General features: G+C 36.8%; 58 protein-coding genes and 2 pseudogenes (1 of these 60 only partly in view). 33 read left to right on the forward strand and 27 right to left on the reverse strand.

The genetic code is table 11. The features are described 5' to 3' along the window. Positions 1-136: 136 nt before the first annotated feature. A complete protein-coding gene (locus ACPWSO_RS09115) occupies positions 137-952 on the reverse strand; it encodes a hypothetical protein (protein WP_426082664.1) in 816 nt (271 codons plus the stop codon). Between the two features lie 286 nt (positions 953-1,238). Between ACPWSO_RS09115 and ACPWSO_RS09120 the strand changes: the two genes are divergently transcribed. Further along, positions 1,239-2,300, forward strand: a complete 1,062-nt coding sequence (locus ACPWSO_RS09120) for a hypothetical protein (protein WP_426082666.1) — start codon at positions 1,239-1,241, stop codon at positions 2,298-2,300. Positions 2,301-2,951: 651 nt separating this feature from the next. Here ACPWSO_RS09120 and ACPWSO_RS09125 read toward each other — a convergent pair. Next, positions 2,952-4,220 (reverse strand): DUF5068 domain-containing protein, encoded by a 1,269-nt coding sequence (locus tag ACPWSO_RS09125; protein WP_426082667.1) that lies wholly within the window; start codon positions 4,218-4,220, stop codon positions 2,952-2,954. A 203-nt stretch (positions 4,221-4,423) separates the two neighbouring features. Then, a complete protein-coding gene (locus tag ACPWSO_RS09130) occupies positions 4,424-6,871 on the reverse strand; it encodes a glycoside hydrolase family 3 N-terminal domain-containing protein (protein ID WP_426082669.1) in 2,448 nt (815 codons plus the stop codon). A 562-nt stretch (positions 6,872-7,433) separates the two neighbouring features. Here ACPWSO_RS09130 and ACPWSO_RS09135 point away from each other — a divergent pair. Continuing rightward, positions 7,434-8,165 carry a TraX family protein gene (locus ACPWSO_RS09135; protein WP_426082670.1) on the forward strand — a complete coding sequence of 244 codons (732 nt, stop codon included), beginning with the start codon at positions 7,434-7,436 and terminating at the stop codon, positions 8,163-8,165. Between the two features lie 260 nt (positions 8,166-8,425). Here ACPWSO_RS09135 and ACPWSO_RS09140 read toward each other — a convergent pair whose 3' ends face one another. Both ACPWSO_RS09140 and ACPWSO_RS09145 read right to left on the reverse strand, forming a co-directional pair. Continuing rightward, positions 8,426-9,034 (reverse strand): class I SAM-dependent methyltransferase, encoded by a 609-nt coding sequence (locus ACPWSO_RS09140; protein WP_426082672.1) that lies wholly within the window; start codon positions 9,032-9,034, stop codon positions 8,426-8,428. Between the two features lie 110 nt (positions 9,035-9,144). Next, positions 9,145-9,726 carry an SGNH/GDSL hydrolase family protein gene (locus tag ACPWSO_RS09145; RefSeq protein WP_426082674.1) on the reverse strand — a complete coding sequence of 194 codons (582 nt, stop codon included), beginning with the start codon at positions 9,724-9,726 and terminating at the stop codon, positions 9,145-9,147. 164 nt (positions 9,727-9,890) lie between these two features. On the opposite strand from ACPWSO_RS09145, the gene coaA reads away from it, so the two are divergent. Together coaA and guaA are read left to right on the forward strand one after the other, a co-directional pair. Beyond that, on the forward strand, positions 9,891-10,814 hold the full coding sequence (gene coaA / locus ACPWSO_RS09150; protein ID WP_426082676.1) for a type I pantothenate kinase: 924 nt from the start codon (positions 9,891-9,893) through the stop codon (positions 10,812-10,814). A gap of 206 nt (positions 10,815-11,020) precedes the next feature. After that, positions 11,021-12,577 carry a glutamine-hydrolyzing GMP synthase gene (guaA, locus tag ACPWSO_RS09155; RefSeq protein ID WP_426082678.1) on the forward strand — a complete coding sequence of 519 codons (1,557 nt, stop codon included), beginning with the start codon at positions 11,021-11,023 and terminating at the stop codon, positions 12,575-12,577. Between the two features lie 184 nt (positions 12,578-12,761). Here guaA and ACPWSO_RS09160 read toward each other — a convergent pair whose 3' ends face one another. The 6 genes from ACPWSO_RS09160 to ACPWSO_RS09185 form a co-directional block, all read right to left on the reverse strand. Beyond that, the gene (locus tag ACPWSO_RS09160) at positions 12,762-13,859 is read right to left on the reverse strand and encodes a hypothetical protein (protein ID WP_426082679.1); all 1,098 of its coding nucleotides are present in this window, start codon (positions 13,857-13,859) and stop codon (positions 12,762-12,764) included. Positions 13,860-14,073: 214 nt separating this feature from the next. Next, the gene (locus ACPWSO_RS09165; RefSeq protein ID WP_426082681.1) at positions 14,074-14,463 is read right to left on the reverse strand and encodes a hypothetical protein; all 390 of its coding nucleotides are present in this window, start codon (positions 14,461-14,463) and stop codon (positions 14,074-14,076) included. Positions 14,464-14,497: 34 nt separating this feature from the next. Beyond that, positions 14,498-15,679, reverse strand: coding sequence for a GmrSD restriction endonuclease domain-containing protein (locus tag ACPWSO_RS09170; protein ID WP_426082683.1), 1,182 nt, complete (start codon positions 15,677-15,679; stop codon positions 14,498-14,500). A gap of 176 nt (positions 15,680-15,855) precedes the next feature. Beyond that, positions 15,856-16,092, reverse strand: a complete 237-nt coding sequence (locus ACPWSO_RS09175) for a hypothetical protein (protein ID WP_426082685.1) — start codon at positions 16,090-16,092, stop codon at positions 15,856-15,858. Continuing rightward, positions 16,089-16,421, reverse strand: a complete 333-nt coding sequence (locus ACPWSO_RS09180; RefSeq protein ID WP_426082687.1) for a hypothetical protein — start codon at positions 16,419-16,421, stop codon at positions 16,089-16,091. Before ACPWSO_RS09180 ends, ACPWSO_RS09175 begins: the two co-directional genes overlap by 4 nt. Positions 16,422-18,496: 2,075 nt before the next feature. Next, positions 18,497-19,009, reverse strand: coding sequence for a JAB domain-containing protein (locus ACPWSO_RS09185; protein WP_426082689.1), 513 nt, complete (start codon positions 19,007-19,009; stop codon positions 18,497-18,499). 323 nt (positions 19,010-19,332) lie between these two features. Between ACPWSO_RS09185 and ACPWSO_RS09190 the strand changes: the two genes are divergently transcribed. From ACPWSO_RS09190 to ACPWSO_RS09205, 4 genes are read left to right on the forward strand one after another with little or no spacing between them, the layout of a single operon-like run. Then, positions 19,333-20,295 carry a HamA C-terminal domain-containing protein gene (locus tag ACPWSO_RS09190; protein WP_426082691.1) on the forward strand — a complete coding sequence of 321 codons (963 nt, stop codon included), beginning with the start codon at positions 19,333-19,335 and terminating at the stop codon, positions 20,293-20,295. Positions 20,296-20,299: 4 nt separating this feature from the next. After that, positions 20,300-22,456, forward strand: a complete 2,157-nt coding sequence (locus tag ACPWSO_RS09195) for a DEAD/DEAH box helicase (protein ID WP_426082692.1) — start codon at positions 20,300-20,302, stop codon at positions 22,454-22,456. 38 nt (positions 22,457-22,494) lie between these two features. Beyond that, positions 22,495-23,235, forward strand: a complete 741-nt coding sequence (locus tag ACPWSO_RS09200) for a hypothetical protein (RefSeq protein WP_426082694.1) — start codon at positions 22,495-22,497, stop codon at positions 23,233-23,235. A 46-nt stretch (positions 23,236-23,281) separates the two neighbouring features. Then, positions 23,282-24,232, forward strand: coding sequence for a DUF2971 domain-containing protein (locus ACPWSO_RS09205; RefSeq protein WP_426082696.1), 951 nt, complete (start codon positions 23,282-23,284; stop codon positions 24,230-24,232). A 134-nt stretch (positions 24,233-24,366) separates the two neighbouring features. On the opposite strand, the gene ACPWSO_RS09210 is transcribed toward ACPWSO_RS09205, so the two are convergent. Beyond that, positions 24,367-25,071, reverse strand: coding sequence for a hypothetical protein (locus tag ACPWSO_RS09210; protein ID WP_426082698.1), 705 nt, complete (start codon positions 25,069-25,071; stop codon positions 24,367-24,369). A 210-nt stretch (positions 25,072-25,281) separates the two neighbouring features. Between ACPWSO_RS09210 and ACPWSO_RS09215 the strand changes: the two are divergent. Next, positions 25,282-25,466 (forward strand): annotated as a pseudogene (locus tag ACPWSO_RS09215) (DUF3173 family protein). A gap of 2 nt (positions 25,467-25,468) precedes the next feature. Then, positions 25,469-26,723, forward strand: a pseudogene (locus tag ACPWSO_RS09220) (tyrosine-type recombinase/integrase). A 75-nt stretch (positions 26,724-26,798) separates the two neighbouring features. Here the strand turns inward: ACPWSO_RS09220 and ACPWSO_RS09225 are convergent. Further along, positions 26,799-28,628, reverse strand: coding sequence for a retron Ec67 family RNA-directed DNA polymerase/endonuclease (locus ACPWSO_RS09225; protein ID WP_426082699.1), 1,830 nt, complete (start codon positions 28,626-28,628; stop codon positions 26,799-26,801). 382 nt (positions 28,629-29,010) lie between these two features. Beyond that, complete coding sequence (locus ACPWSO_RS09230) at positions 29,011-29,181, reverse strand: hypothetical protein (protein WP_426082700.1); 171 nt, start codon at positions 29,179-29,181, stop codon at positions 29,011-29,013. 89 nt (positions 29,182-29,270) lie between these two features. Here ACPWSO_RS09230 and ACPWSO_RS09235 point away from each other — a divergent pair, with 89 nt between their 5' ends. The 5 genes from ACPWSO_RS09235 (at position 29,271) to ACPWSO_RS09255 (ending at position 32,392) form a co-directional block, all read left to right on the forward strand. Further along, positions 29,271-29,495, forward strand: coding sequence for a helix-turn-helix domain-containing protein (locus tag ACPWSO_RS09235; RefSeq protein ID WP_426082701.1), 225 nt, complete (start codon positions 29,271-29,273; stop codon positions 29,493-29,495). Between the two features lie 374 nt (positions 29,496-29,869). Then, positions 29,870-30,175 (forward strand): TIGR04197 family type VII secretion effector, encoded by a 306-nt coding sequence (locus tag ACPWSO_RS09240; RefSeq protein WP_426082702.1) that lies wholly within the window; start codon positions 29,870-29,872, stop codon positions 30,173-30,175. Between the two features lie 4 nt (positions 30,176-30,179). Continuing rightward, entirely contained in the window at positions 30,180-30,551 is a 372-nt protein-coding gene (locus ACPWSO_RS09245; protein WP_426082704.1) for a hypothetical protein, read from the forward strand. After that, on the forward strand, positions 30,541-31,764 hold the full coding sequence (locus ACPWSO_RS09250) for a T7SS effector LXG polymorphic toxin (protein WP_426082706.1): 1,224 nt from the start codon (positions 30,541-30,543) through the stop codon (positions 31,762-31,764). Before ACPWSO_RS09245 ends, ACPWSO_RS09250 begins: the two co-directional genes overlap by 11 nt. A 109-nt stretch (positions 31,765-31,873) precedes the next feature. Beyond that, entirely contained in the window at positions 31,874-32,392 is a 519-nt protein-coding gene (locus ACPWSO_RS09255; protein WP_426082708.1) for a hypothetical protein, read from the forward strand. Positions 32,393-32,766: 374 nt separating this feature from the next. On the opposite strand, the gene ACPWSO_RS09260 is transcribed toward ACPWSO_RS09255, so the two are convergent. Then, a complete protein-coding gene (locus ACPWSO_RS09260) occupies positions 32,767-33,318 on the reverse strand; it encodes a hypothetical protein (RefSeq protein WP_426082710.1) in 552 nt (183 codons plus the stop codon). Positions 33,319-33,636: 318 nt separating this feature from the next. On the opposite strand from ACPWSO_RS09260, the gene ACPWSO_RS09265 reads away from it, so the two are divergent. Continuing rightward, positions 33,637-34,608: a MerR family transcriptional regulator gene (locus tag ACPWSO_RS09265; RefSeq protein ID WP_426082711.1), complete on the forward strand. Its 972-nt coding sequence runs from the start codon at positions 33,637-33,639 to the stop codon at positions 34,606-34,608. A gap of 158 nt (positions 34,609-34,766) precedes the next feature. Further along, positions 34,767-35,177: a VOC family protein gene (locus tag ACPWSO_RS09270; protein ID WP_426082713.1), complete on the forward strand. Its 411-nt coding sequence runs from the start codon at positions 34,767-34,769 to the stop codon at positions 35,175-35,177. Between the two features lie 185 nt (positions 35,178-35,362). Here ACPWSO_RS09270 and yeiL read toward each other — a convergent pair whose 3' ends face one another. After that, positions 35,363-36,016, reverse strand: coding sequence for a transcriptional regulator YeiL (yeiL, locus tag ACPWSO_RS09275; protein ID WP_426082714.1), 654 nt, complete (start codon positions 36,014-36,016; stop codon positions 35,363-35,365). 99 nt (positions 36,017-36,115) lie between these two features. On the opposite strand from yeiL, the gene ACPWSO_RS09280 reads away from it, so the two are divergent. Continuing rightward, positions 36,116-36,763: a YczE/YyaS/YitT family protein gene (locus tag ACPWSO_RS09280; RefSeq protein ID WP_426082762.1), complete on the forward strand. Its 648-nt coding sequence runs from the start codon at positions 36,116-36,118 to the stop codon at positions 36,761-36,763. A 54-nt stretch (positions 36,764-36,817) separates the two neighbouring features. Here ACPWSO_RS09280 and ACPWSO_RS09285 read toward each other — a convergent pair whose 3' ends face one another. The 4 genes from ACPWSO_RS09285 to ACPWSO_RS09300 are packed head-to-tail and all read right to left on the reverse strand — an operon-like array spanning position 36,818 to position 39,238. Further along, positions 36,818-37,573, reverse strand: coding sequence for an ABC transporter permease (locus ACPWSO_RS09285; RefSeq protein WP_426082715.1), 756 nt, complete (start codon positions 37,571-37,573; stop codon positions 36,818-36,820). After that, on the reverse strand, positions 37,574-38,503 hold the full coding sequence (locus ACPWSO_RS09290) for an ATP-binding cassette domain-containing protein (protein WP_426082716.1): 930 nt from the start codon (positions 38,501-38,503) through the stop codon (positions 37,574-37,576). A gap of 32 nt (positions 38,504-38,535) precedes the next feature. Continuing rightward, positions 38,536-38,904 (reverse strand): DUF1048 domain-containing protein, encoded by a 369-nt coding sequence (locus ACPWSO_RS09295; protein ID WP_426082718.1) that lies wholly within the window; start codon positions 38,902-38,904, stop codon positions 38,536-38,538. Then, positions 38,897-39,238 carry a PadR family transcriptional regulator gene (locus ACPWSO_RS09300; RefSeq protein ID WP_426082719.1) on the reverse strand — a complete coding sequence of 114 codons (342 nt, stop codon included), beginning with the start codon at positions 39,236-39,238 and terminating at the stop codon, positions 38,897-38,899. Before ACPWSO_RS09300 ends, ACPWSO_RS09295 begins: the two co-directional genes overlap by 8 nt. A gap of 671 nt (positions 39,239-39,909) precedes the next feature. Between ACPWSO_RS09300 and ACPWSO_RS09305 the strand changes: the two genes are divergently transcribed. From ACPWSO_RS09305 to ACPWSO_RS09325, 5 genes are all read left to right on the forward strand, one after another. Beyond that, complete coding sequence (locus tag ACPWSO_RS09305) at positions 39,910-40,059, forward strand: hypothetical protein (RefSeq protein WP_426082720.1); 150 nt, start codon at positions 39,910-39,912, stop codon at positions 40,057-40,059. Positions 40,060-40,393: 334 nt separating this feature from the next. Continuing rightward, positions 40,394-41,149, forward strand: coding sequence for a tandem-type lipoprotein (locus ACPWSO_RS09310; RefSeq protein ID WP_426082764.1), 756 nt, complete (start codon positions 40,394-40,396; stop codon positions 41,147-41,149). Beyond that, positions 41,146-42,441, forward strand: coding sequence for a hypothetical protein (locus ACPWSO_RS09315; protein ID WP_426082722.1), 1,296 nt, complete (start codon positions 41,146-41,148; stop codon positions 42,439-42,441). The genes ACPWSO_RS09310 and ACPWSO_RS09315 overlap by 4 nt, the downstream gene beginning before the upstream one ends. Then, complete coding sequence (locus ACPWSO_RS09320) at positions 42,441-42,809, forward strand: hypothetical protein (RefSeq protein WP_426082723.1); 369 nt, start codon at positions 42,441-42,443, stop codon at positions 42,807-42,809. The genes ACPWSO_RS09315 and ACPWSO_RS09320 overlap by 1 nt, the downstream gene beginning before the upstream one ends. Beyond that, complete coding sequence (locus ACPWSO_RS09325) at positions 42,802-43,068, forward strand: hypothetical protein (RefSeq protein WP_426082725.1); 267 nt, start codon at positions 42,802-42,804, stop codon at positions 43,066-43,068. The genes ACPWSO_RS09320 and ACPWSO_RS09325 overlap by 8 nt, the downstream gene beginning before the upstream one ends. Before the next feature lie 367 nt (positions 43,069-43,435). Here ACPWSO_RS09325 and ACPWSO_RS09330 read toward each other — a convergent pair whose 3' ends face one another. Further along, positions 43,436-43,834 (reverse strand): hypothetical protein, encoded by a 399-nt coding sequence (locus ACPWSO_RS09330; protein ID WP_426082727.1) that lies wholly within the window; start codon positions 43,832-43,834, stop codon positions 43,436-43,438. Between the two features lie 178 nt (positions 43,835-44,012). Between ACPWSO_RS09330 and ACPWSO_RS09335 the strand changes: the two genes are divergently transcribed. From ACPWSO_RS09335 to ACPWSO_RS09365, 7 genes are all read left to right on the forward strand, one after another. Beyond that, positions 44,013-44,735: an ABC transporter ATP-binding protein gene (locus ACPWSO_RS09335; RefSeq protein ID WP_426082728.1), complete on the forward strand. Its 723-nt coding sequence runs from the start codon at positions 44,013-44,015 to the stop codon at positions 44,733-44,735. After that, the gene (locus ACPWSO_RS09340; RefSeq protein ID WP_426082730.1) at positions 44,728-45,468 is read left to right on the forward strand and encodes an ABC transporter permease; all 741 of its coding nucleotides are present in this window, start codon (positions 44,728-44,730) and stop codon (positions 45,466-45,468) included. The genes ACPWSO_RS09335 and ACPWSO_RS09340 overlap by 8 nt, the downstream gene beginning before the upstream one ends. 73 nt (positions 45,469-45,541) lie before the next feature. Next, positions 45,542-46,372: a MerR family transcriptional regulator gene (locus ACPWSO_RS09345; protein ID WP_426082731.1), complete on the forward strand. Its 831-nt coding sequence runs from the start codon at positions 45,542-45,544 to the stop codon at positions 46,370-46,372. Between the two features lie 388 nt (positions 46,373-46,760). Further along, on the forward strand, positions 46,761-47,354 hold the full coding sequence (locus ACPWSO_RS09350; protein ID WP_426082733.1) for a DUF4291 domain-containing protein: 594 nt from the start codon (positions 46,761-46,763) through the stop codon (positions 47,352-47,354). Positions 47,355-47,417: 63 nt separating this feature from the next. Beyond that, positions 47,418-48,293 (forward strand): helix-turn-helix transcriptional regulator, encoded by an 876-nt coding sequence (locus ACPWSO_RS09355; RefSeq protein WP_426082735.1) that lies wholly within the window; start codon positions 47,418-47,420, stop codon positions 48,291-48,293. A gap of 58 nt (positions 48,294-48,351) precedes the next feature. Beyond that, positions 48,352-48,822, forward strand: coding sequence for a GyrI-like domain-containing protein (locus ACPWSO_RS09360; protein ID WP_426082737.1), 471 nt, complete (start codon positions 48,352-48,354; stop codon positions 48,820-48,822). A gap of 306 nt (positions 48,823-49,128) precedes the next feature. Continuing rightward, positions 49,129-49,662, forward strand: a complete 534-nt coding sequence (locus ACPWSO_RS09365) for a ClbS/DfsB family four-helix bundle protein (RefSeq protein WP_426082739.1) — start codon at positions 49,129-49,131, stop codon at positions 49,660-49,662. A gap of 232 nt (positions 49,663-49,894) precedes the next feature. On the opposite strand, the gene ACPWSO_RS09370 is transcribed toward ACPWSO_RS09365, so the two are convergent. The 5 genes from ACPWSO_RS09370 to ACPWSO_RS09390 form a co-directional block, all read right to left on the reverse strand. After that, positions 49,895-50,623 (reverse strand): DNA alkylation repair protein, encoded by a 729-nt coding sequence (locus ACPWSO_RS09370; protein WP_426082740.1) that lies wholly within the window; start codon positions 50,621-50,623, stop codon positions 49,895-49,897. 67 nt (positions 50,624-50,690) lie between these two features. Further along, a complete protein-coding gene (locus ACPWSO_RS09375) occupies positions 50,691-51,434 on the reverse strand; it encodes an ABC transporter permease (RefSeq protein WP_426082742.1) in 744 nt (247 codons plus the stop codon). Then, positions 51,431-52,360, reverse strand: coding sequence for an ABC transporter ATP-binding protein (locus tag ACPWSO_RS09380; RefSeq protein WP_426082743.1), 930 nt, complete (start codon positions 52,358-52,360; stop codon positions 51,431-51,433). The genes ACPWSO_RS09375 and ACPWSO_RS09380 overlap by 4 nt, the downstream gene beginning before the upstream one ends. Beyond that, a complete protein-coding gene (locus ACPWSO_RS09385; RefSeq protein WP_426082745.1) occupies positions 52,353-52,823 on the reverse strand; it encodes a GyrI-like domain-containing protein in 471 nt (156 codons plus the stop codon). Before ACPWSO_RS09385 ends, ACPWSO_RS09380 begins: the two co-directional genes overlap by 8 nt. Further along, entirely contained in the window at positions 52,816-53,685 is an 870-nt protein-coding gene (locus tag ACPWSO_RS09390) for an AraC family transcriptional regulator (RefSeq protein WP_426082747.1), read from the reverse strand. Before ACPWSO_RS09390 ends, ACPWSO_RS09385 begins: the two co-directional genes overlap by 8 nt. A 206-nt stretch (positions 53,686-53,891) precedes the next feature. On the opposite strand from ACPWSO_RS09390, the gene ACPWSO_RS09395 reads away from it, so the two are divergent. The 3 genes from ACPWSO_RS09395 to ACPWSO_RS09405 all read left to right on the forward strand — a co-directional run bounded on the left by ACPWSO_RS09395 (position 53,892) and on the right by ACPWSO_RS09405 (position 57,009). Then, on the forward strand, positions 53,892-54,380 hold the full coding sequence (locus ACPWSO_RS09395; protein ID WP_426082749.1) for a GNAT family N-acetyltransferase: 489 nt from the start codon (positions 53,892-53,894) through the stop codon (positions 54,378-54,380). A 213-nt stretch (positions 54,381-54,593) separates the two neighbouring features. Further along, the gene (locus ACPWSO_RS09400) at positions 54,594-55,250 is read left to right on the forward strand and encodes a phage head-tail adapter protein (RefSeq protein ID WP_426082750.1); all 657 of its coding nucleotides are present in this window, start codon (positions 54,594-54,596) and stop codon (positions 55,248-55,250) included. Between the two features lie 376 nt (positions 55,251-55,626). Further along, positions 55,627-57,009, forward strand: coding sequence for an MATE family efflux transporter (locus ACPWSO_RS09405; protein ID WP_426082752.1), 1,383 nt, complete (start codon positions 55,627-55,629; stop codon positions 57,007-57,009). Between the two features lie 150 nt (positions 57,010-57,159). Here ACPWSO_RS09405 and ACPWSO_RS09410 read toward each other — a convergent pair whose 3' ends face one another. Further along, positions 57,160-57,671, reverse strand: the 3' portion of a protein-coding gene (locus ACPWSO_RS09410) for a TetR family transcriptional regulator (protein WP_426082754.1). 88 nt of this gene lie beyond the right edge of the window; 512 of the gene's 600 nt are visible here — the last part of the coding sequence; the start codon falls outside the window, past its right edge — the gene reads right to left on this strand; it ends in the stop codon at positions 57,160-57,162.

Below are 57,671 nucleotides of genomic sequence, written 5' to 3' on the forward strand. Positions count from 1 at the left end.
AAAACTTTTTGATAATATATTAAGAGAAGTTCAGGTGAAATCACACTTTAAATCATTAATTATTTGAGACTTAATTCTGATTTTTATCAGCTAATCATAAAAAAGAACGCAGAATTAATATCTCTGCGTTCTAATGCTATTTATCAAACTGTGTTTTCAAAAAAAATCGTTCGCCGGAATTAATGGCGCCTTCTTCATCTTTATAGGTATAGGCATCATTCAAACAAGCCGCATACAGCTCTTTCATCGCCTCTTGGGAAGGGGCGAAATTCCCTGATTCATTCTTTTGCAAGGTCAATTCGTGCGTTACCGGCTCTTTGGTAAGAGGGGCAATATTATTCTCCACATATTTCAAATAATTGTAGTTACTTAGCGTGGTCATAAACGCTTCATCTTCCAGAAAAACAATTCCTTCTCCAGAAACATCATAGTTTAAATAGAAAATCTGGCGACTGAAGCTACCTAAAGAAATGGGGTAAAATGCCAGCTTCACTTTTGCAGTGTCACCTGCAATCTCTGAAGACATAACCTCATAATTTACGACCTGCTGCAGCATCTCTTTCAATACAGTACTGGTTGCTGAGGATAATTCCTTTGCAGACAGAGTTTCTCCATCTACCACTATTCCTTTTAAGCCTTTAGGCTGTTTGTCTTCGAACTGTTCCTGAACACTTTTCCAAAATTCGGCTTCACTGAACGGCAAAATATCCTTGCCCTTGTTAAAGCCGTCTGAAAACAACGCCTCCATTGTTATAAAAGCAGCATACTCAGGATCAGTAAATGTTTTTTCCTTGAACTTTGTTGTTGATTTTTGATAAGCATCCAGCGTAGTCACATCATTATCTTTATCATAAACCTTAATGACTGCTGGATATTCTGCAGCTGAAGCAGTAATACCAAATGATAAAGCAGTACCTAGTAATATTCCACCAACAATTAACCTTTTTTTCATTTTCATCCTCCTTGTTTGTGCTTATTTTATCATAGCATAGACGTTCCTAAGTGAAAACGGAAAAAACAAATTGGCAGTACTAAGCTTTTCTTATATAATAAATATCAGACTAGGTCGTGTCTGAAAAGTTCTGTGCTAAACGAGTTTTTTAAATTTTTAATGTAAATCAAATGAAAAAACCAGGTTATGTGGTGCTTAAATAAGAATTTTTGATAATAAACATCATCAAACTTACAACAATATTTACCGCTAAACTTTTCAGACACGAGCTGCACAGGAGGAGAAAATGAAAAATAAAAAGTTGGTTACAGCGGCAGTTGGTGCCGCAGTGTTGGTATTAAGTATCTTAGGCTATTGCCTATTTGTTTGGGTTGGGGGAATTATCCGTGAGGACCGCCCTCAATCCAAACGAGAGCTGCCTCGTGCTCCACAGGAAATTGTTTCTACCAGTGAAGATGATTTAACAACATCATTTACTGAACAAGATGATCCAGCAGAGCAGCCAGTGGATCCTGAGAAATACTTTGTAGAAAAGAATGAAATCACTTTATCAGACGGATGGAAAAAAACGATGGCGGAACGCGGTTATTCAGATATTTCTATTCTCTATGTGAATAGCTCTGTGAAAAACAAGTATTTTGCCGTTCTGAAAATGACGTATGATAATTTTCAAGCTGACAACCTGCCCATGGCGCTTGAACCTGATAACCTAGTTGTTCAGCAGGATGGACAGGACTATTATGAGCTGAAAGCACAAAAGGAAAACGAGTATGATCCAGAGGAGGGGTTATTTCTATGCGAAAGCCTTCAGGAACAAGGCTACCCTATCCACACCATAAAACTGAATTTTACTTCCGGCTCATACAACAACCAAACAGAAGACAGTGTCTATCGTCCAATCACCATCAAATATCCTTTAGATATTGAAGCTGTTGGGGCGATTTATGAAAGCATGTTGACATACGACACAATGAGTCAATATGGTCTTGATGTTGCTGAAACACGTCAGGAAGAGTTTTTAACATTGTCTCTGCCGGAAAAATTCAGCTTTGTCAACGATGGTCTTGGCTCCCCTCGTGTATTGAATAACTATACTTACGATACAGGTGTACTATTGACATACAGCGGTAAAATTGACGATTTAAATGAAGATATTCCAGCGTTAAATCAGGAATTACTGAAACAAGCAGGCGCAGCTTATGCTGTGGTCTTAGTAAAAGGAACTCCTGTCGCTTATTATTTTGAAACGACAACTAGTAATCCGGCTTACGAACTCTATCGAATGGACAAATCCTTTTTAACAAGATTGGAAAATGAAGAATTCACACGATCTGAAGAGGATTACTAAAGCTAGATAAATTCTGTTAAATAAAAACCCGTCAATCGTACTACCTATTGCCGGAACCCTTTAGAAGCCAAAGCAACAACGCTTAGCTTCAAGAAACAGGATAAACTATAAGCAGCTGCCTGGAATGAGGTCGAGACAACAGTGTTTAGCTTCGAGAACCAAGGAGGTACTGTTCAACATCAGCTCATCCTTCACTGTGTTTCACAGCAATAAGACGGATTATCCGAAAATTGTCAAGAAACACTACGAGGGAACCGAGTAGCTGTTGATTGATACCTACTTGGAGTTTTTCATATTTTTGAGATAGTTCGGCTTATTTCCGAGAGAGCTACTTTTGGAACGCCGTTTATTCGGATTTTAGAGAAAGAAGAGTTCGGGCATTTGCTTATGTCCCAAACTCATCCTTTGTTTGGATTTAGTGTAAAGAAGAATTTGAGCAGTTATTTATGGGTCCGCCTCTCTTTCCCATAATCACTTAAGAGGAATGTGAAAATTTCTTATGATTTAAGCCTCTTCCAAAGATACACTAAATAGACCAGATAAACCATTGAAGCTTCTATCTGGTCGGTATTATAACTTTTATAACCAAAAACTAGAGGGAAAGGTATTTCGCTGAGTCACCTTTCCCTCTATTCTTAGGATGTTTTTAATTTATTTTGGTAAATCAAACTCTGCTTCTTCACTTGAAAAGTCTTCATCCAGCAGTTTCAACTTGATGCTAAAGTCTTTTTCCCGCCAGATTTTTTCATATTGCTCCTGGTCAAGAACAAATACCTGCAGCAGTTCACCACTTTCTCCCGGCTGAACAATGTCTTTTATACTATTGTAGTCTACCAGCATTCCTTCACTTAGAAGACGTTGAGAGCCGTTATTCACCGTCAACACAGAGGCACTGCTGCCCATATTAATGCCTTTCTTTCCTTGATTATCTAAATCAAATTTAACGGTCAATAGTACAACGCCGTTTTCAAATGAACTAAAGCGCTGTGCTTCTACTTCATTTGGCTCAAAGAAAGTAAATTGGTAGTCAGAAAGTGTTGCTTTGAATCCTTTAATATCTTTTGTTTCATTTATATTTTTCTTTTCTTTATCCAGTGTTTTTGTCCCCATGTTATCTATACTGGCTTTATCCTGTAGAAAGGCTGCATTATCCCCTGCTGTTTTTTCACCAGATGACGTAACTGACAGCTGGATTTTCTGGTCTTCACCCACGGCGTCTTCAGCTTTAAAGGTATCCGGCGCTGTATAGCCTCGTGGAACCTGCATCGTTACAATTCCCAACTTGTTTATTTCTTCAAGTGCCTCTTTACTAAAGAGATAATTGGCTGTTTTAGTAACTGTCTCTCCTGCTGGCAGTTCACCGTCTTCTCGAACAGTGAAGCTGATGATATTGTCAGAATCATCTTTCACAACAGACTTATTATTTGTGTACGCCTTTGTTGCTCCTGTAAAGGTTAAGTCTGGAGTTGACGGATAGTATAGTGTCTTATCACTATTATTTGTAATTGTAAATGTCGCTAGTAATATACCGCCTTCTTCTGTTTCATCGCCAAAAGGAATCTTAAAATTAGAATCAAAATTTGTCAGCTTATTCAAAGCATATTCGTCAATCGAAATTTCCAAATCTCCTTCTGAAACAACTACTGGGTCAGTTTGACGATACAGCTCTTCTGATTTCTCTGCACCCATATAGTCAGCCATTGCCTCAGACCGTTCTTCCAGACTTGGAACAGCACCTGATTTTTTCTCAGACTTAGCTGTGGTTTCTTCAGTAGATTCCTCTGTAGATTCTTCTGTTGACTCCTTAGATACTTCCTCTGTTGATGCCTCTGTTGAAGAATTTTTTGTTTCTTTTTTTGAATTATCGCAGGCAGTCAAAACTGCTGTAGAAAGCAATAACACCCAAATAACTTTTTTCATCTTTCCGCTCCTTTGTCATTTAATAAAAATACAGCAACCTTTTTACTCAACCTGTACTCCCTTTGACCAAAGTATAGCATAGGCGAGTCAGCGAAAGGTTTCAGTTTTTTACTTAAAGACAGCGAAACTTGATAGCAGACAGCGAATTTCTTTTGTAACTCTTACTAAAAGAAACAAAAATAAAACAAAGGCGGTTTTTTTGCTTATTTTACATATTTTTCGGTCCGTGCATCAGAGATTACACCCTTATAATCTAAGCCATAGCCAAAATCATACAGGTTGCCTGCTGTATCCTTATATACCTCCAAGTCATGTGCAACATCTTCCTGCTGTTTTTCTACCGTGTCCATATCTGCTGGGAACTGCATTGGTAAAAGCCCTTTTGGCTCCTGCTTTCCTAAAATAATGTCGAAATAGGCCTGATCGCTCACAGAAAAGCCAGTTACGATGGCATCAGCGTCTTTTTCAAATTCACTCACCACTACTGGATTTTTAGCTTTCAGAACAACAATAACCGGTACTTTTTTCCCTGTATCTTTTTCAATTTGTTCACTCTGCTTTTTCGCATTTTTAAAGGCTTCCAAATCATAGCTATTGCTGATGACTGCGGTCTGTCCATAATAACTGCGGTTCTCCTTTTCACCATTTTCCAAAACATCTCCGCTAATAGATGTTTTGCGGACATTCTTACCATCCGCTTTATAAGTGCCGTACTGCAGAGACAGCGGATAGAAAACATCGTCTTTTAGACCGGCACTACTAAAGGGACTGCCATTATCCGGACTACTCATTCCAATAACAATCATATCTACATTTTTCAAATCCGGTGCTTTAAAGCCTGTTACCTTTTCTCCTTCTTTAATTGGTTCATCCGTCAGAACTTCTTTGAAGTATTCTTTCGCTGCGTCCACATTCATTGTAGGCTCAGCTGTATCCTGTGCGTCTGCAAAAACGGTTTTAAACTCATGATGGATTGAGCTTGGGAGATAGACTACTTTCTCCTGATAATCTTTTTCTACATTTGCTTTTTTAATGGTCTCATCACTGTTTTTCAGCATAACAATTGAATCCAGCTGTGCCTGATAACCGTCTGTTCTTTTTTCTTCACTGCCGACGATTTCAGCAGAAGAAGCTAAGGACAGATACGGATTTTCAAAAATTCCCGGCAGCATCATCATCTTGACCAGACGAGCCCCAGACTGCTGGAAGCGTTCTTCAGCCGATATATCTACGTCGCCCTTTTCATAAGCTGCATCCCATAGGTCATAAGCATCGAGAACTGGCTGAATTGCATTGTTCCCGCCAAACATATCCACACCAGTCAGCAGTACTTCATAGTGCCGCTGAGCGACTGTCTCATCCTCCACTCCCCAGGCTGTACCAATACCCAAAACATTATCAGGATCAGAAACCGCTGAAGTGACCGTCCAGTCTGTACAAATAATCCCTTCATACTTATTATCTTTACGCAAAATATCAATTTTATCCTTATCATATGCAGAACCTTTATTCACTCCAAATAATGGATTGCCGTCTTTATCAATTGCTACAGAATAAGAACTCATCACAGACGCTGCCTGTTCCGTCTTACCATCCAGCTTCATGGCGCCATCTAAAAATGGGATTAGATGCTCTTCAAAATTACCGCCCGGATAAACCGCATATTTACCGCTATTCATATGCGATTCCCGACCGCCTTCGCCCATACCATCTCCTGGGAAATGCTTCACCATAGCGTTAATTGAATCTGCTCCCCAGCCAATATCCGCTCCATCAGAATCATAGGAAGATTGCGAGCCGTCTACATAGGCTTTTGCCATATCTGTCGCCAGTGCCGTATCCTCGCCAAAGGTGCCGTCAGCCCGCAGCCATCTCGGGTCTGTCGCCAGCTCAATCTGTGGACCCAAGGCCGTAGCAATTCCCATCGCCCGATACTCCTCAGAAGCAGCCTTAGAGAATTTCAACATAGTATCAGGATCAAAGGTCGCAGCCAAGCCTAAATTAGAGGGCCATCTGGAGATATCTTCTCCCTCTGCATTATACGAGGCATCTGAACCAGCCGTGCTCCGCGGATCTGAGCTAAAGTTGACTGGAATAAATTTCTTTCCCTCTTCTGTACTCAGTTGCTCTACATACGCCTGCATCTCATTGTTCCAATTAACTGCAGCTTCAACATCATTTCCGCCGGCATTCAGAACATTTCTTAGATTATCTTCGTTCAGATATTTCTTTTGATCGTCGGTTAACCCCTGCTCTGGTTCCCGCTCATGACTACTAAACAGCATTAAACCGGCTATTTCCTCTTTAGTCAGTTCCTTTGCCAAAGAAGCCGCCCGGGTATCAATATCTTTACGCCAATCCTCCCAATCATCCAGCTTACCGTTGCCGTTCATATCCTTAAATGCATAAGTATAATCCCCATCTTCCTCCTCAATCAGCTGAACACCACCATCCTTTAAGTAGCCTAAAACAGCTCCATTATTCGGATTCTTAACGAGTATATAGGTCACATTTCCTTCTGTTTTTTCTTCTGTTGTGTACTTTTGCGGAGTAGTTCCTTCTAATTTTTCTTCTTTAACAGCGTTGCTGTCACAGGCTGCCAATAATACAGATAACGATACCAAAGAAATAAACTTTCCTGCTTTTCTCATAAAAAAACCTCCACTCTTCTCATTAGTCATTCCTATTTATAAAATTGAAAGAAATCTTTTCATCTATCGGTCCCCGTCCCCCTTGTTTATTTTTTTCTTCCAATCATTACAAACACATTTTATGGATTTCGGCTTCCAACTGATTTTCATCATAAAAAAAGACCTGAACGAATCAAAAAAGGCATGCTTTCAAGCACGTTTTTTAATTCATACAGGTTTAGCTTGTTCGTAAACAATCACTATCCAAATGAAAACTATTCCATTTAACACACTGTCTATTGTAGGAGATAGACTTCAAAATGTCAACGCTTTCTTTTTTGACGTAATAAGCCTCTCTTGATTCTTTTAGAAGAAATTAGACATGAAAAAATAGGCATCCAGTAGTCATCCTTTCATTTTCGTTCGTTGGTTATCACTTCAATCTATGGAGAGCGGCTTTTTAGTTATGATACTCTTTCAGTTGTGCTGATCTATCACACCTTTGGACTTAATTTTATAGATTATATCATCATTGGAAACGACAGAATGTTTTTCCAATTCAACGAAAGAAGGAAGTGATTTTTTGAATGCAAACCAGTTAAAATTTCTTATGATGGGCTTAATGGTCCTCGACCACATCTCATTTTTTGTTTCAGACACGACAGCCACTATTTTCCATATTATTACTCGCTGTGTAGGGGTATTCTTTGCTTATATGGTAGTAGAAGGCTTTTTTTACACACGCAGTCGGCAGAACTATTTGATGCGACTGGGCGCAGCCGCCGGAATGATGGCCGCAGGCAGCAGCTTACTGAATCTATGGCTGGCAGATCCAGCCGTTCAGGTCCACAACAATATCTTTCTAACCTTAACAGCAGGTCTGCTAATGCTGCTGTTGTTCAGCTGGAGCAGTAGTCAAAAACAGCTTGGACTCAAACTAATGGGATTTGCTGGAGCTTTAGCTTTGCTGGCGGCAGGTGCTTTATTTACTGAGGGGGGAATGGTAATTTTACCGTTTATGGCGATTACTTACTTCACTAGAGAAAAAGTTTTACTGAGAGATGCCTGCTACCTAGCCTTTTCCCTACTACTACTCATTACCAGCTTCCAATGGATGGGGGACTGGTCAAATACGCTGCTTATGTTGGGTGTCAATTCTGATTTTGCGTTTATTTCAGTAGTGCCTTTCCTTCATCTTTATAACGGACAAAAAGGACAGACATCCCCAATGACTAAGTACGCCTTTTACCTGTTCTATCCCTTACATCTTTGGGTGATTGCCATTGCTTCAAAGCTTGTGCTGATAAACAGCTGAGTTGTAATAGTCTGGAAATCAAACTAGCCTTCTTTAATCACTGAGCTTCTCCTTATGTCATGCTTTAAGCGTTCTATTAGTTTTCATGTAAAAGCGGCAAAGTTTGCTGTAAAAATATTCATCCGACAACAAATAAACACCTATGAACAACATTCGTTAATCATGTTGTTCCATAGGTGTTTATCAAGTTTTTAACGGATTTCAATGCGTCTAGGGCATAACTAAATTCCTAAACTTTTAGTATACTTAAATCCAAATAATCAGGCTTCCTTCACACTTTTCAAAATATAGTAGCCTTTATCTTTACTGACAATCTCTACATTGCCAAAAACCTCTGACATTTTCTTCTGAGCGCTGGGTGCTCCTTGTTTCTTTTGAATGACAACAGTTAATGTACCACCTGTCGCCAATAAAGGCTCTGCTCCGCTTAATATTTCATGGACAACTTGCTTTCCAGCCCGAATCGGCGGATTGCTGACAATCGCTGCATAGCTTGTCTCATGAAGCGTCTCATAAATATTAGATGGATGAATGTCTATCTGTTCAATGTGGTTTTTCGCGGCATTTTCCACAGCTAAAGCCACCGCCCGCTGGTTCACATCAATCATTTCCACTGTTCTGCCAGAAGCATGTGCTAAAGCAAGACCAATTGGTCCATACCCACAGCCTACATCCAAAATACGTCCTTCACTTGGTAATTCTTTCCAGTCAAAGACATCAATCAACACGCGGGAACCGTAATCCACTCCTTTACGTGAAAACACTCCGCTGTCCGTCATAAAATGAAAGTTTTTACCTGCCAATTCAAAATCCCATTCTTCAATATCATGAGCGATATCCGGATTTTCTGTATAATAATGATTCGTCATTCGTTTGTCCTCTATCTTTGATTACTTATTATTTCTATTCGAAAGCTGCTGCCAGCAAAACATTGTAGCTCACTCTCATTTATATCTGAGAAAATGCCAGCTGTTCCTACTTAGCTATCCAACAGTTTACCTTTTATCTCCCGAACAATCAAGGCAGCTAAAAACTCATAGCCGGATTCAGAAAAATGCAGTCCGTCATCCTGGAAAAATTCCTCCGTACCTGGGTAAACACTCAGGGCATGATACATATCTACTGTAGGAACAGCAAACTGTTCGCCAATCTCTTTTCCTTTCGCTACAAAGCGGCGCACGGTTTCATCTTGACGACTAGGCTGACGAGCTGATACAACAAATGGAGCTGTAAATAGAATAACCTTTTCTCTGCCAATTTTCTCAATCATCTCTGTTAGGTTCTCGCCATATTTATCAACATCAATTGGATAATTATCTGAACAATCGTTGGCACCGAAAAAGATGGTAACGTAATCAGGCTCCTTAGCCAACACATCTTTTTCAAGCCGCTTCACTCCACCACTTGAGGTATCTCCTGGAATCCCTGCATTTGAAATCATGATATTTTCAAATCCCTGCGCTGCGAGAGCTGCTTTCACTAAATTCGTTAATATTGGAGAAGCTGCTTCCCCCAGATAACCGGCTGTAATGCTGTCGCCAAATAACACAAGCTTTGTCATGCCTATCCCCTCTTTCACAATTAATAGCTGTATTCTGATTTTATCATACCACTTGCTAAAAACTTTTGCCTAAAGAAACATTTCTTTCCATTATCACTGTATAGATAGCTGTTAATTGTGTTAAAATAGGCAAAGAAAACATGTCACTGTTGGTGGAGGGGCAAATGGACGAAAGAATGAATTACTATCGCATTCCTCGTGAGGAATGGCTGGGGTTTTACCACAAAGGGGAAGCGCCGTTAACTGAAGATGAGCTGGAAAATATCAAAGGGTTCAATGATCAGATTTCTTTGCAGGATGTAGAAGATATTTACGTCCCGTTAACTCATCTGATTCATTTGCATATGAAGGAATTCGAATCCCTGACACTAAGCAAAGGACTGTTTCTGCATAGATATGTACCTGTACCGCCCTTTATCATTGGGATTGCCGGAAGCGTTGCAGTGGGGAAAAGTACGACTGCCCGGCTGCTGCAGACGATTTTGTCCCGGATATTTAAACGTCGAAATGTTCAGCTGATTACAACTGACGGCTTTTTATATCCTAACAAAGTTTTGGAAGAACGAGGCATTATGAACCGTAAAGGCTTTCCGGAAAGCTATGACATGGAGAAGCTCATCAGCTTTTTGAATCTTGTTAAAAACGGTGAAGATGAAATCCGTGTGCCTGTTTATTCCCATAGCGTGTATGACATCATCGATGATGAATACGAAATAATCAATCAGCCGGATATTCTGATTGTGGAAGGGATTAATACTTTACAACTGCCGGCAAATGAACAGATTTATGTCAGTGATTTCTTTGATTTCTCTGTTTTTGTAGACGCCGAACCAAAGCTGATCGAACAATGGTATTTAGAACGTTTTGGGGCTTTGCTCGATACCGCCTTTCTGGATCCAAGTAACTATTATTATCAATACGCAATCGGTGATCGGGAAGAAGCTTTTGAGATGGCCAGAAATGTCTGGAAAAATGTGAATTTGAAGAATTTAGAGGAATACATCTTGCCTACTAGAGGCCGAGCTGATATCATACTCCATAAAAAAGAAAAACATATCATTGATGAAATCTATTTAAGAAAATTCTGATTTTCATTTTCGCTGTTTTCGAACAGGCTGAACCACTGTTGCTTTTAGAGAGAATCAAGGCCTAACACCATTCTGGTTATCGGCTTTTCCTAAGATTTGTTGTTCACTGAAGATTTGCTTCTGCGAATTCGCAGCTACAGGCAGCTTCAGCCAATCTAATCGTTTCTCTTTATATAAAAATAATTCTATAGATAGGGGTAATAAATGTGACGAACGTTTCCGAAATGACAAACGTTGAAAAAATCATCGTGTTGGACTATGGCAGCCAATACAATCAGCTGATCACCCGCCGTATCCGTGAGTTCGGTGTGTTTTCAGAGTTATTGAGCCACCGCATTACTGCTGCAGAAGTGAAAGAAATCGCACCTAAGGGCATCATCTTATCTGGTGGTCCCAACAGTGTGTATGATGACCAAGCTTTCCGCATCGATCCTGAGATTCTCGAATTAGGTATTCCAATTCTAGGTATCTGCTACGGGATGCAGCTTTTGACTTATTGTCTAGACGGAAAAGTTGAACCAGCCAAAAACCGTGAATACGGAAAAGCTGAACTGGAAGTAACAGCAGCCGATGCGGCTTTATTCAAAGGCTTGCCTTCACCGCAAACTGTCTGGATGAGCCATGGAGATTTAGTCACCGAGCTTCCTAAAGGCTTCGAGCTTGTTGCTACAAGTAAAGACTGTCCCATTGCTTCTATTCAAAATAAAGAACGCAACTTTTATGGCGTACAATTCCACCCGGAAGTTCGCCATTCTGAATACGGTAATGATCTGCTCCGTCATTTCGCCTTTGATGTCTGCAACTGTATTGGCGACTGGTCGATGGAAAACTTCATTGATATGGAAATCGCAAAGGTGCGTGAGCAGGTAGGCGACCGTAAAGTTCTGCTGGCACTGTCCGGCGGAGTGGATTCCAGCGTTGTCGGCGTACTGCTGCAAAAAGCCATTGGCGACCAATTGACGTGTATCTTTGTCGATCATGGATTGCTTCGCAAAGGTGAAGGCGATCAGGTGATGGATATGCTTGGCGGAAAATTTGGCTTAAACATTATCCGTGTGAACGCTCAAAAACGTTTCCTTGATAAATTAGCCGGTGTTTCTGATCCGGAAGAAAAACGTAAAATCATTGGTAATGAGTTCGTCTATGTCTTCGATGATGAAGCAACCAAGCTGGAAGGCATTGACTTCCTTGCACAAGGAACGCTTTATACAGACGTGATTGAAAGCGGTACTGAAACTGCGCAGACAATCAAATCCCACCACAACGTAGGTGGTCTGCCGGAAGACATGCAGTTCAAATTAATCGAACCATTAAATACCCTGTTCAAGGATGAAGTTCGTGCCTTGGGTACAGAGCTAGGCATGCCTGACCATATCGTTTGGCGGCAGCCATTCCCTGGACCTGGTCTAGGCATCCGCGTACTTGGTGAAATCACTGAAGAAAAACTGGAAATCGTTCGCGAATCAGATGCCATTCTTAGAGAAGAAATCGCTAATGCTGGCCTAGACCGTGATATCTGGCAATACTTCACTGTGCTGCCCGGCATCCGCAGTGTAGGTGTAATGGGTGATGGACGGACATATGACTATACAGTGGGCATCCGTGCAGTAACCTCAATCGACGGCATGACTGCCGACTTCGCCCGTATCCCATGGGAAGTCCTGCAGAAAATCAGCGTACGTATTGTGAACGAAGTGGCTCATGTCAATCGTATCGTGTACGATATTACGAGTAAGCCGCCAGCAACTGTGGAGTGGGAATAAAGAGCCAACATAATATGAATAGGGAATACCGATAAATCAACGTTTTTCAACTTATGAAATGCTTGATTTTCATTAAAAATGATATGGTTCCCTACCATTTTCCCTACCAAAATAAAACCCTGCTAAGATGATCCTTGGCAGGGAATTTTTGTATATTAATTTTTTAATGGCATAATCCTCTATACTATGTTCGGGTTAATTTTATACCTTCCAATAATTCAACAGTGCCTCCTCGTTCAGTTTCATCAACTCTATACTTAGGGGCTACAAAGTTATCTTGCCAGAATACGCACAATTCGTTATTCGCATTTTTAATTTCAACTGCATTAGGATATTTCTCTCTTTGATTATTTATGTTAGTAAACTTATTTCTCCCTAAAATTGCATCACTAGCAATAGCTATTAAGATTTCATCTGATAATTCTTTTTTATTCAGCTTAATATATATTCTATTCCCTCCAATTGCTGAGAGCTCTTTTGCTTCTTGAATATAGTTTGGTATATCATGATCTAGATGTGCATACTTCCGAAATCTAATTTTTCTTGCTAATAGCTTTGCACAATATTTAACATAAGGATATACTCGATTTTTATATTCACTAAATATTATTTTCTTTTCAATGAAAATCATTTCTCTAATTAAGTAAATAACTGGTATATTGATTATCCAAACTAATGGTTCTAAACCGAATGATAACCAAAAATTCAACGTAAAAACATCATTAATATTCTTAATAAACTGAGAAAAAGAACTAAAGATCATAAACAAAGAGATTGTTATTAAGAAAAAATTGAAGAATTTAGCCACTATTTTTGTATCTTCTTTTTGATTTCCAATTGCTATTAAGACAGAAAGTATTGTCAAAACAAACACTAATATCATTTCCCAAACAACAGAAAAAGTATAAGATGAATTTATAAACAATGGAATTGCAGCAAGACCAAATAATTCTGCTTTCTTTTCATGAAATAGTTGTTTGAAATTTAATTTTTTTAAATAAGCAACTATAGGATATACAGAGAAAAACAGTATGATTAGATAATCTTTTATATACCAGAGTGAAATTTCTAAATTTTCTTTATATGCAAAATAGTAGACTATACATAAATAAAGGAAATTGAAGCCTATAATCACAATAGAAATGGGATTTAGAAGAAATTTAAATGTATATTTAACAACATCCATTAAAGAATCTAAAATACCATTTTTTCTCCTAAATACAATACTTAAAAAAATCAAGATTAATATCCAGTATAAAATCGCTTGTTCTCTTGTACTCAATTTGAACTCCCCCTATAACATAGTCTACACAATTCTATCACAGATTTTATCTATCATTACTTACACACTAAAATTATATATTCATTTTCCAAATCAGAATAACATTTTTTGCTTAATAATACGTCAAGCTACTAATCTAATCAATTCCAATGAGAATCAAAACAAATGACGAGTAGTCCTACTTTTAATAGTATCGTGGCTGAGAATAATCTTTTTATCTTGCTCTAATATTTTCAATACACAAGAGATATCCAGCAAAATCGCCCCATCGCTTCCTGTCTTCTGATGACCCTAGTTTTCTCTTCCAACTAGTATCTAATTCTAGTTGTTCACCTAACTTATGAAATGCCTTTAAATTAATCATAAAGGTATCGTGATAGCTAGTCCTTAAATTATCTTTCTCATTTTTCTCTTCACGAGAAAAATAATTCCAATTAATTCGTATATTCGCATAAATTAAAGCAGAATCTACGACTTCTTTCCATAATTCGTTTAAATAATCATCCTTGCATTCCAGCATTTTAAAAATCAAATTGTATATTTCCAATGATTCTTCAAAAGACATAGAGTTATTTTTTTGTAAATAGCTGTCATAATCTAACACGAAATCTTCTCCTTAGTAAATAAAAACTAACGTTTCAATCTTCATCAAAGATGTTATTAATTAATTTGTCAAAAATATTCCGTCTTTCCCCATTTGATTTATTGCTAAAATCAATTGTTTCAATCCACATAACTAGATTCTCTTCAGTCTTTATATCCAAGTTATCATTAAAAATAAAATATCCAACTAAATATAAAATATAATCCATTCTGTCAACAAATTCTTCTAAGTCATTGTTTTGTATAAAAGATAATGCTCTATCTAAACCGCCTAAAGATAATTCAATAACTTTTTTTAAATCGTCAACAGTTAGTTTAGTTATCTGAGATTCCTTAGTATCTGACGGAATGGGTGCGTAGTTATTACTATGTTGCCCATTTTTTTTAACTTTTTCAAATGCAGGATTTAAAGAAGCAACTGGATAAGAGACATTTGTTGTAAACGGTGAAAATAATTCATCATATCCAAATGTTTGAATTTTTTCCTTAAAGGGAGCAACATAGTCCGAGTAAATATCAAAATCGTGGAGTTTTAACTTTGAAAAACTCATTTGTAAAGCCGAAACTCTACTTCCAGCGTTGTTTAGCACTTCAAACCACTCAATTTGTTCATCCTCTGTCAAATTATCAGCAATATTAATTGTATAATTATAACTCATCATTTTGCTTCTAACTTGCGTTAAAATAGGGAAAAGCTCTTGTACAAGATCTTTTTCTTGGAGATGATGCAGTAAAACTCCATCATCTTCATTTAAAACTACTCCAACAGGAACATGGTAATCTTTTATACTACCGTCTACTATCTTGAATTTCGCAGCCGATACGTCTAGAAATATATTTCTAAAATCTTCATGATTTGTATATGCTTTATAATTTGTAGACAAACGCTGTTGTCCGTCAACTACAGATTGATGATCTGCTTCAATTTGATTTGAATCAATAAGCTCCCTATTAATAAAAGAGACTTGAGGAACCGCATTTATCCCCGTACTCATCTGATTAATAGATATTGGTGCAACTGGTGCTTTTCCGAATAGTTGATAATTTAATAATGCCATTGATTTTTGTACATTCCAACTCAAATCTCTTTGATATAAAGGTAATGTAATTTTATTTCTTTTAATATATTTACACATGTCTAAAATACTTAACTGATGGCTTTTTTTTGTCGGGTTAAATCCAACAGCAGCTACTATTTTTTTATTAATCCTAACCATGACGAAAAACCTCTTTTCTATTTTTCTCTTTACAAATACCATAATAACAAATATCAACATCTTTGTATACATAAAAAAAGTAGCTGCTAAAAGTAGCTGCTACTTCTCTAGGGCATTAATATCTAAACTATTTTTTTTCGTTGCATTCTAGTTTCCCAATACTCGTTGCTGTCTTTTTAAGGTAATAGTTCATCATCTGTGAGAATCGTATCTAGTTTCCAAATTTTGAATCCTTGTTCAGCATAGCTTTTTTCAGCGCTTAGAAAAAGACATTCTATAACTGGTGAACGACTATCGCCAGAATAAATTGCTGCAAATAAGTTATTCTCTTTTTCAATCACATGAACAGTATTATCACCATTATTAATCCAAAAGATGTCATTAACTTTGGGTTTGTTCGTATCTAGAATCATTGAATCACCTCCTTAAATTTTTGTTCTACCTTAAGTGTAAATAATGCTAGTTTCCAACGTAATGTGATTACTAGAAAATTCCATTGAGCTCTTTTTACACCTCGTAATGGTCTAATTGCAAGGAACCAAATAAGAATGAATAGAAGCAGTCCAAAATGAATAGCTTGAATAGCATTTGAAGGTGCTGGTTGAATTTGAGATGAGTAGAATAAAAAATTAATAAATTGAATTAACTTAATAGTTAGATAAGCATTAAGAGCTAATAAAAACCTTTTTTGAGATTTACACCCATCATAGGAACCATTTAATAAAGAAATAAGTCGTTTCATTTTTATCACTACTTTCTTTTTGTTTGTGTATTCACTTTTTTGGAGGCCGAGACAAAAGTGTTTAGCTCCGAGAAATATGACGGATTATCCGAAAATAGTTTTTCATATTTTTGAGATAGTTCGGCTTATTTCCGAGAGAGCTACTTTTGGAACGCCGTTTATTCGGATTTTAGAGAAAGAAGAGTTCAGGCATTTACTTATGTCCCAAACTCATTAGCAACGGTACGCCGTTGCTAATCGGTTCATGTTTTACATTATTTCATATCGAATGTCTTTCTAAGCTCTGCAAATTAAACAATAGATTTTACGATCAAATTCAGTCCATTCTTTTGTGTGTAATTACTTTGTGTACATACGTTGCATTTGTGCTACGAAGAAATATCAATTCTGTTTTATTGTTATCTAAAAATCCAATTTCTTTTGTAGAACGACATATATGTTGTTCCGTTTTTTGTTAGTATTTCACTTGTCGATAGATAATAAAATGCAACAAAAGAGTACCCGAAACGTAGTGAAGGGCAAGACCGAAGAAAAGCTCGCAGAGTTTTTTGTAGTGTCGCAGTAAGGGGGATGGTCTTTCCTTGTGTACCTCGATTTTGCAACATGAAGTACCTGCATTTAAAAATCATTGATATAATGCCATTCACAGCGAGCATCGCTGCGGCGATTTTTAGGTACAGTAGGGTCAGTAGGTACAGTAGCCAGGCTGTAAGCCGCATGGCTACGTTAAATCGCTGTACCTAATATTGCAAAAATGAATGATCTTCTGCTGTACACTGTACCTCGACGGTTTTACAACAAAATAGCACAGCGCTATTCGAGGTGTACCTAAAAAATTGGTGTGCAGTTGTTGCAATATTGGTACACAAAATCAGGGGAATGATTTTTAGGGCGAGAACGCAGTGACGCCCAGATCGGGCACAAGGCGGTAGCGTAACGCAGTGAAGCTTTTATATAATACGTCCTGAAGGTGATATAGGTTTCGCACCGAAACCTGTTATAAAAAAGCTGGCTGCAAGCCTATTGAATTGTGTAGTTGGTGTACAAAATGGGAATGGGCTGAGCCGAGTCGGACACTGGAAAGGTTACTAAACAAGTAACCGAGGCAAGCGGGGTTCCCTGCTCATTTTGAAGCCTAGTATCTCATGGCTTTATTGGGCGAAAACGCAGTGATACCAATGAATTAGCCGAAATTTAGAGGCCCAAATGAAGGAATGACGGTAAAAATCAGGAGATGAATTTGTCTTATGACAAAGTTTTAATAAAAAAAGAAAAGATGGTTGCTTCTTTAATGATCGTACTCTGATTCACGAGGGAATAGGTTAGTCTAGTATTAAAAAAAGAACCAATCAAAAAGATTGGCTTTTGTGTATTTTTCACTAAATTCAGATAAAAATCTCGTGTAATTATTTTTGCTATTTTCAATCAACACATGCTACATCTGCGATAAATTTGTTTCTAAATCAGTTTACTTTTTTCAGTATCAGTTTTGAGGACTGTATTCCTTACATATGTTTCTTTTATTTGGTTGTTTTTCAAAAAAATCATTGTAAGAATTTTTAATTAGGTGGTTCCTTTTGGTTCCCTAATTTGGCTAAAAGTTCCCTAGTTTTTTGTCATTTTTGAGTATTTTAAGTTTGTTATCTGTGGGTAACTTATTAACGATTTGATCTTTTATGCTTATCTTATCGTTATTGTATTTTGCTCTCACGCTTAATTTAATGATAAAGGTTCCCTAGTTTGTCCTGATAAATTTGTAACTAGGGAACTTTTTTGTAAAAATAGGAACCACTAAATCTTTTTATATCAAGCCTAATAGACTCTTGTTCCCTTAGTTCCTTTATTTAACCCAGTAAATAATAAAAAATAACATGCTCTTTTCGTTAATGTTATGTTATTAGTTATTCATAACATGTGGATAAGAGAGCAAATTTATTTAAATGGAGTTTGAAAAAAATAGGAACCTTTATATTTAAAGAAAAAAATAATAACATAACAAAATATTGGACACAAGATTGTTGTCATATAGGCATTTATCTAACATTTCGTCTATTTGAACTTCACGAGATTTTATATTATGACGGATGATTATGGGCAACAATAATTTGAGCGGCGTTATCTCTTATTGCTTCTCGAAAGATGTCTCTGGGGTGTGCAATACTTTGATTTAACGTTCCAATAAATAGGGTTCTTTGTCTAATAATTTGATTCTTAGTGTTTAATGTTAGAAGAATAAAATGCTCTTGCTCTAAATCACATGTCTCTTGAATTAAGTGTTGAGCAAGCCCATACGAGCTTGTTATCTTCTCCTTTTTCACACCAAATTGTAAAATACGCTTTGATAGTTCAAAACTTGCTTTGAATTGGAATTCCATAGTCGTTGGAAATTTAGAAAGTCCATTTCTTAAATCTGTTAAACCATCTATACTGTCTAGCAACTTGGCAGCTTCAGAAGGTTTTAAATTGAATGAAAGTTCAATTAGCTCTTGGGTACTTAGTTCATTGAAATTTGTTGTCCTTATTCGATTATTAAACGTATTAGAGATCATTAATTGCTTTGTACAAGTATTTTCTGCAGTTCTTGTCATACTTAATCATTCCTTTTCTATTTATTCATTTCTTCTTTTGGCAAGCTCAGCTTGCACCTATATCTTATAAGATATAGACTCGCTTTATTTTTAACATCTAATAAAAATACGACAATTTATGTTATTTTTCTGTTAAAATGATATTGTATGCATTAATGGATTGAATAAATATGAAAAATAGTGATCTTTGGTCCATAAAGTTCGATCCTATTATCAAATCCATACCAACCCCCTGTTCTTATAGAAATATTCATAGCATTAAGAATAAAAAAACTGATTTAAACAAAGCAATTGAAAATACACAAATATAGTGAGGTTAGATAATGTCTAGATCAATTGAAGTGAAAAAAGTATTAAAGTGTAAAATATCTGAATCTAATTTATATTCTTATTTTATAGATTTTGATTTAGATTCTGAAGGAAATCTAGGTCAAAGACTTGCAGAATTTGTACATTTACTCACTCAAGAAATACCAAATTTCGCATTGGGATTCCATGAGGGAGACAGTATCCCTCAAGAAAAACTTTTAGATACTTTAATCGACGCAGCTAACTCTATCTATAAAATAGATTGCTATCAAGAAGTTTCACAGATTTATGAAACTGGTGAATGTCTAGAAGATGATATATCCGATAAGTATCTTAGACGTGGAGAATTTGGAGAACTAATTTTACATTCGGTATTAAAATACTATTTTGAAACATTTCCATTAATAGCAAAAATATATTTTAAAGATTCATACGGACATGCTGTGCACGGTTTTGATTCTATTCATATTCAACCAAAAACTAATACGCTCTGGTTAGGTGAATCAAAATTGTATACGGATGGAAAAAGAGGTGTGGATGCATTAGTAGAAGACTTATATGAGCATTTTAATATAGATTACTTTCATAGTGAATTTAATGTAATATCAAAAAGATTGAAAGACTCAAAAGCTATTATAGACAGCCACGGTCATGATACCGAATACTGGGTCTCACTATTAAATCAGTATACAAGCATATCGGAAAAACTGGATAATATAACTATCCCACTATTTTGTGCATATGAAACAGATTTTTTTGATAGCTTTGAGAATGATTTTGATACCTTTGAAACAAAGTACATGGAAGAAATTAGTATGTTACATGAACGATTTCTAAATAAAAGCTCCCGCCACCCTTGGAGCAAAAAAATGAATATTGTAGTGATACTAATGCCATTGGAGAGCAAAAAAAAATTAGTATCAATGTTACACAAAAAACTTAAAACCATACAAAGCTTAGGTGTAGAAAGGATTTGATTATATGGATTGGAATAAAGTAGACATTTACTCTGTAAAAGAATTAAGTTTTGAAGATAGTTTTTCTCTAGCTAAATTTACATCTAACTTGTCTTTGAATAACAAAAAGGACATAGCAAGAAAAATTATAATTCATATATTAGAGATTTGGGAAAACATCGATTCTTCCACCAAAGAAATATGGATGGACATTGTAGAGTCAGCCGGATTTTATCCATATCTGACTAGTAACTCAACTCTGGATACGACTTCTGAAATTAGAAAAGCTTTCCATTCTTCAAATTATTTAGATAATGTAGTATTTCATAAGGAACAAAAACATCTTTCTACTTTAATTGAGAAAAAAGAAAACATTGTAGTAAGCGCTCCCACCAGTTTTGGAAAAAGTTTATTAATACAAGAAATTGTTGCTAGCAGGAAATTTAAAAATATCCTCATTATTCAACCCACTCTGGCATTAATTAATGAAACAAGAATAAAACTTAAACCCTATCAAGAGTACAATATAGTTGTAAATACTTCACAGAAAATGGAAGACAAAAATATATTTATTTTGACAGCCGAACGTGTTTTAGAATATCCTAACTTCCCTATAGTGGATTATTGCATTTTAGACGAATTTTATAAAGTTAGTTCCTCGCGAGATGATGAACGATCTGATGTTTTAAATATAGCGCTTAAAAAAATACTGGATAACAATAACACTATTTTCTATTTTTTAGGTCCAAATATAGATGAAATATCTCACGGCTTCGAAAATCACTACAATGCCCAATTTATAAAAACTGATTACACTCTAGTAGATACTAAAGTGGAAATGATAAATATAGATTTTCAAAGCGATAAACCAAGATCAATGGAAAAAGAAAGGAAACTCAAACTTTTCAAAATGCTCTCAGAAAAAGAAAAGGAACAATCTATAGTATATCTTTCATCTCCAGACAGAGCGCTAAAAGTGGCTAAAGAATACTTAGAGTATTTAAACACTAATAATCTTTTAGCAAAAGAACAGCACTTACCTATTAGTGAATGGATACAAGAAAACATAAACTCTAATTGGAGTTTTAATAAACTAATCCAGCAAAAAATCGGTGTTCATTCTGGAACAATACCAAAACATTTGACCCATTCAATAATAGATTACTTTAATAGAGGTTTATTACAGGTACTATTTTGTACATCTACAATTATTGAAGGAGTAAATACAAGTGCAAAAAACGTCTTTATTTTTGATGAAAAGAAGGGGCCAAATAAAATAGACTACTTTGATTTCTCAAATATTCGTGGAAGAGCAGGCAGACTATTAGAGCACTTTACAGGCTATGTATATGTCTTCCATCCGATTCCGGAAAAAGAGAAAATAGAGTTAGATATTCCTTTCTTTGATCAAGAAAAAATTTCTGATGAAATATTAATCAACTTTGAAAAAAAAGAAGTTAAAAGTGAACATATTTCTAGATTTGAAGAATTAATGAATTATGATGATGATTTACTCAAAGTGATCAAAAAGAATGCTGTGTCTGTATCTGGTCAAAAGAAGATAATCGAGAATATTAAAATAACTTTGAAAGAAAAACCAGAATTAGTATTATGGAGTGGCATTCCAAAATACGAAGCACTAGCTTATATTCTTAACATTTGTTGGGACAATTTGTTAAAAGACACTGAAACTACAAGACCTATGACTAGAAATAAACTTCCTGTAGTAGCTTATAATAGCCTAATAAGTAAATCCACATCAGAATCTTTAAATAATGAGTTCAAATATTTAAAAGATAATAATCCCAAATGGACTAATCAAAGAGTTTTAGATCAGGCTGTCACTAACTATTTTCGTGAGCAAAGACATTGGATTTCTTATAAAGTACCGAAATGGATAGGCGTTGTAGATAGTCTACAAAAAGAAGTGTGCAAACAAATGGGAATAATTAACGTTGGTGATTATACTTATGCTGCTTCTCAACTAGAAAATGAAGGAATGGATAGTACTTTATCTATCTTACTAGACATGGGGATACCTTCTAGTGCTATTAACAAATTGAAGTATGCGGTGGATGGAATTACAGACTTCAGGGATTTAGTAAAGCACGTAAAGAGAATAGCTGATTCTAATCAATATTCTTTAATAGAGTATGAAAAAAACAAAATATATGACCTTTAAAGGATGTATATGTAATGAGCTAAAAAGGAGGATAATTTATGAAAAAGCAATTAGATATCTATTCGATGGAAATGAATGAATCTACAGGAAAAATTGATGTTCAATTCTCAAAAGGCCAAAAAATCTATTCTTATAACAAATTTTCTCTAGATTTCATTGATAATAATACACAAGAGAAATTGGAATTATACAGTTTTTTACTGAATGAAACTACAGGTAACATAGATTTAAAATTTTCTAAAGATGGAGACATAATTTCCTACAGCAAATCCTCTATTTCTATTTTCAAAAATGGTTCAACTAATACTGAATCTAAAAATAATTTTGGAAACACTAATGATAGTAATAATATAATTCAGAATCTCAGTTCTAATGAAAACATTCCCGTTTACACTTACGAAAAAAAGTGTTACAGATGCAAAAAACAAACCCCTATTTTCACATATTGTTTATTTGAATCTGGAGATAGTTTACTTTTCCCTTGGGATAAGAATAGATTATTCAAAGAACAGAGTTTAGAACTTTTAAAATATCATATGCAAGATTCTACAATAGAATTCTACCCCATTAATTTATTAGGAGATATCAAACACTTGGATAAAAAAATGATGAATCTGTTTTCAACTGTAAAAAATGAATATAGTAACACAAGAAAAGAAGTATATTGTATGAATGTATGTCAGCATTGTGGGGCTAAACAAGGAGAATACTTTGTGTACAGAGATATGAATGAATTTATTTCACATATGACTGAGTTAGAGATAGAGTGTTATATTTAATTCAAACTACTATTCAATAATAACTATTAAAAAAAGGAGATTAAATATGATCTTAAAAGAACGAAGTTCAGAATTACTATCACGACTTCAAAATGAGTATCTAGCAAGAGGTATTGAAGCTAATATGACTAAAAACATTCCGAAAAAACTATATAGATACTCAGGAGTGACACCATATTTGCTGGAAAATTTAGAAAAAAATCAGGTCACAGCAGTTTCTCCAAGCCATTTTAATGATAGTTTTGATTCACTAATGATTACTAACACAAAAGACACTATTATAGAACAGTATAATGAGAGAGTTTTATTAGCTCGAAAAGTTAATCAAGTATGGCCTATGTCGAAAAACAATTTTATTGAAGCTATGGAAAATCAAATAGAAATATACAAAACTTTTGCGCAAAAAGAATTGATGATCTGTTGTTTTACTGAAAATGCTGATAGTAGCTATATGTGGGGTCATTATGGAAATAATGCTGGTGTCTGCCTCGAATATTCTACTAAAATGAGGTCTTTCGATTTTATTTATCCTGTCACCTACAGTACAACTCCAATTAGCGTGACAGAACTAGTAGACCCTGTAACCGACGAAAATATTGAAATTGCAGTTTTATTGTCTGCTCTTTATAAGGATAATGAGTGGTCTCCAGAAAAAGAATGGCGTATTATTCTACCTAATTTGAAACCAAATTCACATAAAAAAGAAGATGGTTTTATGCTAGTTATAGTTAACACTCCAAATGAAATCACTTTAGGAACAAAATTTTTTAACGATATATTTGACGGCCAAACTATAAATGAAAATAAATATAAATTGTTGCGTATAGCTAAAAAACATGAAATACGAGTTTCAACATTGAGATACATAAATATACGAGAACCAAACAAAACAATAGTTAATACATCTGATTTAATTAGTACATTTGATAAATTTAAAAATAAACAATTATCCTCATATCAACTTGAAGAAATTATCGAACGAATTTTTAGAAATTAATATCTTGAAAAGTAACAACACGATATCTTGAAACCTTTATGATGGATTTCAAGATATCATAACTAATATTTTTTCACACAATTACCAATCAAAATTTTAAAAAAAAAAGTCCCTGTTTTACGGATTTAAAGACTTTATTTATAGCGAATTTTTCTATCATCCAGTTTCTTATTTAAAATTAACAACTGCTCAAAATAAGCATCTGTCCGATTGATTAGCAATTTATCTGTACTTTTACTATGCTGCTTAATAAAGTTTGCAATCTGATGCAACTCGCCTGCTCTCGCTTCTATCGCACTTGATTCCGCAATGAGTCTTTCTTTAGTCCCCTCTAACTCCTTGTTTCTATGAACCAAGAATTTATTTTGACCTATTAAGCTATAGTAGTTTTTGATCACAACTCTATTTACAAGTTCATTTACATATTCAGTAATATCTGTGATCCCTGCACCATTAATTTTTTCATCTTCATAATTACTTATTAAATAGCCTTTTAAGGACACAGTTATTTCTTTCTTCCATTCATCATTCACAAAAAAATCGATTGGCTCTTCTTGAATCTTTTTATACGTATCAGAAAGTGCAAAGGTTCGTACTGCTTCAACTGCTGCATGATTATATAATGTTAAAGGACGTCCTTTACCACCAGTTTTTTCATTTTTCGTTTTCGGCTTACCAACAAATCCAATCTCTTTGTCAAAATCAACTTCTGAAATAGCACGTAAAAAAGAGGCCTTCGATATCTTTTTACCATTTTCAGACAGCTCTTCTATTGCTTCATTTGTCGTATACCACGTTTGTTTTAGTTCTTCAATTATCCTTCTTTGCTGTTCATCCATTAAATTTCACCTCCGAAATTAAATAAGCTTGCTATACCAGTCATTGTATCATTTTTTTAGGTCTGATAAGAAAAAATACATCATAGATAATTAAGTTAAGAAGTAAATGCGCACCTATTTCTATGATAGCAACTGCTAGCTACAAAAAAGCAGTGTTAAAAATCAGCTAGCGATTTTTAACCTAAAGGAAATTCGATGTATAAGAAAAATATGGTTTCAAAAACAGATCTTGAAAAATTGGGATTTAAAACAAATCAATCCGTGACAATTATTCGACAAGCAAAATTAGGATGGTAAACGCAGGGTATCCATACTATAATAATAAAAGGGTCGGGGTTGTACCTCGGCATATAGTTGAAGAAATTATCGGTATTCCTCTTGAATTGGAGGAATAACCATGGCGAAAACAAAATATCCTTGCGTGTATCAAGATGCTAAAGGGCGTTTTTCGTATCTAATTGAACTTGGGTCAGACAAAGTCACTGGCAAACGAATTCAGAAAAAAGGAACAAAAGACCAGTTAGGGAAACGGTTTACCTCAGCAAAAGCAGCACATCAAGAAGTCATGCGTATTAAAAGTGAATATCTCAAAAGTAATGGTTTTGCCAACTATGATTTAACCTATGAAAAATTTATGGAGCAATCTTACATTCCTCATTATCAATCATCTGTACAGCGAAGTACCTGGTCTTCACGAGAATGTGGTTTAAAACAAATCACTAGTCATTTTGCTGATAAGAAATTGCGAGAAATCACTGTACTAGACTGCGAGAACTATCACATCTGGCTTTTAACCCAAAGTGGCTATTCTCAGGCATACAGTTCATTAATGTATGGTATGTTTCGTAAATCGCTTAATTATGCTGTTACTTTGCAGTTCTTGAATGAAAATATTTCTATGAGAACTAAAGCAATCCCCAAAGGAAAGTCAGTTGTTGCCTATTGGACAACAAGTTCTATCTGTTGTCTATAAGAATGATTTTTATGAGCATATGTGTTTTGTGATGATTTGGCTGTACTATATGACCGGTGTTCGCGTCAGTGAAGGTTTAGCTTTAAACTGGAATGATGTTGACTTGAAGAGAAAGAAGTTGAGGGTTCACCATACTTTGGACATGAAGAACCAAAGCGATTTTATTCGTAAACCTTACACTAAAACGGAGAGCGGTATGCGTATCATTTCGTTAGATGACGATACTGTTTCAATGCTGACAGAATGGAAAAAAGTCCAGAAAAATCATGGTGTTGAACAATTTATTTTGAGTTATACAGATTTACCTTTATATCGTTCAACTGTTCAACGCATTATTGAGCGTTATGCTAAACTTGCAAAAGTTCATCCTATTCAAGGAAAAGGATTACGTCATTCACATGTCAGCTATCTAATCAATGAATTTAATGCAGATATCCTTGTTGTATCCCAACGTTTAGGACATTCGTCACCAGAAATTACATTGAAACACTACGCGCATCTCTGGAGTCGTAACGATGAGGGAATTGCTGAACAAATGACGGGAAACATCCAATTTACTTTTGCAAAGGAATCAAAAATACCTAATTTTAGTGGAAAACAGGCAGTAAAAAACCCTACCATTTCCCTACTAAAACGGAAAATTATAAGGATAAATGTTGTTATAGCAACGTTTATGTAACGTGATTTACGTCGAGTGGGAATAAATAATAAAACCGTGAAACCTTTGATATCAGAGGTTTTCACGGTTATTTTTTTATTTGTGCAACCATTTTGCAACCAATAAGGAATCGCCATAGCCAATAATTATTTCATTTAAAATATCTAAAATAGGTCGAAAATTTTCAAAATCAATTTCTTCATAATGTTTCAAAACGTATTTTGAAAATATTTCTTTTCCGTAACAGCTATTACTATCCCCATCTTTAGAAAATTTTTTCCCGCCTTCTTCATGTGCCAAAGTTTTATTATCAAACAAATCTTCTATCTCGGTTTCTATAGAATTTTTTAGTAAATGATTTGTCACTAAAAATAAATTTTCGGTAACTCTTAACGATAAATTATCCTCTAAAAACTTTATTCTATCTTTCTTAACTTGTGCATTTTCTTTACTATATACGTAATTTATAAACGATTTCAATGGTTTTTCTTTTTTACTTGATATCTCGTTATCAAAAATAAAGATAGTTGGGCTAGCTGGTCTACTACCAAAAGAATTGAAACATTTCAAATAGTTGGGATATAGTTTATTATTTTTTTCTGAAAAAAAATTGTACAAATTTTTCATTGAATCCGCACCATCAATCGGTAAATTAAAAAAATATTTATACCTAGAGATATCTTTACCATTTTTTTGTTTACTCTTTCTAAAGAAAAACACTTTGAATTTAAATTCATTATTCTTTTTTTCAACAAGATTTGGATAATCTTTATATAAACTTTTCAGTGCCGCTTTTATATATCTTATATCAGTTTTTCCTTCTGTAACAATTGTAGGTATTACATTACCATAAAAATATTTATAATAAAGAAATTTTTGATATTCTTTTTCTCTTGCATTTAACATCTGTAACATGACATGATGATTTTTTTCTTTTCGTTTTGTAGGCAATAAGTACTTTTGATACTCAATGTTATTATCATCAAGAGAAAGATCATATTCTAATTTATTATTCCATTTGTCTAGCTGGTTTATAAATGCAAACCGACCTTCTAATTGATTAATATTACCTGAGACGTTATTTATCATAAATTCCCCATTTTTATAAAGGCTATAAGCCATTGCTCTAGTATTTTTGTAATATTCTCTAGGGACATTAATTTTTTTATTTACAATTAAGCCAGTAACTTCTTGACGGGAGCAATTAAATTGTAATCTTGTTTTTTCATTATTTATTTTAAATCCTGCACGTTCTATTTCTTCATTCAGTTTCTTTAAAAATACTGTTTCTTGACCTAAAAAAATTTTATTATTTGTTGAAAATGTTAAGTCATCAGCATATCTTGAGTAATCTAATTTAAATTGCTTAGCAAGTTTTAAGATTCTAAAATCCATTATCTTACATATCAAATTGGTAATTATCGGTGAGCTTGGTGCTCCTTGTGGCAACACACCTTGATAACATGTAAGTTGTGCAATAATCAATGCAACCTCTTTTGGAACCTTAAAAGTATTGTCTTTTTCAAAAAAACCTTTTACTCTACCAAAATGAAAACTACTAAAAAAGTCTTCTAAATCCACATTCAACAAAAATCTTTTATTTCTATGAATTCTAGCGTTTGTTATAATGCTTTTCTTTTTCTCAAAAGCATGCGAGATGTTAGATTTTGCATTATTTTCTCTCCATGCTTTCTTTTGAGTTGTCCATAATAATTTAACCAACCTCTTCTGCACAAACTTTAGTTCATCATTAGGTGCATGTATTATTCTTATGCCACCATTTCTTTTTTTTATTTCAAACGTTTGATAAGAGTTCTCAGTACCTTTCTTATCCTTGTTATATAACAAATAAGTCATATTTTTTTTGGGAATGTTCAATAATTTAAAAAAGTCATCTCGATTTTTGATATCAGAAAAAGCGCTCATAAATACCTCCCTAAAAAACGTGTGGCAACTCATTAGGCGAAATCAGCGTAGAAAATTTCTATATGCTGAAAAGTTATCAGGCAGCTATACCTCCCAACAATTTAATCAAAACTTGCGAAACACAAGTACAAAATCTAGCCACACGCATCTTCATTTTACCATAAATACAACTATTTTTTACCCTTAAAATAAAAAAAGCTTATCTCATTATTTATCTGAGATAAGCCATATAGCAGAAAATTAAGATTTTTGTACTGTTTTTTCTACATTTTTACTTTTCCTTTTCCCTCTAAATTTATAACCTTTTCTTCCAAAGTATCCATACTCAGTATGAAATTCATATAGAACGCATTAAATATTCTAGCCTGCGCATGAAACTCTCTCACGATTTTTTCTTATTCAAAGGAATTGCTTGATTATCAAAGAAATTATGTATTTGTTTGAGTGGTTCTTTCCATGAAGCTAATTGTTCTAAATAATCTTTTAGCTCGTGAATATCCTGTTGAGTAATTTCTTTGATTGGTTGGTTATTTTTGGTTATTGTTTTTTTCATTATTTATACCTCCAAATTTTTTATGCGATTTTTGCATAGAAGTGAACATGCGAAAATCGCATACTATAAAATTGTCCTGAGGTGATTTTATGTATTATCAAATTCGCAACTTACGTGAGGACAATGACTTAAGCCAAGAACAGGTAGCCAAGCTTTTAAATGTCAGTCAAACAACTTACTCTCGATATGAAACAGGAGATTTGGAAATCCCTATTCCATCTTTAATAGCATTAGCTACCTTTTATTCTACCAGCATTGATTATCTCGTAGAATTAACAAAGTACAAACAAACTTATCCAAACAAAAAGAAGTAGATCAGAACAATACCATTAGTTAGGTACTATTCTGATCTACTATTATTCTATTTTAAAACTTTCATATTATCTGCTTTGAAAGATAACGCAATGATCTTCCAAATACTTCGATTATTTTGCCCAATAGTTCTTATTCTTTAGTCGACTATTCACTGTTTAACACCACTATAGCAACCTAAGAATAAAGTAAAGAATATCCTGTCCCAAAGTTCCTTAGCAACATAAGGCTGATTTTTAGCAAATATAGCTGTGCCTCCAAAAATGATTAGATAAATGTTTTTACTAAACATTTTAATCGTTTTACACTTCTATATAGTGAAATAAGCAAACACATCGAATTTAATAATAAAAAAATTAAAAAGGAGAACTATCTAGTGAGCAATTTGAATGTATCAGGTTCTATTGCTGGAACAGTTTCGTCAAGATTTAGCCAAGCAGCTAGTGCCTTAAATAGTATGTCACAGCCAGGACCAGCTGCTAATAGAACAAAGGTCTCCGGTCAGAGCAGCGCACAAAACGTTATAAGCCGGATGAGTGGTGTTGGTGGACAGATTTCAAATGCGTTAACCAGGGATGGAAACAACATTCATTCCGTTGCGAGTGAGTTTGCTGCTATTGATCAGCAGCTAGGTAAAGGATTTAATGGCTTAAGTATTCTTGCAGGACCAGGGAGAAGGTGAGAGATTGACCATGAATGAAGGTCAAATTAATCGACAGCTTTCTCAGGTTTCGGAAGATCAGGAAGTAAATCGGAAGCAGCGGTGGCAGCTTGAGGAACTGGAAGAGGACTGTCAGCGCTTATCAAGCCAACACCAGGAATATCTTGCTGATGTTCTTCAGTTTAATGAAGAGGAAGATATACGGCAGTATTTTAGTTTGGAAGAGGATGAAGTAACCGCTGCTCATAAAAAGAATTTCTTTGAACTGGAGGAGCAGAAAGACGCACTTTATAAGGAATCAAAGCAGCTGCTCGTTGCTGAGGAGGAATTGCTTCAGGCGAGAAAAGATCAGTTGTTCGAGAATACGAAGGAAAAGGAGAAGGTAGATGGGACTTAGTTTTTTTGTTGGTGAAATTCAGGAACAAACCAATGTCGCCGTGACCCTGGCAAACGAATATATTCAGGATGCCGGTCTGCTAAAAGATGCAATGAATGCCTATTTAAATGCACCCTTGTCCGGCAAAACCTATGATTCTGCGAGACGCTATTTTATGGCCGTCTATCCGCCGCTTTCTAATGCCTTAATCCTGGCAGCGGAGTCACTAAGTGAAGCCCACCAAAAATATCCGGCAAAGTTTCAGGAAATCGTCGGTGGCGGGGATATCGAAGAAGACCGGCTGCGTGACCAGATTCAACAAGGACAGAGCTTATTGCGCTCGTATGCAAATGTAATGGATAAGCTGGAGGAACAGAACTTGTACCTAGAACGGTGCTATATGAGTGTTCAGGGAAGCATTGCTAAACTAGAAGAACGACTGCAGAAGCTGTATACTTTTGATAGTGTATCTGCCGGTATATTTACTGAAGCCGAGGCAAACATTGAGAATCTGGAACGAGCGATTGCGGCGCTGAACAAAGGCGGTGCCTGGAATCCAGCTTCAGGAACCTTTGATGTGACCAGACTTGATATGACCTGGGTAAAACCGATTCAAGAGAAGTGGCAAGAGCGGGAACAGGCAATTCAGGAAAAGCTGATGAAAAATCTGCTGGACTACGAATTACGACCAACGCAAGGACCCAACGGGACAGTGATTTACGAGGTCTATGTAAATGGAGAATTAGATCCGGAAGCAACGCTGCAATACAAAACCTATCTTTCCTTGAAGAAGCGGCAAGAGCTGTTAGAAAATCCGTTGACGCTGGAAGAAAAGCTGTTACTAGCTACACTCTTTGTCGGAATAACCTTCTTTATTGGCGGTTCTCTTGTTACAATAACAGGAGTGACAGGTATTGTAGATGGTGTACCTATCCTGTCCTTGAATACTGGCGGAAGCGTTATGATGGCTCAAGCAATAGTGAATAAAGAAGCTCTTGCTAAAGTTGCAGAAGGGTTTCTTATTACCAGTGCTGGTGTTGTATCAATTATGGCTAGTGGTAATATGTTAGGAGAAAATGGCCCTCGATTTGAAAGTAAAACAACATGGCAAAAGGGAAGACCGAAAGAATTGATGCTGAAAACTCACGCCCAGGAGAATGGCCTGGTGATGTTCACTATCATGAACCTAATAATACAAAATGGAGATACGACGTTGATTCTGGAAAATTTATAGATCCTGATAGTAAGTTGCTGGCACCTCTAAGAATTCAAAAATTGTTGAAAAAACCAGAAATAATTAAAGCAATTGAAAAAGCACTTAAATATTTAGGAGAGTGAAAACAATGTTAACAAATAAATGTTGGGAAGAAGAATTCGCACAAAATAATGAAAATATTACTGAACATGAACTAACTTTCAATATAGATGATTTTAACCGCTGTATTAACATGGAAATATATGATATGCATGATTGCTTGACGCTTTCAAATAGAGGTATTGAAATATCGGCAAAGCAATTTGATGCTATTTTGAAGGAATATCCTTTAGGAAGAGTAGGATATGAAGTTTATAATAATGAATTTAGAGTAATTGATTTTGTCAGCCAGAATTTGTCTATTAGGGCACAATGGCAATTCGGTAGGATGTATGTTCAATATTTAAATTCTCGCTTAACTTTAATTAAAGACAGAAAAATATATTATATCTTATCCATTAATGATGACATTTTGACAATTAGATTCCATCAAGAATGGGAAGAAGAAATACATTACTTTAGCAATATAGATATCAATGATCGTTCAGAACCAATCGCGATTATTACAAGTAGTGAACTTCCAATTAATTTTTTAAGACTAAATTAAACCTCTGAATTCGATTGCTCTTTTGTAAGAAGACTAGCAATTCCCTTTTAGAATCTAGAAAATAACCAAACATGTTAAAATGTAGGTATACAAGTAATATAGTTATGGTGAACTATGATGCAATAACGCCAGGCTAATTTACACCTGACTTTATCCTCTCGTTGATAACATTCAAATAAAATCATACTCATTTCAAACAAACGAAATATCTGCCTACTTTCAGTATCGTTCAACGTATCTCTGAAGATGCTGCTCTTGGAACACCATTTGTTTAGTTTTAGGGGATTAAGCCATACTAATGACGCATCCCCTTATTTTCTATACAATAGCCATTATGTTAAAAACGACTACTGATGAACCTCTTCTTTTCACCTTCACAACTCCCCGGATTCTAAAAGATTCAGCCTTATTCCCTCTTTATTTGTTACATTAATCATTTTAATTGTCTTTTTAGCTGCTACGCTGCCTATATCACACTTAAATATTTCAGGAAGCTCTTTTTCAAAGAGTAGCCGTTCAGTTTTAGATAAACTAACGGTTTTCTCTTTAGCAGCAGCAGCTATAATTTTTATTTTCTCAATACTAGTAGGAGGGAAACAACCGCCGTTTACAATAATTTCTTCTTTAGCCCATTTTCGTAAATATTCGGCTAACTCATTTTCAATCATGTATGAGATACTTTGATTAATTTTCGAAACGCTTTGATTCGTACCCAATCTGCTCTCATCTATTTCAAATCCGTCAACCCCATATACAAAATAATAAAAGCCTGCATTTGATTTATTTAATTCTGATGGTTGAGAACCAAGTGCTCGGGAAGAGGTCTTTGTTTGATGAACATATATCCTATCTCTCCAATCTGGGGCTGTTCCAACATAATAATTTCCAGTTCTTTTATATTTCAGTACATAAAGATTCCAGGCCATTCTTCTTCCTCTTTTCTATACATTTTATTTTCTAGCTTTATTATCTATTTTATCATTCATCAAATATTAAAATAGCTATTTTTTAACTCACGCTATTCAAGCATAGATTTCAGGCTATCCTCAAAGATAGGAAAAACAATCTATTCTTGCTTAAACAAGTCCTTTTACACTAATTAAGCAATAAATAGCTACTGTTTTAAAATCCTATTCCATTGGCTTCTTCCAAATTTCTAAATTTCCCAAACTGAAAAAAACTTGACTCTTCCTTTAGGGAAGCATTTATAATTACACTTGTATCATAGAAGGAGAGGAGAGTTTATGAATAAATTAATTAAGATTAGGGATGTATCAAGCAAATATGATATTACCGCCCGTACGCTGCGCTATTACGAGGACATGGGTCTGCTGCGAAGTATCCGCAGTGAAGACGTTACTTACAGAATGTATGATGAGGATGCGGTCAGACGGATTGAGCAAATCCTTATTTTACGCAAACTGAATATTAGCATAAAAGATATTCAGCGTATTTTCAGTGCTTCCGGGTCAGATGTCGTTCTTGATGTATTAGGGAAGAAAGTTGAAAACATTGACGATGAAGTTTCCCTGCTGCATGAATTGAAAAATATTGTCTTAGATTTTATCCAAGAAATAGAAAGAATGAATTTTACAGATAACGCAGATATCAAACAGCTATATAACAAGGCAAAGGAAATTGAAACACAATTTGTAAGCGTTGATTATATTGGAAAGCCCTCCAATGTCAGTCGCCTGATTGAGATAACCGATCAGCTGGACAAGAAGGTTCCAGATGTCATGGTGGTCAGAGTTCCCGGCTTTAGAGCAATTACATCTGGTGAACAAACATGGATGGACATTTTTAAAGAGGGCGGCTACATGTGGCAGCTGTGGCGGCATTATGATAAGTTCAAAACAGTCATTTTTGACTGTTTGGATTTTACCTTACCGAAAGAAGACAAAGCAGAGATGGTTTGTGCGATTAAAGATGAGGTAACCGCAGAAGATGTACAGCCTTTTAACATTATCGATTTTCCAGGGGGCTTATATGCGATGGCTGTCAGCATTGATGAAGACAATGAAAGTATCGAAAAAGTACAAAATAAAATTTACAAATGGCTGGAAAACACTAATTTTATACTAGATGAAAGTCGTGATTTCATGTTTAATATGCCCTATTTGGACGAAGAAAATCAGTACAATAATGATATTGAAAAAGGTCTCGGCTATAAGCAGATGCAGCGGTATGTTCCGATTAAGCTAAAAGAAGAATAATTAATTTTTTCACAATAAGAATAAAGGACCAATAACAAGGAAGCTGCTTTCCTAGATTATTGGTCTTTTTAGAAGGTTTTTTTTTAATATTTACATACATACAGTTTGTATGTTAAAATAAAAATTGAAAAATAACCCTTTAAAAGGAGAGAAAAATGATGACAACTAGTTGTTACCCCGTATTAATGAGTCAGGATATCCAGAAGGGAGCTGCCTTTTTTATGCAAGTATTTGGCTTCCAAGAAACCTTTACAAGTGATTGGTACATTAGTTTGAAAAATGATGACGATTTTGAGCTGGCGTTAATCGATAGCCAGCACGACACGATTCCAGACCAATATAAAGCTGTCAGCCAAGGAATCATCCTTAATTTCGAAGTGGACAATGTTGATCAGCTTTATACTGAAATAGTGACAAAACAAAAAGCGCCGATTCTAATGGAGCTTCAAGATGAAGACTACGGGCAGCGGCATTTCTTAATAGAAAGTCCTGATAAGCTGTTAATCGATGTGATTCAGGTTATACCTCCTAGTGATGACTATCTAGAAAAATATGTAGAAACAGAGTAGGACAAAGCTGTTTCAATCAAATACCCCAGATACTAGAGCAAGCTCCGGTATCTGGGGTTATTACTATTGCTTTTCGCTTCTGACCAACAATAATCTTTATATCCACGAAAATTTAATGTCTAATTTACTCATTCAAAGCTCGACTACTACACAGCTGTTTTATCTATTCCCCCGTAGTTTACCAATCATAGGCTAAGATATTCTTCTAGTCCTTTTCTATCAATAACGTACACTGAGTTTTGTTTCTCAATTAATCCCTGCTCCCTAAACTGCTTTAAGGTATGGAGTAAGTGCCGGTAGCTCACGCCAAGATACTCTGCAATTTCTGTATGCTTTTCCTTGTAGACATCATCAACCGAGACTTCCAATAGCAGCTCAGCTAATCGATATTTTAGTTCATAGGTCTGATTTGCGGCAAAGTGATCCATCCTCAGGAGCAGTTTTTCCCCCATGTATTTGCTGATTTTCCTTAGAAAAGAATTTCTGTTAAGCAGAACCGTTCGGGCATATCGAATAGGTATAGCCAGACAAACTGTCGAACCGATGGAAACCACGTCTTTCGTCATCGTCTCCGCCTCTAATAGCGTTAAATCTCCGATAATATCTCCTGCTTTAACAAACTGAATAAGAACAGCTTTCCCGTTTTCTTCATTCTTGAGAATCTTGGCTTTTCCCTGAAGAATATAAAATAGAAAATCCAGTTCTTCTCCTTCTTTGTGAATATATTGATTACTGCTGAACTCTGTAATATAGCTTTCTGCTAAATCTTTCTCAGAAAACAAATCAGCATTGGCTGCCAGTTTCTTCTTTGACGAAAGTTGATAGGCGGTTTTTATCATAAAATTTCTCCTTCAAAATATGCTATATCTCATACTCCTTCTTTGGAATTGTATCACATAATAAGAAGCGTAAATAAGAAAGGAGTGTTTTAAATGAAAATGAATATCCAGAATTTTTTGCTCTCTTTAGTTTTTTATATGATTAGCGCCCTTGGTATTAGCTTGACTATTAAAGCAGATATCGGTGTCAGCAGCTTCAATTCTTTCAACGTAGCTTTTTCCACTTTCACGTCTATAAAAGTTGGGACTGTCACTACCTTAATCAACTGTTTGTTTTTAGTTATTTGCTGGCTGCTTGACAGAAAGCGGACAATCAAGAGTTATTTGGTGATGTTGGTTGCTTTAATCAGCTTCGGTAATGTCATTAATCTCTTCTTATATCATCTGTTGGCGCCGATTATGGTCACCTCTTATCTCAGTGGCATTCTGCTATTTATCGCAGGAACAATCATTGCCGGATTTGGAACCGGCCAAGTGCTGGCCTTGGGATTTTTGAAATTCCCTATCGAAAATTTCTGTGCCTTGCTTTCAGCTAGAACCGACCGCAGCTTTCAATTTTACCGCTATCTAATAGACTGCGTTTGTATTCTTCTTTCCCTACTTCTCTCCATAACCTATCACTTGCCTATTTTTGTTCGTGAAGGAACACTGATTAGCCTCTTTTTATTGTCTTTTGTTATTTCCTGGTCGAAGGAGCTACGCCTTACTCAGTCCGGAGATACAGTAAAAAAGAACATGGGATCCTGAACTTAAGGATTTCATGTTCTTTTTTTACTAGAGCTTTGCTGTTTAGAAATGCTGCTATTTCAGCTTCTTTTTATAGACAACTACTGATCCAAAAGCAAATACCAGCCAAACCGTCCCAGAAAAAATCAAACCTGTCAGGGTCGCTGAATCAAGTGTGTTGCCGCTCAGTAGCTCTCTTAATCCATCAATGACTGCTGTGAACGGATTATATTTGGCAAAAATCTGCAGCCCGCTTTTCATGCTTTCTATCGGTGCAAATGCTGAACTGACGAATACGAAGGCCATCAATATATAGCTATAGACGCTGGCGGTCTCTACGCTTTTAGCTAGCAGTCCGAAAAATACCGCCACCCAAGTCATGGCAAAATTAAAGACTAAAAGCAGTAGGAATGCCAGCATAAAATGAAGCAGCGAGGTTTCCATCCGATAGCCAAATAGCAGCGCAGCTATGCCTACAAAAAACATAGAAACAAAATTATACAGAACAGAGGTATACACATGCCCTCCAAGTATTGAGCTTTTCGCAATCGGCATTGAATGAAACCGCTCAAAGATTCCCTTAGTCACATCCTGTGTCAGACGATAAGCTGTGTAGCCAGAACCTGTAATGATTGTCAAAATTAAGATACCCGGCACCACATAATCGATATAGCTTTTGTTCCCCATATCCATCGCACTGCCGTAAATGTAGACAGATGCCAGCATAATCATAACTGGCATCAAAACAACCGTAATCAGCGTATCAATACTTTTCATTGTGTGTTTTAATACTCGTCCTGTCATCGTCATTGTATCCTGCACTGTATGCATTTAAGCCGCCCCCTTTTCCACAATTTTCAGAAAGACATCTTCTAGTCTGCTTTCAATTTTTGAAAATGCCCGCAGCTCTAACCCGGCTGTTTCCAGCATTCCAAGAACTAAAGCAAATTCTTTAGCACTCCCATTTGTCAAAACTTGAATATTCAGCTCTTCCACATTCTCACGTATGGAATAAGCAGCCAACAGCACCACTGCTTTCTCGTAGTCGTTCTTTGTGTAAAAACCTAGTTCCACACCGTTTTCTTCCACTGTATCCTTTAGTTCCTTTGGCGTTCCTTCTGCTATCAGACGGCCTTCCTTCAAAATTCCTACTCTATCCGCTAGCTGTTCTGCCTCTTCAATATATTGTGTCGTTAGGAAAATCGTTACACCTGCTTCCTTCAGCTTACGAATTAACCCCCAAACCTCTAGACGGCTTTTCGGGTCAAGTCCTGTTGTAGGCTCATCTAAAAAAATGATTTGCGGATTACCAATTAGACTCATGGCAATATCCAGTCTTCTTTTCATCCCACCGGAAAATGAAGCAACCAGCTGATCCTTAGCATCAAGCAGCCGAAATTGTTCAAGCAGAGCTAGGGCTGCTTCTTTGGCATCCTTAAGATGACGCAGCCGTCCAATCATTACTAAATTTTCCTGTGCAGTAAACAGTTCATCCACTGCGGTAAACTGACCGGTCAAACTTATAGCCTCTTCTACGCTGCGGGGTTCCTGCTCTACATCAAATCCTGCAACGTATGCTTCACCAGCATCCTTATGAGAGAGCGTTGTTAAAATCTTAATAACCGTTGTTTTACCGGCACCATTCATTCCAAGCAAAGAATAGACCTCTCCTTTTCCCACTTGAAAGTTAAGGTTTTTAAGCACTGTTTGTGTTCCAAAGCTTTTAGATAAATCTTTTACGTCAATCACAGGGGCACTCATGCTTTCCACTCCATTCTTCTTGTGCTTCTTATTTACCTCGTATGTGTATCTCTAAATTTCTGAACCTTTTTATTCAGCTTTATTTTTCTTTCATCCACCCAGGTAGTGGACACTTCTCTCACGATATCACTGGCAAATTCACCTACATCATCACCTGTCACTGCAAAAACATTCTGTCCGTTTTCAGCACTGTCTTCAAAAATTACCAGCAAATCATACATGGCCGCCAGCATCTTATGCCCAGTAAAATCAGAGAACTCCCACATATATTTTTGGATTTCTTTAAAGACAAAGCGATAATCCTCAGGAAGGGCCTCGATTCGATGCTCAAACTCCTTATATTCAGCTTTTTCATGACGCCAGTTTTTTGTTACCTCTAAAAGCTCTTTCCATTTACCCATGATGCTTCGCTCCCATCTCATCTTTAATTATTGCCATTTTTTCTGAAACAAATGTCCAGCGCTGCCAAAACGCCTCTAGTTCCCTCTCGCCTTTTTCATTCAGCGAATAAAACTTTCGAGCGGGTCCCTTTTCCGAAGGCTTCTTTTCAATAGCTACCAGCTGATTTTTTTCTAAACGAAGAAGAATAGTATAGACGGTTCCTTCAACGATATCTGTAAAACCAAGATCATTTAACGTCTTAGTGATTTCATAACCGTATGTCTCCTTTCGGCTAATGATTTCCAGAACCAGTCCTTCAAGAATTCCCTTCAGCATCTCTGTCAATTTATTCATTTCACTCACCTACTTCGTAATACTAAGTACAGGTATATAGTAATACTTAGTACCCACCTCTGTCAACTACTTTGTTTCACTTAGTAGTAAATATTTTTTCTATATAACAAAAAAAGAGCTGAAGCCCTTTGTACTTAGAGAGTTTCTGCTCTGGGAATTATTTATTTTTGTCCACTTTTTCATTATCCTTTTAATTTGTACATTAGCTTGCTGCTTAACCCCATACTTTAAGTACTCTGACAGACAGTTTTTTTGCGGTACGTTCAAAAACAGGATTAAAGGTTTTTAAATAAAAAAGTTCCTTATTGACGCCGAAGGAATCCTCCGCCAGAATAAAGAGAGGAGCCACCGTATTACATCGTTACTTTTTGTAAATCTAATAAAAAATAGTGGACAGAACTATGAAAAAAATCATAAAAAACGGCCATCAAAATAAATGATTCCATTTTTTATTTTAGCTAAATTACTTATTACAGGAGGGCAAGATTAAATCAAGCAAACGAACATTTTCAATCGCGGTTATCTGTACTGCCGGTTTTGTAGCTCTGCTGCTATTTTTCATATCAAATCGGCAAAACAATCGTATCGAGTCTAATGCTGAAACACAGACAATTTCAGGGACAGTCGCTGTGTCAGCTGATTCCAATAGCATACTTGTTGAAGGAGATTTAGTGACCCTGCAAATTTCTGATTCCGAATATCCCTTTGAAGAGCTAAACCTCGTTGAAGGCGACACAGTAGAAGTCACTTTTTCCGGTGCTATTCAAGAGACCTATCCATCAACCATCAACGGGAAAATCAGCTCTATTAAAAAGCTTTAGCTCAGCCGGCGTTCCACATCAGTCAAAAGCAGGCCGCTGTTTCCATGCGTTTAACTAAGACTGTTAGAATGAGCTTAGTAAGTTTTAGTTCGATATTTTATCAAGAAACAGTCAAGCGCCGTCATATTAGCAAAGGCGCTTGACTGTTTTTTTCATAGTCTATAATATTTTGTGTTATTCAGAAATCAACCAACACCTTTTTTAGTAATTGAAGCAGCTCGAAAATGACTATTTTCTATACTCATCACATAGACAAAAAGTCTGATATTCAATATAATTAGAAAGGATAAAAAAATGTTTGAATTTTCATTTATATCTAATAGAGGAGAAAAATATGAAAAACTGCCGACTTATTTTGAGCATTATAGGAGGATTATTCATTATGACAAGCTTGGGTGGTTGTGAAGTTAAAAATAAAGAGGAAGTAGAACAAGGTTTTGAGAATGTCTTAGCAATGTATCCTACTAAGAATTTAATGGATTTTTACGATATGGAGGGCTATCGAGACGAGGAGTTTGAAGAGGAGGACAAAGGAACTTGGGTTCTTATTTCTACAATGGGAGTTAGCCACACAGAAACTTCACCCCTTATTAGTGAAGGGATGGTTCTTCGATTAAACAGAAATACTCAAACAGCAGAAGGGTTCTATTTTGAGCGAGAAATAGAAACACCCGAAGTTATTGAACAAACCTACCCCGTAACTTACGATGAACAAGGCTTTCATTTAACTGAAGAAGTGACTGATTCAGCTTTAAAAGAGAAGATATTAAATTTTAAATTTTTTGTTCAATATGGAAAATTTGATAAGTTGAACGAATACAAAAATCTACGGAAAATGTATAATCCAGAGGTTCCAATGTATGAATTGGAGTATCAGCTAACCAATCAAGACACTAATGTAAAGCAATTGAGAGAACGCTACAATATCCCTACTGAGCAGGCACCAACTCTAGTCTTAAGCGGTCGTGGTACGTTAGAAGGTTCCTCAATTAGTTCGAAGGAATTAACATTTCAGTTTGAAAAAAATCCACCTATCTTTTTTAGAGATTCCATTGATTATCAACCTTCAAATGAGGAGGATAACCAATGAGTGATTACAAACTAAAAGATAAAGGAATCAATTCAGGAACCGAAAAAACGAGTGCAATTTCTACTATCTCTTATGAGGTAGAAAATGCCTTATATAATGGGTTAACTATAAATAATATTAATGACCAAATACTAGATTTAAAGAACTCCGGCAAATTCCCTCCAAATCTACAGCTAGTTGACGCTTTTTACGATAAAAACACCAGTCTTAGCGGTGTAGCATTTAAGGATAACAACACTGGGAAGGTAACCGTTGGTTTTGCTGGAACCAATTTGGACAATGGCTGGGGAGAGAAAATGCAGGATTTTATAGCGGATGGTTCGATTGCTGTAAACGGAGATACTGCCCGTTCGGCTTACTTTAAAGAAGGGAACGCCTTTCTGAATAATTTAAAACAGAATTATACTGTTGATACCGTGACTGGTCATTCGAAGGGTGGACGGGATGGTGCTGTTTTAGGGATGTCTCATCAAATTCCTAATATCGTATTATACAATGCGGCTCCTCTTAGCAATAAACTAGGAAAAGGGATAGGTATGCTCTTTGATCAATCAGGATTTCTAAATCGAATATTCAGTGAAGCTGAAATGGCCTATATTATTCATAAGTATAAAGGGCGTCTTGTCTATTTTATTTCTGAAGATGATCCATTAAATAAATACGCTAGTATGTTCGGCAGTCTTTATCCCGGTGAGAAATTTAAGCTTTACAACGGAAAAGGGCATGATATGACTGGTTTTCTGTCTAAAGAAGAACAAGCCTTTATCCGTGCTTATCTACCATTAGTCGATGAAAACGGCAAAAAAATATCCAGTGTAGAAATAGCCAAAACAATGACCAAAATGAGGATGAAAGAACTGAATAGCTTGAGGAATAAATTAACCAAGAGTGGTGGCGGGCTTTCCTCGACTGAAAGTATCTTTTTAGATGCTGCAGAAGCTCTAGCAATAACAGAAGGAATGAAACAAACCATTCAAGCTGAACTTTTAGAGTTAAAAACTATGTACAACAACGCAATAGAGGACGCCCAGCAATTATGGGCGGATACCTTAGCTAATGCAAGTACTGTCGGTGCAACGCTGACAGAAGCAGAAGAATTAAGTGCTCTGCAAAGTGGTGGTGCCACAAAAGAAAGTATTGTGACAGAGCCTGTGGCAGAATATGAGCGAGCTCTTGCTAAAGCTGCAGAAATTGAGCAGCATTATGATCAGCTGATTGACTCCATTAAAGCCTCAATTACTGAACAGTTGGCAGCTGACCATGGATTGGCAAGTCAGATAGGAAGTGCGTAATGGAAAATGAGAACTACAATAAAAAAATACAACAACTGGAAGACGATTACGAAAGAGAAAAAAGATGTTTTGAGGAAGAATTAGAACAAACTACTCTGGAAAAACATCGTTTCAACTCCCTCCTCGAAGAAACAGTTGAACGACTCCGTTCAACATTTTCAAGGCAGGAAGACCACGATTCACTGGATTTAAGGCATGCCTATCATATGGTAGAACAGGCACAAGAAGAAGGAGTAAATTTAGTGAATAATCTTACTTATAAAATAGAATGTGTTTTAGAAGAAACTGAACAACAGTACAAAAAGCAAGTAACTATTTATGAAGAAGAGCGAATTATCTCAAAGAAAGAAGAAGATTTAAATGATTGACAGTTTAAAAGATGAACTAAAGGATATTCGAAAAAACTTGGAAAAATCGCTGATTCGTTCGTTTACTGCTAGTCATAGCAGACACGTTTCCGACACAAGGAAACAACGAATGAAGCAAGCTGAAGAGACAATAATTACTGCTCTAAAAAGTAACTCCTCAAATTATCTAAGCAGTTTAACAACAGCGGCCAAAGGAAAATGGGTGACGCAAGCAAAAAAATCCTTTAAAGAGACAACAAAACAATTTGAACAATTTTAATATATTTTCAAAAACAACTGCGAGAACCGAGTAGGTACTTTTTAACATCAGCTCGTCCCTCACTGTGTTTCGCAGCAATAAGCCGAATAATCCAAAAATTGTCAAGAAACACTACGGGAAACCGAGTAGCTGTTGATTGATACCTACCTGTAGCTTCTCCTATTTTTGAGATTATTCGGCTCATTTTCGAGGGGTTGCTTTTTGAAGACCGCTTATTCGGTTTTAGGGATGCCCGAAGTCTGGGATTTTATTTATGTCCCAGACTCAATCTTCTACATTCTAATCTTTTCTGACAATATTTTCATCACTCTTATCTTGTTAGTAACCATCAACCATCTATTGCTGTTTGGCTGCTATGGCTATAAAGTTACTTACGACTCTTTTTTTTAAATGTACAAAGAATATTCCACTTTAACTGATGATGGTCGTTAAACGCTTCTTTTGTCAACTTATCAATCGTCAAAATTTGTCTTTTCAAGCGCTGGGCATCTATCACACTATAGGCAGATAAATCGATTAGATCAACGTAGCTGGTCTTCCCATATAGATAGGACAATCGAGCGATTAATGCTTGATTGGGATAACCCAACAACACAATATCCGCAGAAATAAATCTTTCTTTCATTTCCTCATAAGAAGCAAGCAACAGTTTAAATTCCTGATTTTCAGTCATTACTTGTACAAGCTTGTCATACAAAATTTTAACGACATCAAAGGATTGCTGCGGCCGATCGGTAACCAGCAATACAGTGGTTGTTTTTTGCATTATTCTCCCTCCAAATCTTATACCTATCAACTATCCTAAGTCTAAACCTTAAACCCAACTTTAAGTCAAGAGCAACGGAAGCATTTTACACAAATAATTTCAAAAAATTTTTTCATCCCCTTCCCTTGACCCTCCCCTTACAGGAGGATATATATTGGTTTTGAAGGGAGGAGTTACAATGAATCATTGCATAGTAGTCAAGGATTTGAGCAAAACAATCAAAAACAAAACAATAATCAATCAGCTAACATTTTCAGTCGAAAAAGGACAGGTATTTGGTCTGCTGGGTCCTAATGGTGCTGGAAAGACAACGACTATTGAATGTCTTTTAGGTATCAAGCAGTTTGACGACGGTGAGGTAACACTCTTAGGAACCACGCCTGGTAAAAAGCGAAAGGAGATATTCCAAAAAATCGGTGTCCAGCTTCAGTCTTCCAGCTATCAGCCGGCTATCAGAGTAGCTGAGCTTTGCGAAGAAATATCTGTCCTCTATAGACAGCCCAGAGATTATCGGGAGCTATTAGAACTGTTCCACCTTTCACAATATGAAAAACAACCGGTCAATAAGCTGTCCGGTGGTGAGAAACAAAAACTGTCCATTATTTTGGCACTGATTCCCAATCCCGAAATTATTTTTCTGGATGAATTAACAACCGGCTTGGATACTGAGGCCCGCAGAGAAGTTTGGACAATCTTAAAACAGCTGAAGGCTGCGGGCCTGACAATGTTCTTAACAACCCATTATATGGAAGAAGCCGAAGCTTTATGTGACTATCTCTACTTAATAAACAAAGGTAAAAAAGTAGTAGAAGGAACGGTAGAAGCAATTATTCAGGCAGCATCAGCGGAGCATTTAGAAGAAGCCTATTTAAAGCATATGGAGGGAATCAGCTATGCATAAATTTCTGACTTTAGTTAAAATCGAAGGAAAGCAGGCTCTACGTTCCTTCGATGGCCTCCTCTTTGGGGTGGGCATGCCTCTAGGTGTATTAGTCTTAATCGCAACAATCGCTGGAAATCAGCAGGTTGCTCAAGGCAGCTACACGTTTTTGGACAGCAGTTTCAGCTCCTTACTTGCAGTTGGGATTTGTGCGACTGCATTTATGGGTATTCCATTGACAATTTGTGATTATCGCGATAAAAAGATATTGAAGCATTACCGCGTCACACCAATCAGTCCCCTGCTCATTTTGGCAGCACAATTTTTTATCGGCATGCTCACAGCCTTGCTTTCAGCCGGAACAATCATTTTAGTTAGTACTGCTTTTTTGGGCTACCAGATGAACGGCAGTTGGCTGCAGCTAATCGGCGCTTACTTTCTGGTAATGGTGTCGATGTATAGTATCGGTATGTTGATTGCCAGCCTTTGCCCAACATTAAAAATTGCTAATGTAGTCTGCAGCTTTGTTTATTTTCCAATGCTGTTTCTATCAGGGGCAATGATTCCTTTTGAGCTATTTCCCAAAGCACTGCAACAGGTAGCCAGTGTTTTACCTTTGACTCAGGGGATTAAACTGCTGAAGTCAGTGACTATCAATGAACCTGTTGGGAATCCGCTGTTGATTGTTCTATTGATGCTGGGTATTACACTGCTGTGCGGCAGTTTAGCTGTCAGAATATTCCGCTGGGAGTAGCTTCTGATAAAGCAATAGATGTTATGCTGAGGCAGGAAATTTCTGCTTCAGTTATTCTGAAAGGGTGAGTCCAATGAGTACAGATTGTAAAGAAGAAGAAAAATTATACAGAATCGGAATTTTTTCAAAAATGAATCATGTGACAATCAAGGCTTTGCGTCATTATGATGATGTCGGCCTTCTAAAGCCCCAATACATCGATCCGGAAAACGGCTACCGCTATTATAGTTCCAGCCAGCTGCCGACTCTCCATCAGCTTCTGGCTTTACGTAAGATTGGCTATACTCTTGAAGAAATCAAACAGGTGCAAAATGGCGTGGACGAAGCCACGCTGCTGCAAAGAAAAAAGCAGCAAATTATGAAAGAAATTGCGGAACGAACAACCATGTTGGCACAGCTGGAAGGCTATCTTCTCTCAAAAGATGCTGTTCAGCACTATCATGTGGTGATAAAGAGCCTGCCGAAAGTAATTGTGGCTTCCATGAGAACAATACTGCCTACATATAATGCAGTTTTCTCCTATGTACCAGCAATGGGTGCTGAAATGGAGCGCCTCAACTGTGAATGCGCTGAACCTGAGTATTGTTTCAACGTGTATCACGATCATGAATACCGTGAAGAAAACATCGATGTTGAAATTTGTCAGTCCGTTACTGAAATGGGAACCGATAGTGAGCTTATTACCTTTAAAGAGCTTCCAGAGGTTGAAACAGCTGTATGCGTTCTGCATAAGGGTTCTTATGCTGGACTGCCCCAAGCCTATGCCGCATTGGTCCATTTTATTGAAGTTAATAACTATCAACTGATGGAATCTCCCCGTGAAAATTATATTGACGGCATCTGGAACAAAGATAGCGAAGAAGACTGGCTGACTGAAATTCAGTTCCCTGTTCAGAAAGCATAGAAGAAACAGCTGGAACAGAAGGGGAAGTGAAAAAACGAAATATTTTAGACTCTGCCTCAAAGTATATTGGCAGGAAAAAACTGAAGAAACCTTTGAGGCTTGGAACAAAAAGCAGAAAATTGCTGGCTTTTGTTCCAAGTTTTTTGGAGAAGAAAAAAAACAGTCGGAATAGGCTGACTGCTGTCCAAAAAGGGCTTTGGAAAGAGTAGGTGAATGTCATTCATATATCTAGCTAAAAATCAGTCGTTTAGCAGTCCTTTTTTTCTAGTACAAAAATACTGCGATTAGATAATTTCTCCTTCTTTCTTAAAAATAATCTATGGTTTTCTTTTTATCTCTCAGCAGCTCCTATATAATAAAAGGTAACAAATTGTGTTAGGAGTCTATTATGGAAAAAAAGATTTACGCATCATTTAATTCAGAAACGATTAGAGTTTACCAAGCCTATAATCATAAAATTGCCGCAGAGGCTACTTCGTTAGGTCATTTCGGTCCTTCTTTTAAGCTGGAGCGCATGACCTGGATTAAGCCTTCCTTCCTATGGATGATGTATCGTTCCGGCTGGGCATCAAAAGAAGGGCAAGAACGAGTGCTGGCAATCGACATAACAATTGACGGTTTCAGAGAGCTGTTGAAGCATGTTGTTCTTTCAACTTACGATGAACAGTTGTATCCAAGCTATGAGAGCTGGCAGAAAAAAGTGAAAAGCTCTGAAGTACGCTGCCAATGGGATCCCGACAAAGACCTTCATTTGGAAAAAATGGAACGAAAAGCAATCCAGCTCGGTCTAAGAGGGAAAATGGTAGAAAAATATGTCCGGCACTGGACAACGAACATCACCGATATCACCGAGGAAGTTCACCAGATGAAAAATCAAATTGATGCCGGCAGCTTTGATATGACCGCTCTTCCTAAAGAAAATGAGTTTCCTTTATCAGTAGAGGAAAAAAGAATCTTAGGTATTCAAGAAACAAGTCATTAACCAACCAAGAGGTGTAAACCTTCTGTTAAGAAGCAGCCGAAAAAGACAACTTGAGGTGATTCTATGCAAATCAATCGTTTACTGGAAATTATTTTGATTCTGCTCTACCGGAAAAAAACAACCGCAAAAGAAATGGCGGAACGTTTCAGCGTATCGGTTCGAACAATCTACAGAGATGTTGACACTTTAAGTGTCTCTGGCATTCCTGTTTATTCAGTCAAGGGGAAAAACGGCGGAATTTTTCTAGAGGATTCTTTCACTTTAGATCAGGCACTTTTAGGAAATGAAGAAAAGGATGACCTTTTTTTGGCATTAAACCTGCTTAAATCACTGGGAATTCTTGAGACGGATGAATTAATGCGCAAATTCGAATCCGCCTTTGATTTGACGGATTGGCTGGAGCTCACTCTACCTGCCACGCTGCCCCATAACAACAACACCTTTTCTCAATTGAAAAAAGCCATTTTGCTGGTAAGAAAAATCACGTTTATCTTTTATAGCCGCTATGGGCAGACCATGCTGATTACTGCGGAACCACTGAAAATTATTTTTAGAAGTCAAACCTGGTTTCTTCTAGGCTATGTACCTGAAAAAAAGGAGCATCAGCTTTTTCGAATCGACTGTATAAAAAGCATCACCATACTAGATGAATACTTTCATCCTAAATTACCCGAAAGTATCGATAATCTTTTTGACAAGTTTAAAGTGACTCTTCAATTCAGCAAGCGTATCGCCTATAACCAATATGACCGTTTTTTTTATGATGAGGTAAGTGTCAATCCAGATAACAGCTATAATATTACGTTTGAATTTACAGAGCTGGACGAACTCTATAGCTTTTTACTGCCGTTCGGCCGCAATGTCAAAATTATCGAACCTCTCTGGGTTAAAGAAAAAATTTGTGCACATGCAAAATATTTTTTAGAAAACAATTTATAATATGACATGGTATGGCACTTCTCCATGTTAGAATAAAAAAAACGAGAGGAGTGTACCTATGATTATTGAAAAAATCACAAAACCTGAACAAAAAATTGTTTCTTTCACGCAAAAAGGACTGGTTGTTACAGAGCTGCCAACTATTATTGGTCCAACCTTTATGAAGCTAGGTAAGTATATTAGCGAACAAGGGGCCAATATACTTAGCAACCCTTTTGTTTCCTTTAAAAATATGGATGATGATGGAAAAATTGATGAGTCTCAGATGGAAATGGAAATCGGCTTTCCTGTAGATCAGCTGCTTCCGGAAAAAGACGGCATCGTTTCATATGTACTGCCTTCCTACAAAGCATTGTCTGTACATTATGTGGGTAAATATGACGATATGGTTCCCATCTATGATGCCTTGCTTAATCAGATCAAGGAAAACGGAGATAACTTCATGCACTATTGTTATGAATATTATCTTAGTGACGAAGAAATAGACGAATCAAAACAGGAAACCATCATAGAGCTTCCTTATTATTAAAAATAATTCTATAAAACCTGAATATTTTGTGTTGGCGGAACATCTGCCAACACCTTTTTGAGTGTTAACACCTACTGACTGGGAAAATAAAATTGCCTAAAAACAGAAGGAAGTAAGAGTATCGCCCATATTCTCCGCCGTTTTATAAGTAAATCGAAAATCAGCAGCTGTATGTTTGTTTCTCTAATTAGCGATTGTAATTAAAAATGAAAAAATACCTCTTGACTCGTACCTTAGGGAACAGTTGATAATTAAGACAGAAGTTAATTATGAATATAAATCATGAACTAAAAGGAGAGACTAAAAATGGCTAGACCAACTACAAAAAACGATCTTATCACTGCGGGAGAAACAAACTTTAATGAGCTGACGACCTTACTAGATTCACTATCAGCTGAACAGCAAACAGCAGATTTCTCTTTTGACGTAAGTAAGGAAAAGGGCGAGCATTGGAATAGAGACAGAAACGTTCACGATGTGCTAATTCACCTATATGAATGGCATCAGTTACTATTAGACTGGGTAGAATCAAATATGGCTGGAGAGCATAAACAGTTTCTTAAAGAAGGCTACAATTGGCGGTCATACGGTGCGATGAATGTGGAATTTATGGAACAAAACAAAGACAGTTCTTACGCTGAAGCCTTGGCCCTTCTCAAAGCTAGTCACGCAAAAGTCATGAAGCTGGCAGAGGGATTTTCAAACGATGAATTATTTTCTAAAGGCGTATTCGCATGGGTTGGCGGCTCTACTCTAGGCAGCTACTTTGTCTCTACAACCTCAAGTCACTATGAATGGGCTCTTAAGAAAATAAAGAAATTCAAAAAATCTATTTCCTGAGGTGTCTATTAAAGGGGGTAATCAAAAGTGTTTTGCTTCAAGAACCAGGGAGGTACTGTTTAACATCAGCTCATGCCTCACTGTGTTTCTCAGAAATAAGCCGGACTATATGAAAATGGAGCCATTTTCATATAGTCCGGCTTATTGCCAAAGCTACAGCTTTGGGACCGCTATTTATTCGGTTTTTAGGAGTAGAAAGCGTTGAAGACTTATTTATAGCTAAAACTGATAGCTAAAGCGCTCTACCCATTTTCGATTTGGAAGATATTAGCCGAGTACGTCCTTCTGTTCTTACAAGGGTAGACAGTTCCTTCAACGCATCTTTCCCAGCCCATTGTTGACCTTTATCCGTCTGCTTTGTAAGAATCTCTGCAGTTTCAATACTCCATTCCTTCGCTTGTTCATTGGTTTTCCCCAGCTCTCTCAATGCCCAGGATACAGCCTTTTTGACCAGCAGGCGTTCATCTGCTGAATACTTTTTAATCAGTGTTAGATAGTCTTGAATTTCTTCATTCGTCAGACTGACATGAACAGATGTACTGGCAATTAGCGTAAATGCTGCCCGCTTATAATACAACTCTTCTTTATCAATCCAGCTTCTAATCCAACTATCGTAATCTGCGCGTGCAATCAGCACTGTTTTACAAAATAAATCACACAAGTCCCACGACTGAATTCCTGACATAAATGTCTCGATTTCCTTTTCAGTATAGTCAGCCGGCTGCAGAGCCAAAACAGCTAGTATTTTGCATTCATGATATCCAGTAGCCCATAAGGCTAAAATAAACGTTTTATCCTTAGGCAGTTTTTTAGCAAATTTTCTCAAATCTGCTGTCCCCACACCCAATGTTTCCTTTTCTGGAATCCCCAGTTTAACAACATTGTTCTTATACTTTTCCGAGGCGTGTTCCTTCAAATAGGTCAGGACATCTTCGATTGCTGTCCCCTTTTTATCAGTCAACTGCTTCCCCTCTTTCAGTTAAATTATTTTCTTTCACTTTACTATAGAAAATCCGGAAAAGAAACCACTATTTACTGCTTTCCTTTTTCAGCATATGCTTTGAAAAAAGTAGTCCCATGATACATAAAACCACTAAAAGGATAATTAAAAACAAGGTATTCTTCAGCGGCAGAGACTGCCCATTTAATAATCTGCGGAGAGCTTCAATCACATGGGTAAACGGGTTCAGCAGGACCAGCCAGCGAATTCCGTCAGAAATATTCTCTAACGGAAGCAGGGCCGTACTCGCAAAAAACAGCGGCAGCACAATCATATTCATCACGGTTTCATAGATGATTTCATTTGGCAGCTTCAGACTGATGCTGTAGGCAACATTTGCCATGAAAAAACCAGTTAAAAAGAGAATCAGGATTGCTAAAAGTCCCCCTGATACTGATAGCTGAAACCGAACTGACAACCCCAGACTAATAATCATCAACAAGAAAATTTCAATAAATGATAAAACAACCGCTTCAAGATTCTGTGCACTGATGATACTCGTCCTAGATACAGGTGCTCTTAACAGCCGCTGAAAACTACCTTCGTTTTTAGTCATGTAATTCATCATTCCACTGCTGCTGCAGGCGCCAAGCATCACTAAAATCATGATTCCCGGCAAAATAAAAGAGGTGTATGCTACTCTGTCCGCTCCTGAGACTACCGTGCTATACAACAGCAGCCAGATTAAGGGCTGAATAATCGTAACAAAAACGGTAACCCGGTAATGATAGCGCCATTTCATGTTGCGCCAAAGCAAACTTTTTAGACTCATTTTTCCAGCTCCTTTTCTGAAAGAATCTCAATAAATATCTCCTCCAATGAAGGCCGTTTTAACTGAATACCACTAAATGCCAGCTTTTTCTTAAGTAATAATTCTGTAATCAGCTGAATATTTTCAGATTCTACCCGTAGCTGTTTTCTTTCTTGCTTTGCAGCTTTTAGGTTTTCTTGAAGCAACACTGCGTAGGCCTGTTGTTGTTCCTGTGCTGTGTCAAAAGTCAACTGGATCACACGCTGCTGCAGATACTCCGTTAGCTCCTGCCGACTGCCTGCAATCACTTTTCGACCCTTATCCATGATAAAAATACGATCACTCAAGACCTCGGCTTCCTCCAAGTAATGCGTTGTCAAAAAGACCGTGGTTTTTAAGACCGTGTTGATTTTACGGATACAGCCCCAAAGTGCCTTGCGGGAAAAGACATCCAGGCCTACAGTCGGTTCGTCTAAAAAAATTACTTTTGGCGATGAAACCAGACTCATCGCAATATCCAGCCGCCTTTTTACACCCCCTGAATAGCTTATAATCGGATGTTCCGTGTACCCCTCCAGCTCAAAGATTTCAATCAGCTCAGCTATCCTTTTTTCAGCAGCTGCCTTTTCTACTTGGTAAAGCTTGCTTTGAAGCTGCATATTTTCTTTCAGTGTCAAAAACGTATCAATAGAAATCTGCTGACCTACACAGGCAATCTGTCGTCGAATGGCAAAAACGTTTCTTTCGGTCAACTCTTCACCACCTATGCGGATTAAACCAGCAGTTGGCTGACAGACCGTAGTCAGACAATCAATCAGAGTAGATTTTCCCGCACCATTTTTACCAAGCAAAGTGAATATCTCTCCTTCATTGACTTGTAAATCCAGATGATTAAGCGCAGTCACACCTGTCTTATATCGTTTTGTGACTCCCTTTACTTCAATCATCTTCTTGCTCCTCCCAAACAACAGGCATCAGAATCTCTGTGATATATCCTGCCGGATTTCCTTTAAACAATGCACCCGGACCTTTAATGTAGACCTCTCGGCAAGCCCCTGTTACAGTCAAATCATTTTTCTGAATATAAACGGATAGCTGTTTATAGGCGGCAGCCAGCGTATCGTAACTTCCTTTATGAATTAGGCTAAGTGCCCGCATCTGAGGAAATGTTTTTATGCCCACATCCGCTGCTGCCGGTTGTTCTGCAGTTGGTACACAGAGCTCAACCTCGCCGATTTTTGTTTTAGGATCTGTTTTGTAGATACAAAAGAAAGGAGCTCCTGTATTTCTCCCTCTGATTGCTTTAAAAATTGACGGCATCAGCTTTCCAGCTGAACGCACATCTCCCTGATAGCTTCTGTAAGCAACTCTTACAGGTTCAATATTCTTTATACTAATTTGCTCACTCATTGCTAAGCTCCTTTCTTCTGATAGGCAGCCAAAGCTCGCAGCTTTGACTACTGTGCATCTCCTGTTGAGAAGGATAAACCTCCACATCTGTTTTCAGCTCATATTCATACGCTGACACCGGCAGCCATTCTTGATAAAACCTTCTGTACAGCTGCTGTACTGCCTCTGGCATGCTTCCCTGACCTTTTAGCAGCAGCCAGCGCTGAGCCGGTAAGACTAGTTCTTCTAATCCATCCGGGCAGTCAGCTTCAAGCTGCTTGAAAACACCTATATAGTAATGAGCAGGCTGTGCTTTTTCAGCTACTGCTATACCGAAGATTGGACTTTGATTTTGTTTGCGGTATTCTACAAGCTGCTGCTCTAGCTCGCTCCCCATAAAATTCTGCCAAATAAAGGGAACTTCGTGAAAATTCCTCTCAATATCAGAACTTAACGGATACTTCTTACCTACAAAGAAAAGTGTAGGTTTTTCCTCCAAACGATACTGAAACTGTTCTCCGCCAGAAACACTAAGCGATAGCCGCAATCTTGGATAGATAGTCAGTTCTTCCTTTCTATGTACTACTTCAGAAGGCGGGAAACCATGAATAGACTGAAAGGCCCGGTTAAATGCTGTCGGCGAATGATATCCATATTCTTTGGATACAGTCAAAATCTTTTTCCCTTCCAGCAAATCAAAAACTGCCCGGCTCATCTTTCTGCGTCGAATATATTCGGATAAAGGAATGCCGACAATATAAGAAAACATTTTTTGAAACGAAGCAAACGTACAGCCGGAAATTCTAGCAATTTTCTGCGAATTTATCTCTCCTTTCAACTGTTTCTCAATATAAGATAGGACTTGATCAAAATGTTCCATCATTCCTAAACACCTCCTTGATTTCAAGTCTAGCATGAATAAAATTTATAGACCTCTCAATAAATAAACATGTTTTGCGAGCTTCTATCAAAATGCCCGGCGGTTAGCTATTCTCCGTTAAACACCCGCTTATTTCAACACTGAAATAAACTTTCTGTTTCTTTTTATTTAGTATAGAATAAAGAAAAAGAAACATTAAAGGAGCTGTCATGTACATACAAACACAACGCTGCCTAGTCCGACCTTTTGAAGAAAAGGATATTGATAACTTTATGCTTTATCGAAATAATCTGGATTGGATGATTCATCAGGGCTTCAAAGGACTGAGCAAAATAGAATACCAAGCATTTCTGCTAACGAAACCCGACTTTGCAAAAGGTGCGCAATTTGCAGTAAGCAATCGAAAAACGAATGAGTTGATTGGCGATATTTACTTAAAACAAGAAGATAGTACCTTCTGGCTGGGCTACACTATCACACCTGCTCAAGCCCGGAAAGGCTATGCTAGTGAAGTAGTCAGTGCTGTACTCGCTTCCCTCAGCACACATGGCTGCCGACAAATCAAAGCCGGGGTTCTTCCGGAAAATCAAGCCTCCATCCGCTTACTGGAAAAGCTCGGTTTTACCTATTCTGAAACTGATGACTATGGGGAGAAAGTCTATATAGAGGCGATAGACATCGCTGAATACAAAGAATAATCTGTGTCTACAATATAGATGGGAACGGTTGCGGCTTTATCTTTTTTTTACAGACAAGATACATAAAATTCCTAAAAAAACAGCCGAGTTGGCTGTTCTGAGAAAATAATCAATAGGTATTTTAAGGTTTGTATTAATTGTATGCTTATAAAAAAGCACTGCATCCTCTTCATTTTACCTATAATTAAATCAAAAATTACGAGGTGAGAATAAATGACTAACGATTGGTCGGAAATGAATAAAACTATGCAGGTACAACTGAAAAAAGAAGCTACATTTGATGATGGCATAAAGACGCTGCTGGAACTGCGGAAATCTGTGATGGAGGTACTCTATCAACTGAAGGAAGAACTGACTTTGGAGGATTTTAAGGCCATTCCTTTTATCAACGCCAAAGGATACCATAACAAAACCATCGCTTATTCCATATGGCACATTTTCAGAATTGAAGATATTGTTACCCACTCTCTTATAAAAGGTGAAGATCAGATTTTCTTTACAGGGAATTACCAGGAACGGATTGGCGCATCTATTATTACTACTGGAAATGAACTTGTAAAACAGCAGATTGCTGACTTCTCTGATACATTGGATATAGAAGAGCTTTATCACTATGCCGCTGCTGTAAAAGACAGTACAGATGCTATGCTGAAAAAACTGTCATATTCCGATTTAAAGCGAAAAATGACTGAAGAAAGTAAGCTGCTCCTTAAAGCATTACACGTAGTAAGTGACAACGAGAATGCCTGCTGGCTTATTGACTACTGGTGTAAAAAAGACATCAAAGGACTTATCCAAATGCCCTTTTCACGTCACTGGATCATGCATACTGCTGCCAGTCTGCGTATTAAAAACAAGTTATATAAATAACTTCCGAAAAAAATAGTGTCTGCTCCTGTCTCCATTACGATTAACAGCCGGCAACAAGCGGCTGCGTTTATATGCTTTCCTCTATGCCTAATAAGCTCCATACTTTAAAAACAGCCAATCCGGCTGTTTTTTGTTATTAAGAGGGAATTTTCCAATAAAAAGCTGATTACTTTTTATCCATTCAATTTTTTCAAAAAAACATTCCTAAAACCCCTTGTTATTTCCTCTATTCAGTTATATTATTATCAAACTGAAAAAGTTTTATTAGAAAACATCCATTTTCAAAAAAATGTGTAGACATTTTCTGAAAAATGAGTAATATAGGCTAAAGTATTTGATTCTCGTTGCTGTCCAACTAATCAAAGGGGTTATTTTTATGAAAGAACTAACAACTGGAAAACCGTTAAAACTCATCTTTCTTTTTACAATACCATTACTGATTGGAAACATCTTCCAACAGTTTTATAATATGGCTGACATGATAATTGTCGGGCAGACTTTAGGCAAAAATGCTTTGGCTGCTGTTGGTGCAACCGGCAGTATTACTTTTCTAATTATCGGATTTGCTCAAGGATTGACTTCAGGACTCTCAATCATAACCGCCCAGCGTTTTGGTGCTCGGGATTATCAAGGAGTCAAACGCAGCTTTGCTACCAGCATTTTGATTAGCAGTATCATCACAGTGATTCTTACTATTCTTAGTCTTATTTTTGTTCGGCCGCTGCTTTTACTGATGCAGACTCCTGTAGAGATTCTTGATGATGCACAAACCTTCATCTCAATCATTCTTATCGGAATTTTTGCTGCGATGGCGTTTAACTTATTGTCCAATGTCATTCGTGCCTTGGGAGACAGCCGAACACCACTAGTCTTTCTGATTGTCGCCAGTATTGTCAACGTTGTATTGGATTTGGTTTTAATCATCAACTTTCATATGGGGGTAGCTGGAGCTGGGGTGGCTACTGTTACCGCACAGGTCGTTGCCAGCATTCTTTGTGTATTTTACATTCAAAAGAAAATTCCCAATCTTCAAATACGGAGGAAGGATTTCTCTTTTGAGCGGTCTGAAATTAGAGATCATTTAAACGCCGCCCTGCCGATGGCTTTTCAAACCTCCATCATTGCAATTGGCGCTATCATTCTGCAGGGAGCTCTCAATAGCTTAGGAACAGATGTCGTTGCTGCTCAGGCTGCCTCAGGTAAAATTGATCAGTTTGCGATTCAGCCGATGATGTCCTTCGGCATCACCATGGCAACCTTTACCGCCCAAAACTATGGTGCCAAAAAATACGGACGGATTTTGCAAGGAGTTAAAAGTGCCTTATTCTTAAGTATCGGCTTTAGTATTCTTGCCGGCAGTATTGTGATTCTTTTCGGCAAACCGCTGGTTACTCTATTTGTCAGCTCTAGTGAGACTCAGGTTTTAAATCTGGCACAAGTCTATTTCAATATTAACGGCAGTCTCTACTGGGTGCTCGCTATACTGCTGGTTGTCCGCTATACACTGCAAGGACTGGGGCAAACGGTGATTCCAACACTTGCAGGTATTATGGAGTTGTTTATGCGTTCCTTTGCTGCAATCTTCCTAACTGCTTTATTTGGATTCACAGGAGCAGCTGCAGCGTCTCCTCTTGCATGGATTGGCTCTACAGTCGTTTTAGTTGCTTCCTATATCAAAGCGGTCAAGCGCCTCAGAAAGCTGGATGAAGAAACGACCCTTGAACAACCACTAAATCAAAAAGTCATCGCTAAACCGTAAAAAAAAGAGCTGTATCAAACGAATTGTTTGGTACAGCTCTTTAATGTTGAGATAACAATTCTTATTCATACGATGCTGGGGATGAGTGACCACAGACCTAGCTTCTTCCTAAATAAACCGCTCGCTTTTGCTTAATTCTTCTCTTCTTAATTATTTAATCAGTCCATGAGAGAGCCAAGCTACACGAAAATTATATTCCTTCAGCAGCCGTTCTGATTCCCAATCATTCAACAGAAAGCTGCTCAACAAATCCATTACCAGCTCCATTGAAAAGAATAAAAAGGAGATTTTTTCTTCTCCGCTGTTCATGTGTAGATTATTTTTATCTAGTAAAGAAAACCAAGCTCGAATCATCGGCGACTCTTCCATGTCGATGGTTTCCATCGAATAACTTGTTTTGGAGCCCAACACCAGCAGCTTAATTCCCCGCCAATAATCAGAATTGCGGTTCATTTCTGCGACACGCTTTAGATACCGCTCAATCCCGTAAAAAAGCCTTTGCTGATTTTCCATAATACAATTCATAATATCTCTATGAATAATCTCAGAAAAATAACTTTGCAGGTATAAATAGAGATCATCTAAATCTTCGAAATATTTATAAAAAGCACCGCGAGAGATTCCTAACCGCTTGATAAGCTCTGCAACCTTCACTTGATTTA

The sequence above is a fragment of the Enterococcus sp. LJL51 genome, from assembly GCF_049894025.1.
In the GTDB taxonomy this organism is placed as follows: Bacteria; Bacillota; Bacilli; order Lactobacillales; family Enterococcaceae; genus Enterococcus_L.

Bases quoted from the DNA above. Each gene is read 5' to 3' on its own strand.
- ACPWSO_RS09365 (WP_426082739.1), top strand. From the start codon at position 49,129: ATGGCTAGACCAACTACAAAAAACGATCTTATCACTGCGGGAGAAACA.
- ACPWSO_RS09235 (WP_426082701.1), top strand. From the start codon at position 29,271: ATGTATTATCAAATTCGCAACTTACGTGAGGACAATGACTTAAGCCAA.
- ACPWSO_RS09280 (WP_426082762.1), top strand. From the start codon at position 36,116: ATGAATATCCAGAATTTTTTGCTCTCTTTAGTTTTTTATATGATTAGC.
- ACPWSO_RS09345 (WP_426082731.1), top strand. From the start codon at position 45,542: ATGAGTACAGATTGTAAAGAAGAAGAAAAATTATACAGAATCGGAATT.
- ACPWSO_RS09225 (WP_426082699.1), bottom strand. From the start codon at position 28,628: ATGAGCGCTTTTTCTGATATCAAAAATCGAGATGACTTTTTTAAATTA.
- ACPWSO_RS09295 (WP_426082718.1), bottom strand. From the start codon at position 38,904: ATGGGTAAATGGAAAGAGCTTTTAGAGGTAACAAAAAACTGGCGTCAT.
- ACPWSO_RS09315 (WP_426082722.1), top strand. From the start codon at position 41,146: ATGAGTGATTACAAACTAAAAGATAAAGGAATCAATTCAGGAACCGAA.
- ACPWSO_RS09140 (WP_426082672.1), bottom strand. From the start codon at position 9,034: ATGACGAATCATTATTATACAGAAAATCCGGATATCGCTCATGATATT.
- ACPWSO_RS09265 (WP_426082711.1), top strand. From the start codon at position 33,637: ATGAATAAATTAATTAAGATTAGGGATGTATCAAGCAAATATGATATT.
- ACPWSO_RS09330 (WP_426082727.1), bottom strand. From the start codon at position 43,834: ATGCAAAAAACAACCACTGTATTGCTGGTTACCGATCGGCCGCAGCAA.
- ACPWSO_RS09190 (WP_426082691.1), top strand. From the start codon at position 19,333: ATGTCTAGATCAATTGAAGTGAAAAAAGTATTAAAGTGTAAAATATCT.
- ACPWSO_RS09340 (WP_426082730.1), top strand. From the start codon at position 44,728: ATGCATAAATTTCTGACTTTAGTTAAAATCGAAGGAAAGCAGGCTCTA.
- ACPWSO_RS09125 (WP_426082667.1), bottom strand. From the start codon at position 4,220: ATGAAAAAAGTTATTTGGGTGTTATTGCTTTCTACAGCAGTTTTGACT.
- ACPWSO_RS09200 (WP_426082694.1), top strand. From the start codon at position 22,495: ATGAAAAAGCAATTAGATATCTATTCGATGGAAATGAATGAATCTACA.
- ACPWSO_RS09260 (WP_426082710.1), bottom strand. From the start codon at position 33,318: ATGGCCTGGAATCTTTATGTACTGAAATATAAAAGAACTGGAAATTAT.
- ACPWSO_RS09115 (WP_426082664.1), bottom strand. From the start codon at position 952: ATGAAAAAAAGGTTAATTGTTGGTGGAATATTACTAGGTACTGCTTTA.
- ACPWSO_RS09180 (WP_426082687.1), bottom strand. From the start codon at position 16,421: ATGAAACGACTTATTTCTTTATTAAATGGTTCCTATGATGGGTGTAAA.
- ACPWSO_RS09310 (WP_426082764.1), top strand. From the start codon at position 40,394: ATGAAAAACTGCCGACTTATTTTGAGCATTATAGGAGGATTATTCATT.
- ACPWSO_RS09335 (WP_426082728.1), top strand. From the start codon at position 44,013: ATGAATCATTGCATAGTAGTCAAGGATTTGAGCAAAACAATCAAAAAC.
- ACPWSO_RS09285 (WP_426082715.1), bottom strand. From the start codon at position 37,573: ATGCATACAGTGCAGGATACAATGACGATGACAGGACGAGTATTAAAA.
- ACPWSO_RS09210 (WP_426082698.1), bottom strand. From the start codon at position 25,071: ATGGATGAACAGCAAAGAAGGATAATTGAAGAACTAAAACAAACGTGG.
- ACPWSO_RS09400 (WP_426082750.1), top strand. From the start codon at position 54,594: ATGACTAACGATTGGTCGGAAATGAATAAAACTATGCAGGTACAACTG.
- ACPWSO_RS09255 (WP_426082708.1), top strand. From the start codon at position 31,874: ATGTTAACAAATAAATGTTGGGAAGAAGAATTCGCACAAAATAATGAA.
- ACPWSO_RS09270 (WP_426082713.1), top strand. From the start codon at position 34,767: ATGACAACTAGTTGTTACCCCGTATTAATGAGTCAGGATATCCAGAAG.
- ACPWSO_RS09385 (WP_426082745.1), bottom strand. From the start codon at position 52,823: ATGAGTGAGCAAATTAGTATAAAGAATATTGAACCTGTAAGAGTTGCT.
- ACPWSO_RS09185 (WP_426082689.1), bottom strand. From the start codon at position 19,009: ATGACAAGAACTGCAGAAAATACTTGTACAAAGCAATTAATGATCTCT.
- ACPWSO_RS09290 (WP_426082716.1), bottom strand. From the start codon at position 38,503: ATGAGTGCCCCTGTGATTGACGTAAAAGATTTATCTAAAAGCTTTGGA.
- ACPWSO_RS09130 (WP_426082669.1), bottom strand. From the start codon at position 6,871: ATGAGAAAAGCAGGAAAGTTTATTTCTTTGGTATCGTTATCTGTATTA.
- ACPWSO_RS09170 (WP_426082683.1), bottom strand. From the start codon at position 15,679: ATGGTTAGGATTAATAAAAAAATAGTAGCTGCTGTTGGATTTAACCCG.
- coaA (WP_426082676.1), top strand. From the start codon at position 9,891: ATGGACGAAAGAATGAATTACTATCGCATTCCTCGTGAGGAATGGCTG.
- ACPWSO_RS09405 (WP_426082752.1), top strand. From the start codon at position 55,627: ATGAAAGAACTAACAACTGGAAAACCGTTAAAACTCATCTTTCTTTTT.
- ACPWSO_RS09360 (WP_426082737.1), top strand. From the start codon at position 48,352: ATGATTATTGAAAAAATCACAAAACCTGAACAAAAAATTGTTTCTTTC.
- ACPWSO_RS09380 (WP_426082743.1), bottom strand. From the start codon at position 52,360: ATGATTGAAGTAAAGGGAGTCACAAAACGATATAAGACAGGTGTGACT.
- ACPWSO_RS09350 (WP_426082733.1), top strand. From the start codon at position 46,761: ATGGAAAAAAAGATTTACGCATCATTTAATTCAGAAACGATTAGAGTT.
- ACPWSO_RS09195 (WP_426082692.1), top strand. From the start codon at position 20,300: ATGGATTGGAATAAAGTAGACATTTACTCTGTAAAAGAATTAAGTTTT.
- ACPWSO_RS09375 (WP_426082742.1), bottom strand. From the start codon at position 51,434: ATGAGTCTAAAAAGTTTGCTTTGGCGCAACATGAAATGGCGCTATCAT.
- ACPWSO_RS09120 (WP_426082666.1), top strand. From the start codon at position 1,239: ATGAAAAATAAAAAGTTGGTTACAGCGGCAGTTGGTGCCGCAGTGTTG.
- ACPWSO_RS09145 (WP_426082674.1), bottom strand. From the start codon at position 9,726: ATGACAAAGCTTGTGTTATTTGGCGACAGCATTACAGCCGGTTATCTG.
- ACPWSO_RS09250 (WP_426082706.1), top strand. From the start codon at position 30,541: ATGGGACTTAGTTTTTTTGTTGGTGAAATTCAGGAACAAACCAATGTC.
- ACPWSO_RS09300 (WP_426082719.1), bottom strand. From the start codon at position 39,238: ATGAATAAATTGACAGAGATGCTGAAGGGAATTCTTGAAGGACTGGTT.
- yeiL (WP_426082714.1), bottom strand. From the start codon at position 36,016: ATGATAAAAACCGCCTATCAACTTTCGTCAAAGAAGAAACTGGCAGCC.
- ACPWSO_RS09205 (WP_426082696.1), top strand. From the start codon at position 23,282: ATGATCTTAAAAGAACGAAGTTCAGAATTACTATCACGACTTCAAAAT.
- ACPWSO_RS09325 (WP_426082725.1), top strand. From the start codon at position 42,802: ATGATTGACAGTTTAAAAGATGAACTAAAGGATATTCGAAAAAACTTG.
- ACPWSO_RS09175 (WP_426082685.1), bottom strand. From the start codon at position 16,092: ATGATTCTAGATACGAACAAACCCAAAGTTAATGACATCTTTTGGATT.
- ACPWSO_RS09355 (WP_426082735.1), top strand. From the start codon at position 47,418: ATGCAAATCAATCGTTTACTGGAAATTATTTTGATTCTGCTCTACCGG.
- ACPWSO_RS09395 (WP_426082749.1), top strand. From the start codon at position 53,892: ATGTACATACAAACACAACGCTGCCTAGTCCGACCTTTTGAAGAAAAG.
- ACPWSO_RS09390 (WP_426082747.1), bottom strand. From the start codon at position 53,685: ATGATGGAACATTTTGATCAAGTCCTATCTTATATTGAGAAACAGTTG.
- ACPWSO_RS09230 (WP_426082700.1), bottom strand. From the start codon at position 29,181: ATGAAAAAAACAATAACCAAAAATAACCAACCAATCAAAGAAATTACT.
- ACPWSO_RS09320 (WP_426082723.1), top strand. From the start codon at position 42,441: ATGGAAAATGAGAACTACAATAAAAAAATACAACAACTGGAAGACGAT.